A 56,940-nucleotide genomic window follows, 5' to 3' on the forward strand; every position below is an offset into this window, starting at 1 on the left:
GTCGTTCGACCTTGATGGTTGGATCATTCCCGCAGGCCTGAGCCCCGAGCGCAAGGCACGCGCGCTGGACTACCTGTTTTTCGCTACCGATACTCAGCGTCTGGCGGATCAAGCCAAGTACATCTCCTACGGCCCGGCCCGCAAGTCTTCGGCACCGCTGGTTGGCCAGCACGCAGAACTGGGAATCGACATGGCTCCGCACATGCCGACCGATCCTGCGAATGCTTCCAACACTCATATCTACGACTACGAGTGGTGGGCAGACAACCGTGACGACCTGAACGCAAAATTCCAAGCCTGGTTGGCGAAGTAAGCCAATACCAAATCTGCAAGGGGGCGCGTCGCCTCCTTGCAGATTTACGAAAAACGACGGTCAAACAAGACCGCTCATGCTGTGAACGGGCAGCAAGCAACGGGGAAAGTAGATGAGCGATACTACGCATACCGGCCGCGTTCTGGCCGCTGATGGGACACCGCTAAAGCGAAGTCTGGCACGGGCATTGCGAATGCAAAAAATGCGCGCGCTCATGCTGATTGCGCCACTCCTGCTCTTCGTGTTGCTGACCTTCATCCTGCCGATTGTGGACATGTTGTTCCGTTCGGTAGAGAACAATATCGTTGCGGACACTCTGCCCAATACTGTCGTTGCTCTACGGGATTGGGACCCGAATACAGGTGAAGCGCCGGACGAGGCGGTTTTCGCCGCAATGGCGGTAGACATGAAGGTTGCCGCCGAAGCCAAGTTGCATACCCGCGTGGGATCGCGTCTGAACTATGAAAACCCCGGGATTTCTTCTCTGTTTCGAAAAGCTGGTCGACGCGTCAGCAAGTGGGATACCGAAAGTGATGGTCCTTTCAAGGAGCAGTTCCTCAAAATCGACGACCGGTGGGCCGATGTCGAAGTCTGGCGCACCATCCAGACCTACTCGCCAAAGATAACCAATGGGTATTTCCTGAACTCTGTCGACCTGCGCAAAGGTAACGATGGTGTCGAAACCCGCCCGGAAAACGAGCGCATCTATATCACACTGTTCATCCGTACCTTTATCATGTCGCTTGTGATTACCGGCGCTTGCATCGTTCTGGGTTACCCGGTGGCATGGATTCTGGCCAACCTTCCGACCCGGACAGCGAACATCCTGATGATACTCGTATTGTTGCCATTCTGGACGTCGCTATTGGTGCGTACCTCTGCCTGGAAAGTGATGTTGCAGCAACAGGGCGTCATCAACGAAACGTTGGTCTGGCTGGGACTGGTCGCTGATGACTCGCGATTGGTGATGATCAATAACCAGTTCGGCACCATCGTGGCGATGACCCACATCCTGCTGCCATTCATGATCCTGCCGATGTATTCAGTCATGCAGACAATCAACCCGTCATATCTGCGTGCGGCCAAGTCTTTGGGCGCTACCAACTGGACGGCATTCTGGAGGGTCTATTTCCCGCAATCGGTGCCAGGAATCGGCGCAGGTTCGATCCTCGTGTTCATCCTCGCCATCGGCTACTACATCACGCCCGAACTCGTTGGCGGCACCAAGGGTGTCTTCATCTCCAACCGGATCGCTTTCCACATCTCGTCCTCGCTCAACTGGGGTCTGGCCGCGGCGCTCGGAACAATCCTGCTGGCGGTGGTTCTGCTGCTCTACTGGACCTACGACAAGATCGTGGGCATCGACAACGTGAAGCTGGGGTAAGAAAACATGGCACTAACACCCGTCCAACCTCAAACCCCAGGATTCGTTGCCGCCGTTGCCGGCGCTGCCGGAGCCTTTTTTGGTCTCTTCGTCGGCACAGCGCAGGGATCAGGCCTGATCGGCATCGTTGTCGGCGCGGCGCTTCTTGCTGCCTTGGGATTTGTCCTTGCAGGTATGGCCGACAAGGAAAAAACGCTGCGCTGGATCATATTTGCAGGCTTTCTTCTCGCGGGCTTCGCGCTTGGTGGTCTATCAGCAGCCGTGGTCGGCGCCCTGTTCGGCTGGTTCGCCGGCTGGTTCATCTTTTGGCTGGCAACGTCGCGCTACCGGGCGCATCTGGCCCCCTATCTGACACCAGGACAGGTGCTTTGGCACTACACTTTCCGGGTGATCTGTGGCGCGATTTTCGTGTTCCTCATCACTCCGATCCTTGTGGTGATGCCTCTCAGCTTCAATGCCCAGGACTTTTTCACCTTTACTCCGGAGATGCTGCGCTTTGATCCTGCCGGCTATTCGCTGAAACACTATCAGGATTTCTTCACAAACGATGACTGGCAACAGGCGCTCTGGAATTCGCTGAAAATTGCTCCTATGGCGACACTGCTTTCGGTTGGCTTCGGCACACTGGCAGCCATTGGTCTCAGCCAACCCCACGTGCCGTTCCGGCGTGCGATCATGGCGGTCCTGATTTCCCCAATGATCGTGCCGTTGATCATCTCGGCTGCTGGCATGTACTTTTTCTACAGCCGGATCGGCCTGCAAGGTACGTATTTCGGCGTGGTTTTGGCCCATGCGGCCCTTGGCATTCCGTTTGTCATCATCACGGTGACGGCCACGCTGGTTGGTTTTGACCGATCGCTAACTCGGGCAGCCGCGAATATGGGTGCGGGGCCGGTGACGACCTTCTTCCGAATCCAGATGCCTCTGATCCTCCCCGGAGTTATTTCCGGCGGATTGTTCGCATTCATCACGTCGTTCGACGAAGTGGTCGTGGTTCTGTTCGTAGGCTCCGCCGGTCAAAAGACGCTGCCTTGGCAGATGTTCACCGGCTTGCGCGAACAAATCTCACCGACCATTCTGGCGGTCGCGACAATTCTTGTGGTGATCTCGATTGGTCTGTTGACCACGGTCGAGATGCTGCGGCGCCGCTCGGAACGGCTCAGAGGCATGTCACCGACCTAAGACAAAGGGGCCGAAAGGCCCCTTTTCATCTTAGCCGGTTCAATAGCTGCAGCGAAGGATAGCCATCCGGCAACAGGCCTTCTGCCAACTGATAGGATCGGACCGCGTTGATGGTCAGCGGCCCGATACGCCCATCAATCTTTTCCGTATCGAACCCGGCCCGCGTCAGTCGCCGTTGCAATTCTTTTCGCTCGGAGAAGGATAGGGCGCGATCTCCACGTGGCCAGTTGGCTTGAATCGCGGCACCGCCTCCGATCCGATCCGCCAGATGCCCTACGCCAATGACATAGGCATCGGCGGAATTATAGCGTTCGAGCACTTCGAAATTGTCGAAGATCATGAAAGCTGCGCCCTGACCGCCCGCTGGCAGCAGTATTGACGCAGGTCCGAAATCAGCGACAGACTTGCCATCGGTCCCGACGACCCCCAATGCAGCCCAATCCGACGGCGCCTGTGTGTAGTCGCGTTTGGCACTGGAATAGTCGAACCCTTCGGGAAGCACGACTTCGACACCCCAGGGTTGTCCCTTGGTCCAGCCAAACCCTGCCAGATATGACGCCGTCGACGCCAACGCGTCCGACGGGTCGTCCGACCAGATGTCTCGTTTTCCATCCCCGGTGAAATCGACGGCATGTTCCAGATAGGACGTTGGCATGAATTGTGTATGCCCCATCGCGCCAGCCCAACTGCCCGTCATATCCGAAGGCGCTACATCCCCTGCCTGAACAATCCTGAGCGCGGCGAGCAACTGCGCCTCAAAGAACTGCGCACGGCGCGCATCGAACGCCAGCGTCGCCAATGACCGGATCGTGCTGTTGTTTCCCTTGAAGGAACCATAGGCACTTTCCAGTCCCCAAATCGCCAATACGACTTCTTTTTCGACACCGTATTTAGCCTCGATCCGTTCCAGCGTTGCATTGTGTTTCGCAAGTGCTGCTCTACCATTCTGCACTCGCACATCCGAAACCGCGCTGTCCAGATAGTCCCAGATCGTCTTTGTGAACTCGGATTGGTTACGATCACGCTTCACTACATCCGCGTCATATGTCACGCTTTGAAAAGCCCGATCCAGAGTCGAATGATTGATGCCCTGATCCCGCGCACGCAACTTGAATGCCCCGATCCATGCCTGGAACCGTGCGTTCGACACACTTGCACTCACTTGCTCTACCTCTTCGACCGGGCGCAAAATCGGGCGCAGCGACGTCGTAAGGTCAGCCGATGCCAAGTGAATGACGGCCTGATCGGCCCGCACCTTTGGCCGGTTCGATTGTTGCGATGTGTCCGCTGACACGCCTGTTGCCCAAATTGCGGCTAGGGCAACGCCGTTGATGCACATTTTCATTCCGGATTTCCCGATTATCTGCTCGATAACAGGGTATCGCGAATCCGACTTTTCACAAAGCAGTCAATGTTCTGTTTCGCAAAACTCCGCCGCCCGCACGTCGTGCGCGCATCGACGCCTGAGAACAAAGGACAATTTCATCCGCCCTGCAACTTCTTGGCCGTTCTCCCGCTGCCAGTGACTTTTCTTTCAGCTACTTTTCATCTCTGGCGGCGCTTGCGTTCAATCTTTCGCTTGATCTTGTCTTTCTTGCGCTTGGTACTGGCGATTTTCCTTTTCACCCCACGGCGGGCCGGCCCACGTCCTCTTGGAACCACTTGATCGTCGATGGACAGCAATTCCAGCTCCAACCCGCCGGTCACCGGAATCGCCTCGGTCAGTCGTATCGTAACACGCTGGCCAATTGCGATCAGCAGTCCGGTGTCGGCGCCCATCAGGGTCCCGGCCTCACGGTCGAAATGGAAAAATTCACGCCCGAGCGAGCGCACAGGAATCAACCCGTCAGCACCGGTTTCATCAAGCTTAACAAACGCCCCAAAGCGCGCTATGCCGCTGATACGGCCTGTGAATTCGTTGCCGACCCGCTCACTCAGATAGGCTGCAAGATATCGGTCTGTCGTGTCACGTTCGGCCATCATAGACCGACGCTCGGTATCCGATATGTGGTTTGCGGTTTCCTCAAGGCGATCAATTTCATCCTCAGTCAAACCATCTTTGCCCCACCCATGCGCGGAAATCAGCGCCCGATGCACAATTAGATCCGAGTATCGTCGGATCGGGGAAGTGAAATGCGCGTAATTTCGCAGGGCCAACCCGAAATGGCCAAAATTCTCCGGGCTGTAGTAAGCCTGCGCCATCGAACGGAGGGTGCTGAGATTGATCAGCTCCGCCTCATCCGTTCCCGCCGCCGCATTCAGCAGCGCATTCAAGTGCCGGGTTTGCAGCACCTGTCCCTTGGCCAGGTTCAGCCCTGCAGCCTGAGCGGTTTCACGCAAGGATTCAAGCTTCTCTGGCGCCGGTTCCTCATGTACCCGGAACAGCAGCGGACGCCGCTTGGCGATCAGGGTTTCGGCGGCAGAGACATTCGCCAGAATCATGAACTCTTCGATCAGTCGGTGCGCATCCAGCCGTTCCCGGAAGGCAACGCTTTCGACATGGCCGTTGTCCCCCAACACGATCTTGCGCTCGGGCAGGTCCAGATCCAGCGGCTGCCGCGCCTCGCGAGCCGCTTTCAACGCATGATAAGCGGAATAGAGCGGCTTCAGAACGTCACTTAGCAATGGGTCTGTGCGATCATTCGGATTGCCGTCTATCGCGTCCTGCACCTCGGCATAGTTCAGCGCGGCCGCCGAGCGCATCAGACCTCGCACGAAACGATGGCCAAGCTTGTTGCCATCGGCGTCGATCTGCATCCGGACGGCAATACAGGCGCGCGGCACGCCTTCGTGCAGCGAACACAAATCGCCTGACAACCGATCCGGCAGCATGGGCACTACGCGATCCGGGAAATAACTCGAATTGCCGCGCTTTCGGGCTTCTCGGTCCAACGCCGTACCGGGTCGGACATAGGCGGCAACGTCCGCAATAGCGACCCAGATGACGTGTCCGCCGGGATTCTTCGGATCGTCATCTGCATGGGCATAGCAGGCGTCATCCCGATCCCTCGCATCCGATGGGTCGATCGTGACTAGCGGCATGTCGCGCAGATCTTCGCGCCCTTCCAGGCCCGCAGGTTTGCAGCTGTCTGCTTCTTCGATCACCGCATCCGGAAAATCGTCAGGAATGCCATGCTGGTGAATGGCGATCAACGACACCGCCTTGGGCGCAGACGGATCGCCCAATCGTTCAACAATGCGCGCACGCGGCAGTCCCATGCGGTTCTTGGGGCCTGCTTGTTCAGCCTCGACCAGTTCACCGTCCTTGGCCCCATGCACGGCCCCTTCCGGCACCAGCCACTCGGTCTGACCCGCCTTGTCGATAGGAACAATGCGGCCGCCTTCAGCGCCTTTCCGGAAGATGCCGACAATTCGGCGCGGATTGGCACCGATACGGCGGATGAGGCGCGCCTCATAGTTGTGATCTTCCTCGTGTACAAGAGTCAGGCGCGCCAGAATCCGGTCGCCTTCGCCCAACGCCGGGTCACTTGCACGTGGGATGACCACCACGATTGGTTCAACCCCTTCTCCATGCCATTCCAACGGCCGGGCGAACAGGTCGCCATCGGCGTTCGGCGCTTTGACTTGCAGAACGCTGACTGGCGGCAAACGATCCGGGTCGCGATAGCTGCGCCGGCGTTTTTCCAGATGTCCTTCGACCTCTAGTTCCTTGAGAACACGCTTGAGGTCAATACGATCCGAGCCCTTGATCCCAAAGGCCTTGGCGATATCGCGTTTCGAGGTCAGGGTTGGGTGCGCCGAGATCCATTCAAGAATCTCCTGCTTGGAAGGAATGCGAGTCATGTTTCCGCCGTAGCACGACCGCAAACCTTCGTCATCGCAAAAGCGACGAAGCCCGCCCGGTCACCATGGTCGCTTCCAGATCGGATGACGTGTCCACGTCCCTAAGCCGATCCACCAATGCGACCCGACAGCCGGAAACGGATGCCAGAGTATCCGCCAATGCGTGCTCGGTCGACCATCTCACATCCCGAAACAGGCTCCGCGGTAGAACACGTGCATGCCGTGCCCCGACCAGCCAGTACCCGCCATCAACTGACGGGCCAAAGACCATGTCGGCCCCGCCAAGGGCCGCGAATGCACGTCTCACATGATCACGCCCAACGCCTGGAATATCTGCCCCGATCAGGCAGACGGCGCCGTTTTGCACGGACCGCAATTGCCGGGTCATTCGGGCACCCAAATCCCCGCAGCCTTGCGGCGATCGCGGCAAATCAGCGGGCCAGACCCGGCTGGCCAGACCCTCCCGATCCGGCGCAACGGCCAATACGATCCGCCAGCGTGGATCGCGCAGCCGCCGGATCAGCGCGCGCGTTTGATGCCGAAACCACCATGCCGCCCTCACCATGCCCATGTCCTGCCCTAGCCGCGTTTTGACGCGACCGGGACGAGGCTCCTTGACCATGATGACCAGTGTTTTCTGCATCGGTCAGGAAAAATAGTCACGCAAGATACGGGCATAGATTGCCTTGAGTTGGTGAATCTGCGCAACCTCGACGCACTCATCCACCTGGTGCATGGTTTTTCCGACCAGACCGAACTCGACCACCGGGCAGTGGGTCATAACAAAACGGGCATCCGAGGTCCCGCCCGTAGTTGACAGAACGGGCGATATGCCGGTTTCGGCCTCTACGGCTTTTGCAACTAGATCGGACAGCTCACCGGGAGGTGTCAGGAAACTCTCGCCCGATATCTTGACCTTCACATCGATTTGAACACCGAATTCCCCGGCAACATGATCGGTCTCGCCTTGCAGCCATTCAGTCAGGCTCGCACCTGAGTGGAGGTCATTAAACCGGATATTGATCGCGGCTTTGCACTGTGCCGGAATGACATTTGTGGCCGAGTTTCCAGTGTCAATCGTGACAACCGCCAAAGTCGAGGGGTCGAAATGGTCGGTTCCGGAATCCAGCTTGTGACTCGCCAGACGATCCATAAGGCGCGCCATCGCCGGCAGGGGGTTCTTGGCCCGGTGCGGATAGGCCGAATGCCCCTGCACTCCGGTCACCGTGAACCATGCTGTCATCGACCCGCGCCGACCGATTTTGATCATCTCGCCCATGTGGTCCGGGCAGGTCGGTTCACCCACCAGACAAGCCGACATGCGCTCGCCTGCCTGATCCATGTAGTCCAGCAGTGCGGTTGTGCCGTCTATGGCGTCCCCTTCTTCATCTCCGGTGATGGTCAGGACAATGGCACCGTCCGGCGGCGTCTGCCGCACGAAATCCACTGCGGCAGCAACAAACGCTGCGACGCCCGACTTCATGTCTGTCGCACCTCGGCCATACAAGGTTCCCTCCCGTATCTCTGCCCCGAATGGAGAGACACTCCACGCTGCCTCGTCACCGACAGGAACCACGTCCGTGTGCCCGTTGAACCCAAAACTGCGGGCGTGCGCCTTGTCGCCCCAACGTGCAAACAGGTTGCTAACGCTGCCGCGGTCAACCCGAACGCAAACGAACCCGGCCTCGGCGAGCACGCGTTCCAACAGAATCAGAGCGCCACCTTCGTAGGGTGTCACCGAAGGGCAGCGGATCAGTTCGGCTGTCAGTTGTACTGCGTCTGTTGGCGTCATCGGGTCACTCTCGTTTCAGGGTTCGGGTTAAAAGCACACATTCTATGAATCGTCCAGATTGCCAACCCTTGGGCACGGAATTCCTAAAAGCGTGATGAAACGACAAATTCTACCACAAAAAACCGAAAACAACGCCGAGTGAACTGGCGTTAACCTTGCCCGACTGACCCAAATTGCGATAGAGGGCCGCAAACAGGTGATACACAGCGATGCGCACACTTCTTGCCATACTATGCCTGACTATCGTGGTTCTGTCCCAGCAAAGCCAGGCGCAAACACTGACGGTCACGACAGTGACCCGTCCGCCGTTTTCATTTATCGAGGATGGTGCGGATACAGGTTTTTCCATCGACCTGTTAAACGCGCTCGCACGCTCGCTTAATGCTGCCTACACCATCAAAAGGGTCGACGGATTCTCCGACATGCTGGAAACCGTCGAAAAGGGCGATGCGGAACTGGCCATCGCCAATATCTCGATTACCGCTTCGCGCGAAACGCGAATGGATTTCAGCCAGCCGATATTCGAGGCGGGCTTGCAGATAATGGTGCCGTCCGATGCCGCGCGCAGCCCTTCGCTGCTCAATGCATTGCTGGTCCGAGAACTGTTCATTGCCATTGGGTTGGCGTTCGGCGTTCTCTTGGGCGGTGGAATGGTAATGTGGTATTTTGAGCGACGCGCTCAACCCTATTTCGATCGCAAACTGCACGAGGCCTGGTTTCCCTCGTTCTGGTGGGCGTTGAACCTAGTGGTGAATGGCGGGTTCGAGGAACGTGTGCCGAGAACTGCATTCGGCCGGGTTTTTGGCGTGATACTGGTCGTCTCTTCCCTCTTTATTGTTTCGGTTTTCACCGCCAAGATCACTTCGGTCATGACCGTCGATGCCATCAGCGGCGCAGTAAATTCGATCAACGATCTGTATGGCAAACGGGTCGGAACGATCAGCAACTCCACCGCCGCGAGTTTTCTCGAACGACGCGAACTTGAGTATGCGGGTTACGACGGGTTGACGCCGTTGCTGGCTGATTTCGAGGAAGGGGAACTGGATGCGGTTGTGTTCGATGCGCCCATTCTGTCATATTATGCCACCCATGATGGACGCAAGAAGGCTACGATGGCCGGTAATGTGTTCCTGAGGGAGAATTACGGGATCGCTTTCCCGTCTGGCTCTCCGCTGGTCGAAGACGTCAATCAGGCACTTTTGGCGCTGCGCGAAGACGGCACCTATGACAAGATCTATCGCAAGTGGTTCGGTGTCAGGAACTGACCGTCAGATCTGTCCGACCTCGTCGTAAAACGGCGTCATCTGCGCCACGATCACTGCGTTTTCTTCCAGCGCCCTCTGCATCAAGGCACGCTCTTCAGCGTCGATCTCGTGACCTTCCGCCTCACGCTCTTCCAAGGTTCCGTAACCGGTAACGTCCAGCGGGGCAGTATCGGCTTGCTTGAGGATCGCGACCGTCTCGCGCACCGCCTCTGCCTCGTCCACGCCGCTGGCATAGCACATCAGAGCCGCTCCAGTTGCATCTTTGGGCAGCCCATCGCCTTCCTTGCGACCGATCTGGACCAGCAGCGTATAAACCTGCTGGCGCGATGCCTTCTTTTTCTTTTCCATGCAGCCGCCTTACCCTTGCGGCATTGACCGGTCAACCGAATCCGCTCAAGGCAGGCAAGTCGGCAGTCTGAAATCCTGTTGCGCACCTTTCTTGGTGGCCCATTAACTCCCTTGGTGACGGCCAGTTCAGTCGCGCAACAACTCATTTATACCGGTTTTCGAGCGGGTCTTTTCGTCCACCCGTTTCACGATCACGGCGCAATACAGGTTGATCCCATTCTTAGATGGCATCGAGCCTGCAACCACCACCGAATAAGGCGGCACTTCACCATACATCACTTCGCCGGAGTCGCGGTCGACGATCTTGGTCGACTTGCCGATGAACACCCCCATGCCCAGGACCGAGCCTTCGCGCACGATGCAGCCCTCGACCACTTCCGAACGTGCCCCGATAAAGCAGTTGTCCTCGATAATGGTCGGACCCGCCTGCATCGGTTCCAGCACGCCGCCGATGCCGACACCTCCCGACAGGTGCACGTTCTTGCCGATCTGGGCGCAAGACCCGACGGTGGCCCAAGTGTCCACCATGGTGCCGCTGTCGACATAAGCGCCGAGGTTTACAAACGACGGCATCAGCACCACACCCGGCGCGATATAGGCCGATTTACGCACGATGCAGTTTGGCACTGCCCGGAACCCGGCGGCGGTCCACTCATTGTCGCCCCAGCCCTTGAACTTACTGTCGACCTTGTCCCACCAATGGCCGCCCTGCGGGCCGCCATCCTGTTGCTCCATGTCTTTCAGCCGGAACCCCAGCAGCACGGCCTTCTTGGCCCACTGGTTCACGTGCCAGTCGCCGTTTTCCATCTTCTCGGCCACGCGCAGGTTGCCGCTGTCCAGCGCGTTCAGCGTGGCCTCAATGGCTTCACGGGTTTCGCCGCCGGTGGACGGCGTGACGGTGTCGCGCGCCTCCCAGGCGGCTTCGATGGCGGCTTCCAGCTGCGCGTTGGACATGGGTCTACTCCCTGCAGAATCTCGTCACGTTGGTGTGGCCTATAAGCAAGCAGGGGCCAAGACGCAATGCGACGCTCATTGGCCCCTTTGCGTCAGTCGTCGCCAAGGGCGCCCAACGCCGCAAACATTTCGCGGTCGTTGCCAGTTCCCGCGTTGGGGGCGGTCAGCAAAACATCCCCATAAAAGACCGAGTTCGCGCCAGCCAGGAAACACAGCGCTTGTTCGGCCGTTGAGAATTCAGACCGCCCTGCAGACAGGCGCACGCGCGCCTTGGGCATGATGACCCGGGCGGTTGCCACCATGCGCACCAGATCAAAGATTCCGACCTTTTTGCGATGCGCCAGCGGTGTGCCCTCGATCGGGATCAGCGCATTAATCGGAACGCTTTCCGGATGCGGGTTGAAGGTCGCCAGAACCTGCAGCATCGAGGCGCGATCACGCAGGCTTTCGCCCATTCCGATGATGCCACCGCAACACAGGTCGATGCCTGCGTCCCGGCAATAGGACAGAGTTTCCAGTCGGTCCTGATAGGTTCGCGTCCCGATGATCGCGCCATAGAACTCCGGCGATGTGTCAAGGTTGTGATTGTAGGCGGTCAATCCAGCGTTGGCGAGCCGATTGGCCTGATGCTGCTTCAGCATACCCAAGGTCACGCAGGCCTCCATACCCAGCGCACGCACACCCGAGACCATCTCCAGCACATTGTCGAACTCTTCTCCGTCGCGGACCTGTCTCCAGGCCGCACCCATGCAAAACCGTTCTGCCCCGGCCTCCTTGGCTCGTTTGGCAAGCGACAAAACCTGCTCCGGGTTCATCAGTCTTTCCTTGGTCAACTCTACCTCTCGGTGATGCGCCGATTGCGGGCAATAGGCACAATCCTCGGGACAGCCACCGGTCTTGATCGATAGCAGGCTGGCTTTTTGAATGTCTTCGGGGTCGTGATGAATACGGTGAACCGCATTCGCGCGCCCCACCAAGTCCAGCAAGGGAAGGCGCAACAGCGCCTCCACCTCGTCCACCGACCAATCGCTGCGGAGGGTTTGGCCCTGATCAAGCATCCGATTTGGTCCCGCGAATTTTGGCCATCAGGCCGCCGGGGAGCCCCAGAACAATGATAGCTGCCAGCGTGATTTTGACCAGATCGCCCGCGACAAAGGGAGTAAAGCCATAGGCCAGCACCTTATCCGACGGCACAAACTGCGCGAGCCAAGCCAACCCAAACCCATAAACCACGCCCAACCCCAACAGCATAGCGGGCCACAGAAATAACCTGCGCAGATTGCCGGCAGCCCAGCCGACCATCGCGGCCGCCACAACAAAGCCCAACAGGTATCCGCCGGTGCCACCGAACATGTAAGCCAGACCGATGCCCTTTTCCGGGGTTCCCGCGAATACGGGGAAGCCGGCGGCCCCCGCAACAAGATATCCAACCAGCGTGGCGGTTCCCAAACGAGCACCATAAGCGGCGGCTATTGCCATGACCGCGGCTACCTGGAGCGTCATCGGCACGGGCCAGAACGGAACCTGCACCTTGGCGCTGAGTGTCAACAGAAGAACGCCCACGGCTATGCGCAGAGCCTGACCGGACAGGCCCAACGCTCCAACAGAAGGAAGGGCGGCTTGGTGAGAGGGTTTCATGCATCGCTCCATTTTATAGATTTAATTTCTCGACTTTAAATAGGATTACATTTTTTATCTATAAATTATCAAGGCACAAAAAGTCACATCATAACGTGTTGTTATAAATGATTTTAATTAACTACCGGGCACGGCGAATGTGTTTGGTAAGAACCGAGATCGCCGAAGGAGCATCCCGACGCTTCAACGCCTGAATGATTGCCGCATGATCGGCGTCCGTTCTCTGCGCCCATTTCTGACGCCATTGCGCGAACATATGACGAGCATTGGCAATATGCAGGTCATCAATGGCATGCAGCAGCCTTGGCATGGCACAGGGTGTCAGAACCGAGCGGTGAAAGGCGCGATTTCGCGCTTCCCAAGTTGGCATATCCTTCGCCTCGTCGCACGCCGCCCGCGCCTCGTCTGCCGCCTTGATCGCGGTCGGCGTCATGTTTTGAACCGAATGCTGCAGCGCCAGCGATTCCAGCGCCACCCGCATCTCGATCACTTCGCGCACTTCAGCAGGGTTCAAGGCGGTCACACGCATACCGCGGCGCGGCTCGCTTTCTGCCAACCCGTGCGCCTCAAGCCTCAGCAATGCCTCGCGCACCGGAACGTGGCTGGTCTCATAGGCGCGCGCGATATGATCCTGCCGCAACTTTTCACCCGCAGGCAACGTGCCGGTGATGATTTGCCGGCTGAGGCGGTCATAAATCTTGTCGGCAATCGTTGCGGTCATGAATTATAGATAAAACCCGCAAAGCTCATGCTCAAGGCGATAATTCAGGATAAAAACGGGTCAGGCGCGATATTTCCACCGCAGATCAGAACCGCCATTCTTTCACCAGGCTCAGGTCGATAAACACCCGACATCAACGCCGCCAGCGCCGTCGCTCCCGCTGGTTCGACCAGTATTCGCCGCTCTTGCCACAGCGCCCCTTGCGCCCGCTCAATGGCCGCATCCGAAACCAGTACGGTTTCGATTCCCCGCGCCAAACCAAAACAGATATCGCCAATCCGGCGCGCGCCCAGCGCATTGGCAGCAATCCCCGAAACCTCGACATCCACCGGTTCACCCGCCGTCTGCGCGGCATGCAGGGCGCAAGACGTCTCGGGCTCAACCGCCACGACCCTGCGCGCGCCCCGAAACCAGCCCAAGGCACCGGAAATCAGCCCGCCGCCGCCGACCGCAATCAGAACCGTATCCGCCTGCAATCCCTGCGCGTCCCATTCGGCAAAACAGGTGCCCTGCCCTGCAACGGTCATCTGTGCGTCATAGGCGTGGATCTGCATCGCACCGCTTGCCCTTTCATGCTCGCGGGCCAATTCCAATGCATTGGCGTATTCGCCGGGCACCACAGTCAGGTCCGCACCAATCCCTTCGATCAAGGCAATTTTCGATGGTCCTGCCATCTCTGGCACAAAGATTTTCGCCGGATAACCTAGCGTCCGCGCGGCATATGCAGCGGCAGCACCGTGATTGCCGCCCGATGCCGCAACAACTCCGGCCGCCGGCACACTGCAACTCAAAAGCGTGTTGAATGCCCCCCGCGCTTTGAAACTTCCTGTGTGCTGCATGTGCTCCAACTTCAACTCGACAGGATAGCCCAATCCGAACCCGTCAACCCGCATCACCGGTGTTTCCTGAACGTGGCCGGCAACCCGTTGGGTTGCCGTTGAAATCTCTGTCTTCCAATCCATTTTCACATCCTTGTCACGGGGCGGTACTGGCGCTCTGTCCGGGAAACCTATAGCTGTTTCACAAACACGCAAGCAGGGATACCCCAGCAATGAGAGAAGACCACCGTCTGAGCCCGTTCCGCGACGCCCATACTGACCGTTCGACCGCGAGCGAGGTTCCGGATACGCCGCAAACCCGTTCACCTGCCTACAAGCTGGCCTTTGCGGATGACGACTTTCTCTGCCGTGACGAACTGCGCCCGGTGCGTCTGCAGCTTGAGTTGCTGAAACCCGAAATGTTGATGGCAGAGCGCCAGATCAGCTCGACCATTGTCATGTTTGGCGGCGCGCGCATTCCTGAACCATCAAAAAAGCACACAGCACGCACGCAAACCTTGGCAAACCTGTCTCAATACTACGACGAGGCCCGGGAGTTTGCCAGGTTGATGACCGAGAAATCCAAGGAAAGCGGCGGCCGCGAAAACGTGATTGTCACTGGTGGCGGACCAGGCGTGATGGAAGCCGGCAATCGTGGCGCGCATGAGGCAGGCGGCTGTTCTATTGGGTTGAACATCGTACTTCCCCACGAACAGGCGCCGAACCTGTTCGTGACTCCGGAACTCAGCTTCAACTTCCATTACTTTGCCATCCGCAAGATGCATTTCCTGATGCGCGCCCGTGCGATCACAATCTTCCCCGGTGGCTTCGGCACGATGGACGAACTGTTTGAGTCGCTGACGCTGATCCAGACCGGGCGCATGGAACGGGTACCCTTCCTGCTGTTTGGCCGGGCGTTCTGGGAAAAAGTCATCAACTGGGAGGCGCTCGCGGATGCGGGCACGATATCGGACGAGGATCTGGACCTGTTCCGTTTTGTCGACACCGCTCAAGAGGCGGTGCACATCATCGAAAACTGGGAACCGGCGCCAGCGCGCGATTCAATTCCCGGGAGATAGCGGGAATCGTGGTAAACTGTGCTTCGACCGCATCCAAGGGAGGAGCTCATGTCTTATGTAACGGTTTCCAACTGGAGTTACGACGACACCCTCGATGAAAGCGCGTTGCTTGCGACGGCCAAAGAAAAGCTCAGCCAACTCAAGGCGATGGGCGCCAGCAGTGGCCACCTTGTCAGGATCAGCCCCACCGAAGGACTGATCGTAATGGTTTATCCGGACGAAGGCACATGGAACCGCGTGCGCGAGTCAGTCGAACACATGCGCAAGGATACCATTGCGACCGAAGGCGGCGTGATGACGCGCGCATTCAATGGCCCAGCTGTGGTTTCGGTCTGAAACCGCTTAGTGCAGTTCCGACGGAAGAACCCCAAGTTCATCGCCACCAGGCAGCCTTGTCACAACCTGTTTGCCTTTCACATCCTTGATCGCATAGCCGAAACCTGCCAGCCGGAATTTCCATTCCCGCGCGCTCAGCGACTTCGCCCGCTCACGCTGAAGCAGGTCCAGAACGCCCGCCTCGATCCCCGTTCTTTCAATATTAGCCTGCGCCATTTCTTCCCCTCCATGGCATTGACCCCTGAATGGAAACTAATTGTTCAACAGGGCGGAAATTCACCGGATTTTAGGTGAGTCTTAGGCATTTCTTGTGCTTCCACGGCCACAATTTGAATGCTATGGCGGTTCGAACGTGATCGTCGAAGGGGTAAAAGCCATGTACAAATCAGTGTCGGATGGCCTGAAATTGGGCGAAATGCTCCACCTTCGCGGCAACACGCTAGGCAAGGGCGACCCTGTTGCCCTGCCGCTGGTACAAAGCAGCATGTACCATTTGCCTGGAACACCTGACGGGTTTCCAGGATACGGCCGCGTCAACAATGCGACATGGGAACATCTGGAACATGTGCTGGCGCATCTCGAAGGCGCACCATGTGTGTGCTTTCCTTCAGGCATGGGCGCGATTTCAGCAGCCCTGTTTGCCGTGGTCAAGGCCGGGCACCGGGTGCTGATTCCTTCGGATGGCTACTATGTGACCCGGCTTTTGGCCGACCGTTTCCTGGCCAAACTGGGCGTCACAGTGATCGAGCGTCCAACCATGAGCTTTGCCGATGGCGGATTTGAAGGGTTTGATGTTGTGTTTGTAGAAAGCCCGTCCAACCCCGGTCTGGATATGGTCGATCTGGCGGCTATCGCCCGGGATGTTCGCGCTTTGGGAGGCATTACCATTGCCGACAATACGACTTTGACACCGCTTGGACAGCGTCCGCTGGATCTGGGGATCGACGTAGTGGTGTCCTCGGACACCAAGGCGATGGGGGGGCATTCGGACGTACTGATGGGGCATGTCGCCAGTCGAAATGCAGATTTCATGGAATCCGTCGAAGAATGGCGGAGAGTGTCCGGCGCGATCCCCGGCCCGCAGGAATCCTGGCTGCTGCACCGGGGGCTGGAAACGCTGGATGTTCGGTTTGAACGGATGTGCGAAACGGCAGGGCTGCTGGCCGGAAAACTTGCCGAACACCCGGCTATCCGACGGATCCGCTATCCGGGCCTGCCACAGGACCCGTCGCACAATCTGGCCAGCACTCAGACCAGACGGTTCGGGTTCCTGTTGTCGGTCACTCTGGAAAGCGAGGCCAAGGCCGAACAGTTCATCAATGACTGCGCTCTGATCCGGCCAGCCACGTCATTCGGCGGAGTGCACACATCCGCAGAGAGGCGCGCGCGCTGGGGTGATGCAGTTGACCCGGGCTTTGTTCGGCTTTCGGTCGGTTGCGAACCGGCAGAGGAATTGTGGCAGGCGGTCAGGGTATCCCTCGACGGGTTGCATTGAGACCTCCTATTTTTTCTGTTCACGCAGTTCCTTAAACACGAAGATCGGTAGCAGAATCCCCGCGATCAGTGCTCCAAGCCAGACAAGCAAAGTGGCGGCCAGCAGGTTCGATACTCCGCCAATCGTCAACCCGGCGGCAATGAAATCGGTGATCAGCAGCCCGACGAAGATCACGACCAGCGCGATACCGCCCTTGAGAGCTGGCACGTTTTTTTCGCTGACCTTTGCGATCAGGGGTTCGGCGATCACTTGTACAAGCGTAAATATGACCACCACGACGATGAAGGACAGCGGCGCGATGGAAAAGCCCGCAAGAATGGCTGCGGCCAGCAAAAGACCAACGGCGTTGCCGACAAGCAAGGCAACGGCCGACATGAGACGTCGTGACATGAGTAAATCCCTCGCAATCAATCCTTGTTGATATTGAATACGAGCCTAGACCGGGATCAGATCAATTTCATCTTGTTTTTCAAAGGCCCGCTTCGGACTCGATCTGTTTGCGCGACTTGCGCTCGCGTTCGGTTGCGGATTTCAGCTGACCGCAGGCGGCCATGATATCCTCGCCACGGGGCGTACGGATGGGTGAGGCATATCCGGCCTGGTAGATGATGTTTGCAAACGCCCGGATGCGGTTGTTCGAGCTTCGCTTGTAGGGGGCACCGGGCCATTCGTTGAACGGGATCAGGTTGATTTTGGCCGGAATGTTGTGGCGTTTGATGTGCGCGATCAGGCGGCGGGCGTCTTCGTCCGTGTCATTCACTCCGTCCAGCATCACGTATTCAAAGGTAATACGCTCCGAGTTGGATGCCTTGGGATAGCAGGCCAGTGCGCCCAGCAATTCTTCTATATTCCAACGCTTGTTGATCGGCACCAGCATGTCGCGGGTATCGTCTGTTGTGGCGTGAAACGAGATCGCCAGCAGACAGCCGATTTCAACCGCGGTGCGCGCGATTTCCGGCACCACGCCGGAGGTCGACAGGGTAATGCGGCGACGGGACAAAGAGATGCCTTCGGGGTCCATCGCGATCTTCATCGCGTCGCGGACGTTGTCGAAATTGTAAAGCGGCTCGCCCATTCCCATTAGTACAATATTGGACAAAAGGCGGGTTTCGTTCTTGGGTTCACCCGGTGTCGGCCACTCCTCAAGATCGTCGCGCGCCATCATGATCTGACCCACAATTTCCGCGGATGTGAGATTTCGTACCAGTTTCTGAGTGCCTGTGTGGCAAAATGTACAAGTCAACGTACACCCGACCTGCGAGGAAATGCACAGCGTGCCGCGATCTTCTTCGGGGATATAGACCACCTCGACCTCGTGCCCGCCAGCGATGCGGACGAGATATTTGCGGGTGCCGTCCTCGGACACCTTGCGGGTCACCACCTCGGGGATTTCGATCACGAACGCCTCGGCCAGTTGCGCGCGATAGGCCTTGGCGAGGTTCGTCATCTCGGCAAAGTCGCGCACGCCCCATTGATAAATCCATTGCCAGATCTGGTTGACCCGCATCTTGGCCTGTTTCTCGGGCGTGCCATGTTCGATCAGAACCTCGCGCAGCCGGTCGCGGGTGAGGCCCACAATATTGACCTTCCCCTCGGCAGGCAGCTTGCGGGGGATGGTCAGGACGTCATGAGTGATCGGCGCTTTGGCGGACATGGGCAGGGACTCGGCGGATTCTGGAACGGAATGCGCCTCTATATAGGAAAGTCGGCAAAGATCAAAAGGTTTCGCGCAGCGCGACAAGGGGCGTGTTTTCACGAATCTCTTTTTTGAGCTATTCTGAACATAATACTTATGGCGGAGGGGGACATGGCCAAAGGTATTTCGGCGCCTGTGGGTAAGAACAAGGCGAACGATTCCGAGGATGTCAAACAGGTTCAGACCCTGTTGAATCCGTTTGCTCAGGCCGCCGGGTTTCCAAAACTGAAAGTTGACGGAAAATACGGCAAGAAGACTGCGGCCGCGATCGGGGCATTTCAACTCAGGGTGTGCAAGTTCAAACCCGACTATGTCATTTCGCCGGGCAAGACGACGATCAAGACGCTTGTTGCGGGTCCGGCCAAAGCCAAGGCCAATGCCAAAAAGGTGGAACAGGCCAAGGTCGAAGCCAAGAAAAGCGCGCTGAAACAGGCGGTCAAGAACGCCGAAAAGGCGGCAAAGTCCGAAAAGCTGGAAAAGAGCATTTGGGGCGACATCTTTGACAAGGTCGAATCCTATGCCGATGAGCTGTATGACGACTTTCTGAACCTGTTCGAAAAAAAGGCCGAAGCCACACCCGAAGACGCCAAAAAGATCGCGGACAAGGTGATCAAGGAGGCGCAGAAAAAGGCGGCGGACGAGGCCAAGGTTGCCGCCAAGGAAGCGGAAAAGAAACCGGAACCCAAGGCCAAGGGCAAGGTGACCGGCAAGACCAAGGGCGTGAAGAAACGGCTTTTGGATGTTCTCAACGAGGTTTCCGCCTTTTACGACAAGCCCATCCTTGTTGTGTCCGGCCTGCGGTCAAAGAAATATCAGGCCGAGTGCATGTACAAAGGTTGGAACGGGCATCTGAAGCGCGGCAATTACTACTACTATCTGGCCAGAAACCAGAAGCTAAGGGAAGAGTTGGACGGCATCCGGCAGCGCGGTGACGAGAAGGCCTTTATTGAAACGATGATGAAGAAGGCCGACTGGAAACAGGTCTCGTACCACCTGACCGGCAGCGCCGTTGATGTGGCTTTGACAACCGACAAACGGATGATTGCGGCCCTGGCCACCTGTCTGAATCACCTGCGCGAAACCAACAGCGGCAAGGTCGCCTGTCATCACTTTGATCTGAAGAAATGCGAGTGGCCGATCAAGGAAACAACCAGAGCCAAGTGGAAGAAGGCCTGAGAGGGTGGCGACACATTGATGCTTGCGAATCACGGCAATGATTGAGGCCAACCTCGCCGTTTTTCAAAGTCGGTGCTGCTCTGGCAACTGACCGCACCATTCAAAAAAGAGGTCCATGGCCTGCTCAGCCAGAGAGACGGCCTAAGCAATGGTCACAGCCGCTGTCTGTCAGGTCCAGTCCAGCACGACCTTGCCGGACAGTCCGGATTTCATGGCGGCAAAGCCCTGACGGAATTCGTCGACCTTGAACCGGTGGGTTATGACGCGGCTGACGTCGAGGCCGTTTTGCAGCATGGCAATCATCTTGTACCAGGTCTCGAACATTTCGCGGCCATAGACGCCCTTGATGGTGATCGCCTTGAACACGATGCGGCTCCAGTCCACCGGGGATTTGCCCGGCGGGATGCCCAGCAAAGCGATCTTGCCGCCCATCACCAGCGACTCGACCATCTGATCCAGCGCCGCCTGCGAGCCTGACATTTCCAACCCCACGTCGAAACCCTGGCTCATGCCAAGCTGGTGGATCACGTCGCGCAGGTCTTCGTTGGTCACATCGACCGTTCTGACGGACGGAACCACGTGTTTCGCCAGATTCAGACGGTCGGGGTTGATGTCGGTGATCACCACGTGACGGGCGCCCGCGTGGCGTGCGACGGCGGCGGCCATGATGCCGATGGGGCCCGCGCCGGTGATCAGCACATCCTCTCCCAACAAATCAAAACTCAGCGCGGTGTGGACGGCGTTGCCAAGGGGATCGAGGATCGCGCCGATCTCGTCCGGGATGTCATCGGGGAGCGGTACCACGTTGAAGGCGGGAAGTTTGAGGTATTCGGCAAAGGCGCCCTGTTCGTTCACCCCGATCCCGCGCGTGCCGGGGTCGAGGTGGAATTTGCCGGCCCGGCTTTGACGGCTGTCGGTCTTGATCAGGTGCCCCTCGCCCGAGCAGCGCTGGCCGATTTTCAGATCGGTGACATTGCGGCCAAGCTCGACGATCTCGCCCGCGAATTCATGGCCGGTGATCATCGGTACCGGAACCGTGTGCGCGGCCCACTCATCCCAGTTCCAGATATGGATGTCGGTGCCGCAGATGCCGGTCTTGTTTATTCTGATCAGCACCTCATCCGGGCCGATCTCGGGCACCGGGGCCTGCACCATCCACAGCCCTTCCTCGGGCTTGGATTTTTCCAGGGCTTTCATTGTATTGGGTCGCATCAGATTACCCCCAGTTCTTTGCCCACCTTGCCAAAGGCCGCCAGTGCCCGGTCAAGTTCGTCCCTGGTCAGCGCCGCATTCATCTGGGTCCTGATCCGCGCCTGACCCCGCGGCACGACGGGAAAGAAGAAGCCCGAGACATAAACGCCCTCGTCAAACAGCCGCGCGGCCATGTCCTGTGCCAGCGTGGCCTCGCCCAGCATGACCGGAATGATCGGGTGCTCGCCCGGCAGCAGGTCGAAACCCAGCTTTTCCAAACCTGTGCGCCAGTACTTGGCATTGCCGAAAAGTTTTGAGCGCAGCATGTCGCCCTCTTCGACCAGACGGATCGCTTCCAATCCGGCGGCGACGATGGCAGGCGGCAGCGAGTTTGAGAACAGATAGGGCCGCGCCCGCTGCCGCAGCAGGTCAATCACTGGCTGCGGCCCGGCGATGTAGCCGCCGATTGCCCCCCCAAGTGCCTTGCCCAAGGTTCCCGTCAGAATGTCCACATCAACGCCGAAATGGTCCGGTGTGCCCGCACCGTTCGGCCCCATGAAGCCGGTGGCGTGGCAGTCATCGACCATCACCACCGCATCGTATTTGTCGGCCAGCGCCCGGATTGCGGGCAGGTTGGCGAGGTAGCCGTCCATCGAGAACACGCCGTCGGTGGCAATCATGATATGCCGCACACCATCCGCCCGCGCCTGTTTCAGCCAGGCTTCGAGGTCGTTCATGTCATTGTTCAGGTAGCGATAGCGCCTGGCCTTGCACAGCCGCACGCCATCAATGATCGAGGCGTGGTTGAGACTGTCCGAGATGATGGCATCCTCGGGACCCAGGAGGGGTTCGAACAAGCCGCCATTTGCGTCGAAACAGGCGGCGAACAGGATCGCGTCGTCCTTGTTCAGGAATTTTGCCAGGCGCTGCTCCAACTCACGGTGAATATCCTGCGTGCCGCAAATGAACCGGACCGAGGCCATGCCGAACCCGCGCGGTTCCATCGCGCCTTTGGCGGCGGCAATCAGATCCGGATGATCGGCAAGCCCCAGATAGTTGTTGGCGCACAGGTTGATGACCTGACGCCCGCCAACCGTGATCTCGCCGCCCTGGGGCGAGGTGATCATTCGCTCGCGCTTGTAAAGCCCTTCGGCCTCGATCTGGGCGAGCGTGTCGGTGACATGGGTCAGGAAATCTTGAGACATCGAATCCTCCTTCGCTTTCGTGCTGTCTATCATAACGGATTTGATTCCGAAATAAGAGAATTCGATATCACGGAAAATTTTCCCGGATAACGGAATATGCTTTGGTGCTTGTCATCAACACGGAACGCTATTGCCTTGATACCGCGCCGTCTTCCTGAAACTGTTTGGTGCTGTTCTTGCGGGGAGAGAGGTCGCCACGATTTCCAACATCCAGGAAATTGCCCACCAGCTCGCAACCGCCGCAGGTTTCATAGACCAACAGCCGATCCGCAGGGATGGTATCGCGCACTTCCTCGGCATGCGCTTTGAGCACATTGGTGGCATGCAAGGCCTTAATATCGCGCGATTTTTGGCGAATTTCCATTTGAAGGCATTCAGGCTCACTCAGGAGCATTCCCAAAAAATATTGATCCGGCAAGCATACAACTGCGTAGAAACTGCATTGTTAGTCAGGGAGACAATGAAATGTTGAAAGTCGTACTATCTGCCGCAGCGGTTACCATGATGATCGTCCCGATCGCCTTTGCAGGTCCCGGTCAGGGCAACACCGGCAACGGCAACAGCGGGTTGGCACAGGGAATGGCGGCGTCGGTATCCGGCGGCAACGCCACGCTTGGCGATGCGCTGGGCGGGCCGGGCAAGGGAACTGCCTCGGCCGTCAGTGGCGGCGGCAATGGTGGTTGGGGAAATGTCGGCAGCCAAAGCGGCGTCGCAGGTGCTGGTCAGGTTTCCAACCGCGATGGTGACCGCGGCAAGTAACCTTTTGCCGGTCGCTTCCCGACACGGAGCGACCGGACAACCTCTAGCCGGTTTTCACGATCAGAAAGACGCGTGCAGGCCCATCGACCGACGTTATCGAATGGGGAACATCCGCCGCGTATCTCGCCGTGTCTCCGGCGGCCAGCTTTTGATCTGCAGTACCGGACTTGACGGTCACGATCCCATCAAGAACCGTAAGCTGCTCGCGGCACCCGCGTGAATGCGGTTGGCTGCGCAAACTGCCCCCCGCTTCAAAGAAAATGTCATAAACTTCGTGCCCGCCGGCCTCTTCGGGTGGGGACAGGATCTTGATGCGGCACCCCTGCCCCATGTTGTCGATGCTGGGAACGTCAGTGTGGCGCAGCACTTCGATCTGATCGCTTGCATCGGTCTCTTCCAGCAATCCCGCGAAATCGACCTGTAGGGCACGCGTCAGGTTCCACAGCGTCGCGATGGTCGGGCTGCTTTCGCCCCGCTCGATCTGGCTGACCATCGACCGGGACACACCGCTGAGATTGGCCACGGCCTCCAGCGACAGGCCTTGGGCGCGCCGGGCCTCTTTCAGGCGGGCAGGAAGGCGCGTCAGTATATCGTCAGTATTTTCCGTCATGACGGATTCTGTGCGCCCTTGAGCGTCATTTGTCAATTCAGGCTGTGACGGTACGTCCCATGAGACAGGGCAATGCTGCAGGTGCATAATGGCGCGGAATCGAGAGGAGTGAGACATGACCGACATCGTAATCCTGGATGGCGCACGCACCGCCATCGGCACATTTGGCGGGGCGCTGGCCTCGACCGCCCCAATTGACCTCGCCACCGTCGCGACCGAGGCGGCGCTGGAACGCGCGGGCGTCGAGGGGGCGCAGATTGGCCATGTCGTGTTCGGCCATGTGATCAATACCGAGCCGCGCGACATGTATTTATCCCGCGTCGCTGCAATGCAGGCGGGCATTCCGAACGGCACACCGGCGATGAACGTGAACCGGTTGTGCGGGTCGGGTGCTCAGGCCATTGTGTCGTCGGTGCAGGCCCTGATGGTGGGCGACGCCGATTTCGCGCTTGCCGGCGGAGCGGAAAGCATGTCGCGCAGCCCGTTCCTCATGACACAGGCCCGCTGGGGCGCGAAAATGGGTGACGTGAAATCGCTGGACATGATGCTGGGGGCGCTGAACTGCCCGTTCGGGACAGGGCATATGGGTGTCACCGCCGAGAATGTCGCCGATGAACATCAGGTCAGCCGCGAACAGATGGATGCATTTGCGCTGACCAGCCAGACCCGCGCCGCTGCCGCAATCGAAGCCGGTTATTTCGACAGCCAGATCGCGCCGGTGCAGGTCAAGGTCAAACGCGACATGGTCGATTTCAAGGTCGACGAACATCCCAAGGCAACCACTGCCGAGGCTCTGGCCGGTCTGAAAGCCGTGTTCAAGAAGGATGGCAGGGTGACGGCGGGGAATGCTTCGGGCATCAATGACGGCGCGGCGGCACTGGTGCTGGCGACGGCGGGTGCTGCCGAAAAGGCGGGATTGAAACCCAGGGCGCGCATTCTGGGCTATGCACTTGCGGGCGTACGTCCCGAAGTGATGGGCATCGGACCGGTGCCTGCGGTTCAGAACCTTTTGGCCAAAACCGGATTGTCAGTCAGCGATTTCGACGTGATCGAAAGCAACGAGGCATTCGCAGCGCAGGCCGTGGCCGTGAACAAGGAGCTTGGCCTGGACCCGGCCATAGTGAACCCCAACGGTGGCGCGATCGCGCTGGGCCATCCGGTCGGGGCGACCGGGGCGATCATCACCGTCAAGGCGCTTTATGAGCTGGAACGCACCGGCGGTTCCAAGGCGCTGATCACCATGTGCATCGGCGGCGGTCAGGGCATTGCCCTCGCCATCGAGCGGCTTTGATGCAAGAAACGCCGGGGGCGCCAAGCCCCCGCGCGGCGGTCAGATCAACGCGCTGATCGCCAGCACCAGACCTCCACCGACGACGGCACCGATCAGCGCGGGCCAAAGTATCGCGCCGATGCCGGGCTTGTTGTTTTCTTCCGATTGGGTTTGCGCCATGAGCGCGTTTTCTACCAGACCGGGCAGGCGCGGGCCAAAACGGGCCAGCACCAGCGCTGTTTTCCCCAGGTCGCGGACCATGGCACGGGGGCCAATGGACTGTTTGATATAGTCCTCGACCACGGGCCGGGCCACTTCCCAGATGTTGATGTGCGAATCGAGCGAGCGCGCCACACCTTCGACCACCACCATTGTGCGCTGCAGCAGGATCAGCTCGGTCCGGGTTTCCATTCCGAACCGTTCGGTGACTTCGAACAGATAACTCAGCAACCGGCCCATGGAGATATGGGTGGCGTCCATGCCGAAGATCGGCTCGCCCACAGCGCGCAGGGCGCGGGCAAACTCGTCGACATCCTGATTGGCAGGGACGTAGCCGGCTTCGAAATGCACCTCGGCCACACGTTTGTAATCGCGGCGGATAAACCCGAACAGGATCTCGGCATAGACCCGGCGGGTATATTCGTCGATATGGCCCATGATGCCGTAGTCATAGGCAATGATGTCACCATTTGCGGCGACCTTGAGGTTGCCCTGATGCATGTCGGCGTGAAAAAAGCCGTCGCGCAGCGCGTGCGACAGAAACATGCGCAGCACCCTGCGGGCCAGGTCCGCACGGTCGTGATTGGCGGCATCCAGCGCGTCATTGTCGCCCAGCGCGATGCCGTCGGCCCAGCTGAGCGTCATCACCCGTCGTGCCGATAGCGACCACAGCACCGGCGGTAGCCAGAAACCTTTGTCATCCTTGGTGTTGGCCGCGTATTCCGAAGCCGCGGCGCTTTCCAGGCGTAAATCCAACTCGCCACGAACGACACCGTCAAAATGTTCGATCACGTCCAGCGGGCGCAGACGGCGGGCACCGGGCGCGAACAGGTCGACAATCCGCGCGGCGAAATAGAAGGCGTCGACATCCTTGCGAAACGCGCGCTCGATACCGGGGCGCAGGACCTTGACGGCAACCTCTTCTCCGGTATCGGCCAGTTTCGCCTTGTGGACCTGCGCGATCGAGGCGGCGGCGATCGGTTCGCTGAATTCCGAGAACAGTTCATCCGTGGAACGGCCGAGTTCCTTGGTGACCTCTTTCATTGCCTCGGCGCGCGAAAATGGTGGCAGCTTGTCCTGCAGAACGCGCAGCTGATCGGCCAGTTCGACGCCAACCACGTCGGGCCGGGTCGAAAGCACCTGACCGAACTTGATATAGGCCGGGCCCAGCGCGGTTAGCGCGCGGGTTGCGGGCGGCATCGACGGGTCGCCCTTGTAGCCCAGCCACTGGAACGGCTTGCCAAGCGTATGGGCCAGAATGCGAATGGCGCGTGGGGCCTCGAACGCGTCGAGCACGACGTTCATGGCGCCGGTGCGCTCCAGCGTGGCGCCTGTCCGGATCAGGCGGATGATGTTGTGAGGGCCGCGCATCCGTCAGATCTTCCAGCCCGAATGCAGCGCGGCGATACCCATGCTGAGGTTGCGGTACTTGGCGTTTTCGAAACCGGCTGCGCGGACCATGTTCAAAAAGGTCTCTTGATCCGGGAATTTGCGGATCGATTCCACCAGATACTGATAGCTGTCATAGTCATTGGCGATCAGCTTGCCCATGCGCGGGATGACGTTGAAACTGTATAGGTCGTAGAGCTTTTGCAGCACATCATTGGGCAATTGGCTGAATTCCAGCACCATCAGGCGGCCACCGGGCTTTAACACGCGATAGGCCTCATTCAGAGCGTCTTGCGGGCGGGTCACGTTCCGGATGCCAAACGAGATCGTGTAGACATCGAATGTGTTGTTGTCGAAGGGCAACGCCATCGCGTCACCCACCACCCAGTCAAGGCTTGCCACCATCTGCTCGGCCTCGGCGCGCTTGCGACCCTCGACCAGCATCGGTTCGGTCAGGTCCAGAACGGTGGCATGTCCGTGGCCCGCACGCTTCAGAAACCGGAAGGAGATGTCGCCGGTACCCCCCGCCACATCCAGCAGGCGCTGTCCGGGGCGTGGGGCCAGCCAATCCATCATCGCGTCCTTCCAGACCCGGTGGATGCCCATCGACATGACGTCGTTCATCACGTCGTATTTCGAGGCGACCGAGTTGAACACGCCCCGCACGCGCCCGGCCTTGTCGGCCTCGCGGACGGTTTCGAAGCCGAAATGGGTGGTCTTGTCTTCTGACATGTCGGGCACCTTGATTCACTTGTGCCCCAGATATAGCGTCCGCCTCAGATTCACAAACGCACAAAACATCGCGGTCATATGTTTGAAAACTTTGGGCAGAGCCTTCTTTCCATTCAGCAGGCTTTTCAGTCGAATCCGAAGCTGTTCACAGGGATATTTCTTGTTGGGCTTTTAATAACCTGGATGAAGTACCGGTTGATCCGACATGGGCTGAATCGATCTCAGAAACAGAACTATGCTGGATGGGAAATTGCGGCCAAGCGGGGAAAACGCTCGCATCCTACGGGAATCGGCCATACAGAAATTCTGATCATGCGGCCGATAAAGGTCATTCCCATAGCATTGTTCTGTTTGGTGTTCTTTGGTGGCGGGGCCATATTCGTTGCATCCAAAGGACTGCAGGACGCCCGAGCATGGGTTTCAGTAATCGCGGGTGTGATGTTCAGCCTGATGAGCATGTGGCTCATCATGTTTTCCTTTACGCGCATTAAGTATGACGGCGAAACCATCGAAAAGCGTGCGCTGTTTCGCCCCGTTGTGTCTGCTTCATTGTCAAAGCTGAGCAAGGTTCGACCGATCAGCAAGACCATTGCAGGGGGCGTGTATCTTGAATTTCGGGATGGCCAGAAAATCCGCGTAGTTTCTCGGATGTCAGGCTATGGGCAGCTTTTGGAGAAGTTGGCGCAGAAAGATCCTAAATTGGCTATGATGTTGCGAATGATCAACAAGCCGAAAAGGGCGATCCAAGATGCCTGAACTGCCCGAGGTCGAGACAGTAAGACGCGGCCTGAGCCCTGCGATGGAGGGCGTGGTGATCGAAAAGGCGGATGTGAACCGGCCGGATCTGCGCTGGCCTTTCCCCGAACGGATGGCCGAACGGCTGAGCGGGCAGCGGGTAGAACGACTGCGGCGGCGGTCGAAATACATCCTGGCCGATCTGGCAAGCGGCGAGACGCTGCTGATCCATCTGGGCATGTCGGGCCGGATGACGGTCTCGGGCGATCCGCTGGGGCAATTCGCGCATGATCATCCCGCACTGCAAAAACATGACCACGTGGTGTTCCACATGGCCAACGGCGCGCGGATCACCTTTAACGACCCACGCCGCTTTGGGGCGATGGACCTGATGCCGACTGCGAAGTCGGAGGCGCACAAGCTGTTGGCCGTTCTTGGCCCGGAACCGCTTGGCAACGACTTTCACGAGCAGCACCTGGTCGACTCGTTCCGCAACAAGAACACACCGGCCAAATCCGCCCTTCTGGATCAGGGAATCGTCGCGGGGCTGGGCAATATCTATGTCTGCGAGGCATTGTTTCGCGCCGGGATATCGCCACGTCGCAAGGCCGGGCAAATTTCCAAGGATCGCGTCGCGGCGCTGGTCCCGATCATTCGGCAGGTATTGCAGGAGGCCATCGAGGCGGGCGGATCTTCCCTGCGCGATTTCCGGCAAGCTGATGGAGAGCTTGGATATTTTCAGCACAGCTTTGATGTCTATGGGCGCGAGGGACTGCCCTGCCGGACACCGGAATGCACCGGTGAAATCAAGAGAATCACCCAATCCGGCCGATCGTCCTTTTACTGCGCGCAATGCCAAAGATAGCTTGATCCCGCATTCTCGCGTGGTAAGGAATCATCCCTGAACGGAACAACCGAAAGCATATGCCACATGGCCTTTGAGACGATCATCGTCGAAATCGACGAACACGTTGCTCTGATCAGACTGGATCGCCCGGACGCGCTGAACGCCTTGAACACCCAACTTCTGGGAGAGCTGTGCACCGCTCTGGAAGAGGCTGACGCCAACGACAAGGTGCGCTGCATCGTCATTACCGGCTCGGACAAGGCCTTTGCCGCGGGCGCCGACATCAAGGAAATGTCGGAGATGAGTTTTGTGGATGTCTACACCACCAACCTGTTTGCCGATGCCAATGACCGGATCACCGCGATCCGCAAGCCGATCATCGCGGCTGTTGGCGGGTATGCCCTGGGCGGCGGTTGCGAACTGGCGATGATGTGCGATTTCATCATTGCCGCGGACACCGCCAAGTTCGGTCAGCCCGAGATCAATCTGGGCGTCATCGCTGGTATGGGCGGAAGCCAGCGCCTGACCCGGTTTGTCGGCAAGTCCAAGTCGATGGACATGAACCTGACGGGCCGGTTCATGGATGCCGAAGAAGCCGAGCGCGCCGGACTTGTCAGCCGCGTTGTGCCTGCCAAAAAACTCGTCGAAGAAGCGATTGGCGCGGCACAGAAGATCGCCGAGAAATCCATGCTGACGGCGATGGCGGCGAAAGAAGCCGTGAACCGCAGCTATGAACTGCCGTTGAGCGAGGGCATGCTGTTCGAACGCCGTGTGTTCCACTCGATGTTTGCGACCGAGGACCAAAAGGAAGGCATGACCGCGTTTCTGGAAAAACGCACCGCGCAGTTCCGGGATAAATAACAGACCCGTCATCGGCGATTCGGGCGGGCCACGGCCCGCCTTTTTCATGTTTGGTCGGTTTTCCCAAGAATCGACTTGGCAAACCGGGGAAACTTGGATAGTCAGCGCCGCTATACATGCGCGTGCGGCCCGCTTTGGCCAGAATCACACCCGTGATCCCTGACCCGGTGCGGCATTTGCCGTGCGCGACCCGAGACAAACCGAACCGAAAGGTCAGAGACACATGGCAAATTCGCCCCAGGCAAAGAAACGCGCTCGTCAGAACGAAAAGCGTTTCGCAATCAACAAAGCACGTCGTTCGCGCATCCGCACCTTCCTGCGCAAGGTCGAAGAAGCAATTGCGTCAGGTGACAAGGATGCCGCAACCACCGCTTTGCGCGCGGCTCAGCCCGAGCTGATGCGCGGCGTCTCCAAAGGCGTTTTCCACAAGAACACCGCGTCGCGTAAAATGTCGCGCCTGTCGGCCCGCGTCAAAGCGCTGGGCTAACGCTGCGTCAACTTTTGACGATTCTCAGTTTGAGGGCGCCGCGATTCTGCGGCGCCTTTTTTCGTGCTGTTGCCGGAAAGCCGCGCCCTCAGGAAACCCAGAGATTCTTTCCGACAAAAATCCGAGTCAATACCAGAGTTTCGTTGCCGCCGCGCGCCTCGGCTTGCTACCACTGTTCCAGCGATTCACTCGCTTGGGGGGACAGGCTGTTTTCGGGCGAACCTGACGGGCATCAGGTTAGGACGGAAGCGAATGTCGGATACTGGCGCAAAGCCGGGTCCGGTCTGCTTGGAGTTTCGGGAAACCGAAATTCAAGCCCTGTCTAAGACTGTGATAGTAGCTGTTGGCCTGAGTTCCGGGCACAACTCGTGTTTTTGATGTTGTAGTCGGAGTATTCGGCCTGCGCTATTGCGTACCCGGAGGGTATCTTCGCCGATTCTGTTCGGCGAAACGGTACTGTTGTGCTTGTGAATCCACCCCATAACGCTGGGGACAAGATGATGAATAAGGCGAAAAGCCAACAATTGGGATGCGTGAGGCGCTGGATGACACAAGAGAAATGGGGACAGCTTCGCAACAAGTTGCTGAAGGCGGTTGGAAAGAACAACTATACCACGTGGATCGAACCGCTGGAATTTCAGGAGCTGCAGGATGGGGTTGCGGTTTTTTCTGTTCCGACGAATTTCATGGGCAATTACGTCAGCCAGAACTTTGCCGACCTCATTCTTTATGAACTGAATACAGCCGGCGCCGCAGTGAAGCGTCTGGCGTTTCGCGTTGCGGCCAATTTCCCGGCCCGCCCTGCAAGTCCTGAAGAAGAGCCTGCTGTCGCGAAGGAAGAGATGCAAACGGCATTCAATGGCATCGCAAATCCAGTCGCGGATTCGCTGCAGGCCGCACCGCTGGATACCCGCTTTACCTTTGACACATTCGTGGTGGGTAAACCGAACGAACTGGCCCATGCTGCCGCGCGCCGCGTGTCCGAAGGCGGGCCGGTCACCTTCAACCCGCTGGTCCTTTATGGCGGTGTGGGCCTTGGTAAGACGCACCTGATGCACGCCATCGCCTGGGAACTGAAAGCCAAGCGGCCCGATCTGAACGTTCTTTACCTGTCCGCCGAACAGTTCATGTACCGGTTTGTGCAGGCCCTGCGCGAACGCCGGATGATGGATTTCAAACATCTCTTCCGTTCCGTCGACGTGCTTATGGTGGATGACGTGCAATTCATCGCCGGCAAGGATTCGACCCAGGAAGAGTTCTTTCACACCTTCAACGCGCTGGTGGATCAGAACAAACAGATCATCATCTCGGCCGACCGCGCGCCGGGGGAAATCAAGGATCTGGAAGACCGGGTCAAATCGCGCCTGCAATGCGGCCTTGTCGTGGATCTGCACCCGACGGATTATGAGTTGCGCCTGGGCATCCTGCAAAACAAGGTGCAGATGCATCGCGCAACATATCCCGACCTGAAAATTGCCGATGGTGTTCTGGAGTTCCTGGCGCATCGCATTTCGACCAATGTCCGCGTGCTTGAAGGCGCGCTGACCCGCCTGTTTGCCTTTGCCTCGCTGGTCGGACGCGAGATCGACATGGAACTGACTCAGGATTGCCTGGCCGATGTGCTGCGGGCTTCGGAACGCAAGATCACGGTCGAGGAAATCCAGCGCAAGGTGTCTGACTATTACAACATCCGCCTCAGCGACATCATCGGGCCCAAGCGCCTGCGGTCTTATGCGCGCCCGCGCCAGGTTGCGATGTACCTGTGCAAGCAGCTGACCAGCCGGTCCCTGCCCGAGATTGGCCGCCGCTTTGGCGGGCGTGACCACACCACGGTGATGCATGGTGTCAAACGCATCGAGGAGCTGAAAGTGACCGACGGCCAGATCGCGGAAGACGTGGAAATGCTGCGCCGGGCGCTGGAAGCCTGAGCACCGCTCACCTTCGTTTCGGTTTGCGCCCCGGAGTTCTGCTCCGGGGCGTTTTTTTGTGCGGATAGACTCATGGTTGCAACAGATGTGTGCCCTGCAAGTCACCTGCCCCTTGACGGTTTGTGCATTCCAGCCGAGAAATCCGTAAAAAAACCTTGTGCCGCAGGGGTAAACCGCTAGTTTGCCTATCCCGGCTTATGTCAGAGGAATTGAGGGTATGAAGATCAGCATCGAACGCGGCACATTGCTCAAGGCCGTGTCGCAGGCCCAGTCCGTTGTGGAACGTCGCAACACCATCCCGATTCTGGCGAACGTTCTGATCGAAGCCGACGGCGATCAGGTGCAGTTCCGCGCCACCGACCTGGATATAGAAGTTGTCGACAAGGCGCCTGCCCAGGTGGAACGTGCCGGGGCGACCACCGTTGCAGCCACCACCCTGCACGAAATCGTGCGGAAATTGCCTGATGGGGCGCTGGTCACGCTGACTGCCGACAGCGCCGCAGGCCGCCTGACAGTCGAGGCGGGGCGATCGAACTTTTCGCTGGCGACCCTGCCCAAGGAAGATTTCCCGGTGATGGCGTCATCGGAATACCAGTCGAATTTCTCGGCCCCCGCCGCGTTGCTGCGCCGCCTGTTCGACAAATCGAAATTCGCCATATCGACCGAGGAAACGCGGTATTATCTGAACGGCGTCTACATGCATGTGGCTGACGGTTCCGAGGGCGGCAAAGTGTTGCGCTGTGTGGCAACGGACGGGCACCGGTTGGCGCGGATCGATGCCGACCTGCCGGAAAACGCCGCCGACATGCCCGGCGTGATCGTGCCGCGCAAGACCGTGGGTGAATTGCGCAAGCTTCTGGAAGACGATGACATGGACATCGCGGTTTCGGTCAGCGAGACCAAGGTGCGTTTTGCGACGCCGGACATCACCCTGACATCGAAGGTGATCGATGGAACCTTCCCCGACTACACCCGCGTTATTCCGCAGGCCAACAACCGCAAGATGGAAGTGGATGCCGCTGAATTCGCGCAGGCTGTGGATCGGGTCGCAACCGTGTCGTCGGAGCGTTCGCGTGCGGTCAAGCTGCAGCTGGACGGTGACAAGCTGATCCTGTCGGTCAATGCCCCTGACAGCGGCGCGGCAGAGGAAGAACTGGCCGTCGCCTATGGAGACGAACGGCTGGAGATCGGGTTCAACGCAAAATACCTGCTGGAGATTGCCAGCCAGGTGGACCGCGAAAACGCCGTGTTCCTGTTCAACTCGGCCGGAGATCCGACGCTGATGCGTGAAGGCAACGACCATAGCGCAGTCTATGTCGTCATGCCGATGCGCGTCTGATCGCGCTGAAGCGCGATGCCTCCGGCGGGAGTTTTTTTGAAAAGATGAAGGGAGGGGTCATGGGATTGGCCCTGACCGAACTTACGGTCTCGCATTTTCGCTCGCACAAGCTGGCGCGGTTGACACTTGACGGACGCCCGGTGGCGATCCATGGGGCGAATGGGGCCGGCAAGACCAACATTCTGGAGGCGGTATCGCTGTTTTCGCCGGGTCGCGGGCTGCGGCGAGCGAGTGCCGCCGAGATGGTGCGGCGACCAGAGGCCCCGGGATGGAAACTGTCCGGTCTGTTGCAACGGCAGGGGCGGCAATACGAAGTCGAAACATGGTCCGAGGGCGGCGCGGCGCGGCAGGTTCGGATTGATGGCAAGTCCGCCAGCCAGATCGAACTGGGCAGGCTGGCGCGCGTTGTGTGGCTGATCCCGTCGATGGACCGTCTTTGGATCGAAGCGGCCGATGGGCGGCGAAGGTTTCTGGACCGGCTGACGCTGAGTTTTGACCCCGATCACGCCGAGTCTGTATTGGCTTATGAAAAGTCCATGCGTGAACGGAACCGACTGTTGAAGGAAAACGTGCGGGACCCGCATTGGTACCGTGCGCTGGAAGACCAGATGGCCGAAGCCGGGCACCGCATCCATCAGGCGCGGATTGCGGCGCTGGATCACATCCGCACCGCACAGACACAGGCCGAAACAACGTTTCCCTCGGCCGAACTGGAGCTGGTGCAAACCGAAGGAGCAATGCCGGATACGGTTGCGGATCTGCGGGACGCTCTTACAGAAAGCCGGTTTCGCGATCTGGCCGCCGGGCGCACGCTGGTCGGGCCGCATCGCACCGATCTTTATGGCGTATTTGCTGCCAAGGGGGTTCCGGCCAAGGATTGTTCGACCGGAGAGCAAAAGGCCCTGCTGGTGTCGCTGATCCTGTCCAACGCACGCGCCTTGTCGGACCTGGTCGGCGCACCCCCGATCGTGTTGCTGGACGAGGTTTCCGCCCATCTGGACGCGGAGCGTCGCGCGGCGCTTTATGACGAGATTTGCGCCCTTGGGGCACAGGCCTGGATGACCGGGACCGAACCGGAACTGTTCGCAGAACTGGGCGCGCGGGCGCAGATGATCGAGGTTCACGATCATGAAGGCGTGTCAGAGGTTTTGCAGACATGACACTCTCAACGGTGGATCTGCTGCTTTATGCCAGTGCGGTTTTCGTTCTGTTCCTGACGCCGGGGCCGGTCTGGCTGGCATTGACCGCGCGCACGCTGACAGGCGGGTTTCAGGCCGCGTGGCCTCTGACGCTGGGCGTTGTGGTGGGCGACATGCTGTGGCCGGTGCTGGCCATCGCCGGAGTCAGTTGGATCACGGCGGCGTCGGTGCAACTGGCGGTCGTGTTGAAAGGCGTTGCGGTGCTGGTGTTTGTCTGGCTGGGCATCGCGACGATCCGCAAGGCCGGCCAGACCTTGCACGCCGACAGCCGGATGACCCGCCCCGGCAAGTGGGCGGGGTTTCTGGCGGGGCTGGTCGTGATCCTTGGCAATCCCAAGGCCGTGCTGTTTTACATGGGCATTCTACCCGGCTTTTTTGACCTCTCCGCCGTCACGCTTCCCGATATTGCCGCCATTGTTCTGGTGTCTCAGTTGGTGCCGTTATTCGGCAATCTGATGCTGGCGGCGTTCATTGACCGGGTGCGGCGTCTTCTTGCCTCTCCGACCGCGTTGAGGCGAATGAATCTGACCGCTGGCGCGATGCTTGTCGCGGTCGGTCTGGTCATTCCGTTTACCTGAAAATGCAGCCTGAAACGCGCGCCGAATTGCTGTGTGCAAAAAACGGTTGCGATGCACAAAATCTGGTGGGAGCGCGTGACAATCCCCACCAGAAAACGTATAAGTTACCAAAATAATATAGGTACAGACGGCATGTCCCAAGACGCACAGGCGCAGCAGGAATACGGCGCGGATTCCATTAAGGTTCTCAAAGGGTTGGAGGCCGTCCGCAAACGGCCGGGCATGTATATCGGCGACACCGATGACGGTTCGGGCCTGCATCACATGGTCTATGAGGTGGTGGACAACGGAATTGACGAAGCGCTGGCCGGACACGCCGACCATGTCACCGTGAAAATCCACGCCGATTCCAGCGTATCCGTGGCCGATAACGGGCGCGGCATTCCGGTGGACATTCACGCCGAAGAAGGCGTTTCCGCAGCCGAGGTCATCATGACCCAACTGCATGCTGGCGGCAAATTCGACTCGAATTCCTACAAGGTTTCAGGCGGTCTGCATGGTGTGGGTGTTTCTGTGGTGAACGCACTATCCGATTGGCTGGAACTGCGCATCTGGCGCAAGGGCAAGGAGCATTTCGCGAAATTCGAGGGCGGTGAGACGACCGAGCACCTGAAAGTCGTTGGCGACTGCGGCGACCGGACCGGAACCGAGGTGCGGTTCCTGGCTTCGACCTCGACGTTTTCGAACCTGGAATACTCGTTCGAGACGCTGGAAAAGCGTCTGCGCGAACTGGCCTTCCTGAACTCGGGCGTGCGCATCATCCTGATCGACGAGCGCCCGGCCGAGCGGATCGAGACCGAGCTGTTCTATGAGGGCGGCGTGCGCGAATTCGTCAAATACCTGGACCGGTCCAAATCCCCGGTCATGCCCGCCCCGATCTATTTCAAGGGCGAGCGCGATGATATCGGCGTCGAGATCGCGATGTGGTGGAACGACAGCTATCACGAGACGGTGCTGCCCTTTACCAACAACATCCCGCAGCGTGACGGCGGCACCCATGTGGCGGGATTTCGCGGCGCTCTGACCCGGACCATCAACAACTATGCCCAGTCGAGCGGCATCGCGAAGCGGGAAAAGATCAACTTCACCGGCGATGACGCGCGCGAGGGGCTGACCTGTGTTCTGTCGGTCAAAGTGCCTGATCCGAAATTTTCGTCCCAGACCAAGGACAAGCTGGTCTCCTCCGAGGTGCGCCCGGCGGTCGAGAACCTGGTGAACGAGAAACTGGCCGAGTGGTTCGAAGAGAACCCGAACGAAGCCAAGCAGATCGTCGGCAAGATCATCGAGGCGGCACTGGCCCGCGAAGCCGCGCGTAAGGCGCGGGAACTGACCCGGCGCAAAACGGCGATGGATGTCAACTATCTGGCAGGGAAGCTCAAAGATTGTTCGGAAAAAGACCCGGCGAAAACCGAAGTGTTCCTGGTCGAGGGGGACTCGGCCGGTGGCTCGGCACAAACGGGCCGCGACCGGCGTACGCAGGCGGTGCTGCCCCTGCGCGGCAAGATCCTGAACGTGGAACGCGCGCGGTTTGATCGGATGCTCGGCAGTCAGGAAATCGGCAACCTCGTGATGGCGCTGGGCACCGGCATCGGACGGGACGAGTTCAACATCGGCAAGCTGCGCTACCACAAGATCGTCATCATGACCGACGCGGACGTGGACGGTGCGCATATCCGCACGCTGCTTTTGACCTTCTTCTATCGCCAGATGCCGGAACTGATCGAGGGTGGTTATCTTTATATCGCGCAGCCGCCGCTTTACAAAGTATCGCGCGGCAAGTCCGAGGTTTACCTCAAGGATCAGGCAGCGCTGGATGACTATCTTATCCATCAGGGTGTCGAGGGCGCGGTGCTGAAACTGGGCACCGGCGAAGAAATCATCGGTCAAGACCTGACCCGTGTTGTGGACGAGGCGCGCCAGTTGAAACGCGTTCTGGATGCGTTCCCGACGCATTATCCGCGCCATATTCTTGAACAGGCTGCCGTTGCCGGCGCTTTTGTGCCCGGCGCGGTGGATGCGGACCTGCAGGGCGTGGCCGACAAGGTTGCCGCTCGTCTGGATCTGATCGCACTGGAATACGAGCGCGGCTGGCAGGGCCGGATAACTCAGGATCACGGCATCCGTCTGGCCCGCATTCTGCGCGGCGTCGAAGAGGTGCGTACGCTTGATGGTCCGATGCTGCGCTCGGGCGAGGCGCGCAAGACAGGCAGCTTCACTCAAAGCCTTCAAGAGATCTATAACACTCCCGCCACCTTGATCCGCCGCGACCGCTCGCAGGCGATTCACGGGCCGCTGTCGCTGCTCAAGGCGATTTTGGATGAGGGCGAAAAGGGCCTGTCGCTGCAGCGTTACAAAGGTCTGGGCGAAATGAACCCGGATCAACTGTGGGAGACCACGCTCGACCCCGACGCGCGCACATTGCTGCAGGTCCGGGTTAACGACATGGTCGAAGCTGATGATCTGTTCACCAAACTGATGGGCGATGTAGTCGAACCCCGCCGCGAATTCATTCAGCAAAACGCACTTAGCGTGGAGAATTTGGATTTCTGAGCTTATTGTAGGTCTGTGCATAACACGTCGCGCACCTTATAAGTTTGCGTAGTTTGCCCATAGTTTTGCGCTGTGGGTTTTTGATATCATGCGCGACCTCGATGGTCGGCTTCTACCAGATGAGAGCGAACAGTTCCTCGCGCGATATGTTCATTCCCAGTATCCGGCGATATCGGGCTCTTGTTCTCGACACACTTTTCAAGCTCGCGGATCACGAAATGCCCTGGCCACGACAGGGCACCGTGTCCAGGTGGAGTATTTCGAGGAATGCGGAGATTCTCTGAATGAAAAGCGACATGGGGCATGTCTTGGTGAGTTTTGGCGGGGTCGTATTTTCCCTGCCAATCAACAGGTTTGCTAGAATTGATTGTTAGCAGGATTGGCTCCGACGGAAGGGGTCGCGCCTATGAACAATTGATCGACGGTCAATTGTTGGTCCCAATTATGAAACACAAGAAAACAAAATCCCTTGCAGCACATTCTTCCGTGAAATTCGATCACACGGCCTGCCAAGCCAACAGCCCGGAGGCGGAACTCTTTGTTTTACTATTAAAAGTGGTGAGCCGTGCAGGATTCGAACCTGCGACCCACTGATTAAAAGTCTTACGGGCAGTGTTTCTGTCTACTCCTTGCAAGTACCATAAGATATTATTTTTATGGCAATTAGTAGAATTTCTGCACACTCCATTTCGACAAATTTCTTTAATTTTCTCTCCGTTTTGCTTACCTATTGCTTACCGGAAATCACCCAAGCAAACTGCGCCATGCCAAAACACCACCTCACGAAATCCAGGATCGATCGCATCGCGGCGACGGAGAAAGAGGTCGTCTACTGGGACGAAGCCCTGCCCGGTTTTGGTCTGCGTGTGAAACCCAGTGGCGTGAAAAGTTTCGTGATCCAGTACCGCAACCGGCAGACAGGGCGGTCCAAGCGCAAAACGCTCGGCCGCTACGGGCCGACGCTTTCACTCAATGAAGCGCGGGAAATGGCGCGCGGCCTGCTCGCAGATGTCCTGCGCGGTGCCGACCCGGTTGCAGAGGCCAGATCGATACGGCAGTCGGCCAAGATGTCGGATCTTGCCGCGCAATACCTTTCGGAACACGCCATCGCAAAGAAACGACCCGGAAGCGTCAGGAACGACCGCTCTCTGCTGGACCGATACATCCTCCCGCAACTCGGCCGTCTCCGCGTTGTGGAAGTCTCGCACAAGGACATCCAGAAACTGCACAATGGAATGAAACCCACGCCTTACCAGGCCAATCGAACACTCGCCCTGCTATCGAAGATGTTCGAATTGTCGATCCGTTGGGGGCTCCGCCCGGACAATCCGGTGCGAGGCGTGGAAAAGTTCAACGAGGAGAAACGCCAACGGTGGCTTTCCGACCAGGAACTGCAACGTCTGCTTAAGGCTCTGTTAGATCACCCCAACCAAGTCGCGGCCAATGCCATCCGGCTTCAATTGCTGACGGGCGCACGGATAGGTGAGGTCTTGTCCGCGACCTGGCTGGACTTTGACCTTGATCGCGGCGTGTGGACCAAGCCCTCTCATCACACCAAGCAGAAGCGAACCGAACATCTTCCCCTCTCAAATGCGGCCTGTGTCTTGCTGCTCAAAATGAAGGGATCCGCTTCGGGCAGCAGCCCGTTTCTGTTTCCGGGACGCAATCCGGAACAACCCTACAAGGACCTCAAGGCGTTCTGGAAATCTGTGACCAAGTCGGCCGGGCTGACCGACTACCGGATTCACGACAACCGCCATACGCACGCGTCGCACCTTGTATCAAGCGGGCTCAGCCTTCCGATTGTCGGCCGACTTCTTGGCCACACCAATCCCGCAACCACTCAACGCTATGCCCACCTCGCGGATGATCCGCTGCGCGAAGCCGCCGAAATAATGGGACGGAAGCTCAAGTTGGATGGTTGAGGTCCAAGATCAAAAAGAAAAATCTGGATGCGTGGCATCGTGCTCAACGCCTGAGATGTGAGCTGTTTGAACAGTGGGTGTTTCTCCTCGCCGCTTTGTAGGCTCTCCTTTCGGGTCCGGGTGGGAGGGGGTGGGTCGATCTCTGTGGCCTTGAGGCAGGGATCGGCGGGGACAGGCAATTTCTTCTGTGGGCAAAATGAAAGAAAAACTGGCGGCCTTGGGGCGAGGCACTAGTGAGGAACAACGGTCCACGGCAACTTCCACCAACACCGGACAATGTCTGAAACCAGGTAAGCAGCCAAACCTGCGGACTTTGTGCCCGGTGCTGATGCCGCCCAATTCACCGACGCGCGACGGCCAAGTTGCAGAGCCAGTCGCGGCAACGCAGCACAGTTTCCCCAAGGCGGTCATTGAACTCGGCCAGATTGCCCCGAATCTGAACCGGACGTTCGCCGCACAGGTGCCAAGCGTCTCACATGCGGACCAAGCTGCCGCAGACGCGACCGGACAGACTGCTTTGCGGACTATCTCTGCAGTTCAATATTGTGCTTCTGAAAGTCTGTCGTGGAGTTTGTATGCGGATAGCTTTGATCCGGCACAGATACTCCGAGGAACTCACAGAGCGGCTCCCATCCTGAGCCCAGTTCATATACGAGAAGACGGTCCGCCGGGATCACTGACTTCACCTCGGCAACATGCGCCTCGAAGTCTTTTATTGCCCGTTCCTCGGTGTCGAAGCGGTCGGCGAGAAAGACATCCACGAACTCCTGGATTTGGCGCATATGTGGCGCCTCCGGCGGCATTTCGGTTTCGCGAAAAACTTTGATCGTTTTCGAGTAGGACGCATACCAGCCCTCCGGATCACGCACCGACAGGATTACCTTCGCGTTCGGGTAGTATTCAGCCGACTCGCGCCAAAGATGGGCGCCAGGCCAGTCGACCTGCGACCGATAGCCGTCGAACAACAGGTCGAGATCCAACGGCGACCCACCACAAAAATAATCATGCCATGGACCCGCTTTCTCCGGATTGTCCCGGATCTCATGCATGTGGTGGCAAGGTCCGAAGCCGAGAACCGCCAATGCTTCACGGAGGGAGTCCGTGCCAGTACGCCCGAAGCCGGCGCCAATAATTTCGAGGGCCATCAGATGAAATCCTTGCTGCGATGTGGAAGCTTTACCCGAACTACAGTGCGGCCCGAAGCAGTCTCTGGCAATACCCTACATGATGTAAGTCGCCCGGTGCCCACCGGTACTGGATATTCACGGCGTCAAGGAAAGGACCGCTCTGGGCTCCGCGCAGTCATCCGACTTTTTTGCTCAGATGCCTATTATTCGGGGTAAAGCTGGAGTTGGCGGTAGCGAAACGGCGATTTCAGGTCCGAATGTCAGCTTCTTCCTGGAGCAGCCATTCGCAAAAATTCGAGCAGCGTCTATTGTGCGGACCAAGCCGACTTCCGGCTCCGGTTGGTTAACTGGCGCTTTCGGCCCATAGTGGTCATTCGTTTAGCGTTCAACGAATGGCCGGAGAAGCCGTTTCAAGACATTCGCGCTGCGCGTGCATGAACCCGGCCGCATCCGTTAGTGCGCGGCCAGACACGACGCTTGGACAGTGGTTACCTTGCACAGCCTCAAACCTCGTCCAGAACCTCGATTGCACGAAGACGGCGCAGGGGCGGGCCGCGCCGCAGCAACGGTGAGCCGTTGTCGGCAATGGATTCTTCCTGCTACTGTCGGAGAGGGAGGAGAACGGACTTGCTGATGCTTCGACGGATTTTTCCGGCAATCTATTCGGTCGTCTTAGCGTCGCTGCTGGCATTTATTGCGCTCGCCGTTCTGCAGTTCAATCAGATCAACTCCGAAATGGAGCGTGAGAAGGTCGGTATCCTCGCGAGCCGCGTGGCAGCCCCGTTTGAGGCGGCTGCCACCATCGGGCTGCCGCTGTCTTCGGTGCGCAATGCAGGTGTGCTGCTCGAACGGGCGCGTCAGCTCGACACCGCGATTGAGGGTGTCTTCCTGTTCGGGACGGACGGTGCGCTCCTGAAGTCGGCCACGTCCCCCGGTGTCGATAGTGCAGCTCTTGGCGCATCGCTCCGCAAGCCGGCCGGGACGGTTCGGACGTGGTCCGGCGACACCTCCCAGGGATACTACGCAGGCGTCCGGCTCCTGAGTCCGGACGACGACCTCGTCGGTGGCATCGCTATCGCCTACTCGGGCCGCAAAGGGGCATCCCAATCTTGGTCGATCGTCGGAAAGCTACTCTTGAGCGGTCTGATCTTCGCGATCGTCGCGGCTCCACTGATCTGGCTTGCATTGCTTCGGGCGCTAAGCAGTGTCGTGTCGAGCTACGACGAGGTCGACTGCGAACTTGGGCAGGTCGAGCGCGCGAGCTGGCTCAGGTCCGACCCGGCGGGCCCCGCGCCTCGGCAGGACGGTTCCCCCTTGTTCGGCAAGCTATTCAGAGCGGAGGCGCGATACCGCGATGCCGCAGAGCGCGAAGTCGGGCCTGCCGATCCTGAGGCGCCTCATTTCGACGCACCTGCGCCACCGGAGCTTCGCAGCCGCCTCTCGCTGACGCTGTCCGCCTTCATAGCATTAGCCTTCGCCGGATTTTCGGCCGTCGTCCTGTTCGCCTTCGAAGAGGCGATCGAACCCGAACTGGAGAGTCGAGCGACCGTCATCGCTGAACTCATCCGCTCAGAGATGCAGCGCACCCTCGAACTCGGTATTCCCATCTCGGCGATTGGGGGCCTCTCGCCCTATCTCGAGGGTATCCTGCAGGATTTCCACGAGATCTCGGGGATAGCCATCGCCCTGCCGAACGGAGAGACGATCGCGGAGGCTCGAGGGAACCCATCTGCAGCGGCTTCGACAACATCCAGCATTGGCGCGGCTTTCGTTGCGGCTGTCGGGATCGAGGCCGGTACGGTCGAGCTCCCCGTGCTCGCCGGAAGTCAGGTCGTGGGTACCGTCCAGATCTCTGGTAGCGACCTGTTCATCCAGACGCGGTTGCGTGACGTCTTTCTCGACGTGTCCATCCTCGCGATCGCCATGCTGCTGATCGGGGTCGAAATAGCGGTCGCTACAGTGAACGCCTCCATCTTGAAGCCTCATGCGGAGATGAAGAGGCTTCTGGAGGAACAGTGCCGAGGCTCCTTCATCCACGTTATGCGCGAGCGCGGCCCGGAGGTCGTCCGGCGTCTTGCCGCGAGACTGAATGCATACGCGCTCGACCTCGCGGCGCGAGGCAGCGGCCGGTGGCCCGCGCCGACGTTGCTGCGGACCTCCGAGACTGCGGATATTCGGTTGCCTCTATTTTTCTTTGCGCTCGGCGCGGAGATTACCGCATCCTTCCTGCCACTTCTCGCCGGTGGCGCCGCTCGTCCGCCGTGGCTCCCGGTCGATCTGGCGGCGGCGGCACCGCTCATCGTCTATCTGGTCTGTGTCGCCGCCCTTTCGCCCTTCGCCGGGGCGCTTGGACGGCGGTTCGGACCTACGCCGCTCTTCCTGTACTCGGTTCCGGTCGCTTTCGGTGCACTGGTCTGGATGGCCGCTGCAGGAAGCGTGATGCAAATCGCGATCGCCAGGGGCGTTGTTGCCGTGGGCTATGCGCTGGCGACCGTTGCAGCACAGGAATATGCGCTCCGGGCGGAACCGGCCGCGTCCCGCGTGAGCACGATGAGCGTCTTCATAGGCCTCATCCTCGGAGGAACATTCTGCGGGTCGGTCATCGGTGGCGTGGTGGCGAGTCGTCTTGGTTTTTCCACGGCGATCCTGCTCGGAGCAGTTTTCATTCTCGCTGCCGGGGTGACCTGCAAGGTCAACATGGGTGGGCCTTCCGGCAGCCCCTTTGCCACCCCGGCCACGCGCCTCTACAGCGCAATGGCCCGGGCCGGGAAGCTTCGTCTGGCCGCGTTGCTCGTTGGCCTGGCGATGCCGCTCAGCGCCGTGACTGCAGGGTTCATCTGGTACTACGTTCCCGTCACTCTTGGAGCCGAGGGGCAGAGACCGGCCGACATCGCGCGCGTGGTCATGCTCTATTATCTGGCGGCAATTCTCCTCGGCCCGGTTGTGGGTTCGATCGGTCGGCGCGACCACCTGACGGTCCCCGTCGCTCTCACAGGTGCCTGCCTCGCGGGTCTCTCACTCCTTGCGCTATATGCCCGGACGGATGTCTGGACGACGGCCTTCGTCGTGCTCTCTGTGGGGACCGGACACGCGCTGCTCCGCTCGCCAATATACGCCCTGACCATCGACCTTGGCGGTGCCTCGACGCGCCCGGTCTCGATCCTGCGCTTCCTCGAACGCGCAGGCGCGCTGATCGGACTGGTTCTCTCCGCCGCGCTGAGCAGTTCGGGGCGGCTCGCGTCGCTCGCGCCACTGCTCGGGCTTGTCGCTTTGGGGGGCGGACTCCTATTCTTCGTCGCCGACATGACGCTAACGCGCAGCAGACAGGTGAGGCATCCGTCGTGAGACAGTCTTTGTTCGTCATTGCCGCAGTGATCTCGGGAATTATCTCGACGGCCTCGCAGGCCGAGCACATGAATATTCTCATCGAGACGTGGCGCGGCTGCGAAGAAGCGTGCCAGGGTCTCACCGACTACCTCGAGGCCCTCGATCACGAAGTGAACATCAATGTCAGAGACGCGGGACAGGACACCAGCGTCCTGCCGCTGCTGCTTGAGGAGGCGCGTGAGAAAGACCCGGACCTGATCGTCAGCTGGGGCACCAGCGTCACCAAAGCCATCGCCGGCGACATGTCCCAGCTCGATGATCCGGCGTACAACCACGAGATCCCGCAGGTCTTCATGATCGTCGCGGACCCGGTCGGCTCCGGCGTCGTGCAATCGCTCGACGCAACGGGTCGCGAAAACCTGACCGGAACCTACAACCGGATGCCCGAGAGCGTGACCATCCAGACGATCCGGCATTATCTTCCGACCTTCGACACCCTCGGTCTGATCTACAACGAGAACGAGCAGAATTCGGTGCTGAAGCACCGCGAGATGGCCGAGCTTGCGGAGGAAGAGAATTTTCGGCTCGTCGCTGCGGCCCTTCCGCTCGCGTCGGACGGGCTTCCGATGGTCGAGGACATTCCGCTGAAGGTGCGCGAACTGGTGCGCGAGGGAGCCGATTTCCTCTATGTCGGCAGTTCTTCATTCCTGCAGGCCAACAGCGCGACCCTCGGAGCAGCGGCGAGAAATGCCGGACTTCCCGTCATCAGCCCCTACGAGGAGGCCGCCCGCCAAGGAGACGCGCTGCTCTCGGTGGCGGCCAACTACTACGAGGTCGGCCGCCTGGCCGGGCAACAGGTAGAGAAAATCCTCTTCGGTGGAGCATCCCCGGGCGCTCTGGCAGTCGCCCGAATGACTGACTTCGCGGTCACCGTAAACCTGTCGATGGCGAAGGATATCGGACTTTTCCCGCCCGTGAGCCTCCTGCAGATTGCGGAAGTCGTGGAGTGAGAGGCAACGGCAGTTGAGCCCGCTTCACAGTTCATTCAAGACGCCGTTCAATTAAAGCGTACCTGCGGCGTGAATGTATAGCCTGAGCGTCCGCTCTTAGGTCATGCGAGTGCCATCTTCGCAGACGCAGAGAAGGTCCGGAAACCGCCCATTTTGACTGATGCTATGAGACTCACGAACGTCCTGAAAGGGCTCGGTGCAGACCTTCTCTGAATTTTGGCGAGTGTCTGCTGTGTCGCGTTTAGCAGCCGTTCGAAGCCGTCGATTTGAAATTTCCAGCCCGAACGGCGGCTTTCACCAGCAGCGGCCATTCGTGAAAAATCGTCGAAGGTCCGAGTCGCGGACACAGCGGCCGGTCGACCTCCTTTGATGAAGGGCCGGTGTTCACGGTTCGCGAACGTACCGCACATCGACTGAGTAGGCGGCTGATGGTTTGCTGCAGGAGCGAACAAAACCATGTGCTTGGCTCGAAACCGGCCCTTCAAGCAGGCAGTAACCGACTGAAAGACTCAGATGACGGCAGGGAGCCCGAGGCAGAATCCTCCCGTTCCTCAGTCAACGACGGGTCCTGAGTAAGAGCTGCTATTCATTGCGCCCGCGAAGGAGCTGGTCGATGTTCCCGGAAGCGGCCGTCAGATCTCCTGTACTTGGGAGTCGGCAGCTAGTAGTGGCAGTCATAACGAAGCGGACAAGAGCTTTCGGAACCTAATGCTGTGATCGAAACACATGGAATCAATGCAAAATGAAATTAAATTGTTGCAAAAAAATGGAAAAACACGGTCCATTGGGTTGGATAGGATGCGATCTGCATGGGTCTGACCACTAGATTATCCAGGAAAACACCGCTTCAGGCTGTTTTTCCTGGGCCCTGACCAAACCGGGATGTCTCGAACTCTGGTTGTTCGCGACCCGAGCTCAGCCAACAGAGTCTTTCCACGCTGCAGGTTCAATGCCGGCGACGCGATATAAAAGCCAGTCACCGGGAACGCCCTTTAGTTGGTGCACGCCGGCCAAGTCAAAGGAAGTTCCGGAGCCGACGACCAGATCGCGAACGGTGCCGGACGTCAGTACCTGATCCGCCTCGGCCTTGTCGGCGATTCGCGCTGTCAGGTTAACAGCCATCCCGGATATGTCGTCACCGCGGCGCAGACACTCGCCCGCATGCAACCCGGCGCGTATCGAAAGACCAAGGCCCCCGACCTTCTCCCTTATATCGACCGCACAGGCGATCGCGCGGCTCGGGCCAGCGAATGTGGCCAACAATCCGTCGCCCAGGGATTTAACGAACTGGCCCTGATGCTGTGTGATCGTCGCGCCGCAAATCCGGTCATGCTTGTCGATAAGCCCGCGCCATGCGGCATCGCCGATCCGCGCCGCCATGTCGGTCGACCCGACAATGTCGGTAATCAATACGGTTGCCAGCACCCGCTCTTCCGAGGGCGAAGATGCCTCACCGAGGATGAAACGCTGCATCTCATCGCAGATCGCCATCGCGTCGCCAAACCAGGGCAGGTGGTCGTCACCTTCCAGTATCGCCAGCCTATTGTTGGGAATGTTCTCAGCGAAGAACCGGGCGCCGGCCTGTAGATCGGGCCGGTCACCGTCGCGTACGACGACAAGCGCTGGCGCGGAGATTACCGGTACGACCTGCCGCATATCGATTTCATAGTTCAGGCGCGAGATCGCTACCATCGAGGATGGGCTGGCGCTTTGCAGAAGCAGCCGGTTGAAATGCCCCCTCTCGACTGTGTCCCGCGCCATCTCCGGCGAGTACATGTCGAGTTCCTCGATGTTCCCCCATTGCATCTCGGTGTCCTGCAACCAGCGCTCGAAGTCTCCACGCCGGGAACCGAGCTGCCAGTCGGGTTTCCAAGCGGAGCAAGGCGTGCAGCCGAGCAGGATGATCGAACGTGTTCGTTCCGGGTAGGTCGCCGCGAACATGCAGGTCATACTGCCACCCTCGCTGACTCCGAAGAGGCTGGCCGTCTCAGAGCCCGCGGCATCCATCACTGCTCGAATGTCCTCTGCCCGCTGCTCAAGCGTCGGCGAACCGACATCCCGGTCAGAGAGCCCGGAGCCCCGCTTGTCGAATACGATAAGTCGCGAGAAACTGGCCAAACCTTCCAAGAAAGCTCGGTAGCGAGGGCTCTCCCACATCATGTCTATGTTACCGAGCCAACCAGTGGCATAAATTAGGTCAATGGGGCCGTCGCCGACGACTTGATAGGCGATGGCGACCCCGTCCGTCCGGGCAAATCTAGTCTCTGGTCGTTCCATTCAGTATTCTTCACACGTGTTTCATGGTCTACGTTGCACGCAGCCAGAGCGCTGTTCAAGCCAAACCAAGGCAGGAGCAGCGATGTGGGCTTTCTCCAGGAATGCGACGTGGTATAAAGTAACCTAACGAAAGACCGGTCAGAATCGGTTTGTGGGCATTGGCACCTCGATCTCGATCGGTCGCTTCGTCCGCGACCCGGTCGTTCAGCGTGAGACGAGACCACGGTTCCTGACAAAATCAGTCGGGTGGTGGCAGGGAGCCCAACGCAGACCTTGCATCTAGTTGCAACTGCCCATTCGCAGAGGCGACTGGCGCAGAACGCGCAGTTAGCCGCGCGGCAGACCCAATTCGATAATTCTCTCGTTTGCGCCATTGCGGTCTCCGATCTCAAAAAGCGCCGCAGATTTCGGAAACGGAAAGATTGTGCGGTACGCCGCAAGCGTCATATCGGGCCGCATCTTCAACGCAGACTGAATACATTGCCCTGCAGCATCTGCATTCCCATCCGCCAACTCTGCGAAGGCCGTAAGCAAATGCGTGTACCATGCCGTGCCCGGAAGCCCCGATGCGGCACGTGCGGAGGCCATGAACTCTGGATCGTTGTGATCGAGGCGATCAATCAACAAGCCGACCGTCACGACGTTCTGAAACGCATGTGCAGTGGGGTCCTTGGGGCTAAGACGCAACGCTGTCCGACCGGCTTCTGCCATCCTCATCCCGTCAGGTTCTTTCTTAAACATTTCAGCGAGACCCAACGCATGATGACAAAATGCGCTGTTGGGGTTCAGTGCAGTTGCTAGATTGACGGCATCGGTGGCCTCCTTGGACTGTCCAGACATGGCTAGTAAGACGCCGTGCGCAGCTTGTGCGATTTCTAGACGGTCATCGATCTCAAGAGCCTCGCGCGCCCATGCCAGACCTTCGCGTATTGGCCCAGCCGGGTCTTGCAATCCGGCGCCAACCCGGATGTTCATCAGTCGAGCAAGCAAGGCGCGCGGAAGGGCAAAGTTCGGGTCGGCTTCGGCTGAGTGCTTCAAAAGTGTTTCCGCTTCATCCGTCGCCTGCGCAGTATACTCGGCAAGCCGCGACCAGCCGCGCTGACACAGTTCCCACGCAGTCAGGCTCTCTGTTGGGCGCGACCGTGCAAGACGCCGCTCATGTGCACCCAGTTCCGGCTCTACGGCGGTGACGATAGCTTGGGTCATCTCATCTTGTAGCTCGAAGAGATCATCCAGCGTCCGGTCCCAGCGGTCTGCCCAGACATGTGCGCCAGTGCTGGCCTCGATCAGCTGCGCTGTTACCCGGAGCCGGTTGCCACCCCGCCGCACCGAGCCCTCCACCACGTATCGCGCGCCGAGTTCCTCACCGACCCGACGGATATCCGTCGCTTGTCCCTTGTAGGCAAACGTCGAGTTGCGGGCGATAACCATCAGCGAGCGGAATCGGCTGAGTTCGGTGATCACGTCCTCTACGATGCCATCCGCGAGAAACTCCTGATCGGCATCCGAGGACATGTTGTCAAACGGCAGCACGGCGATGGAGGGGCGCTCGGCCCGTTTGGCGTTGACCAGAGGCGCATCGGCTCCGGCGACCTCCACGCGCCAGACCTCGACAGGGTCCGGCATGTTTTTGACGGTTTGCGGACCAAGCGCGGTCATCTGCGCCTCCACACGCCCGTTTGCCTGATCGTAAACACTGCGCGAAATGCACAGCCCGCCCACCGGAGCGAGGCTTTCAAGCCGAGCCGCGACGTTCACCGCGTCACCGAGCACATCGTCGCCATCGATCACTACATCTCCGAGATTGATACCGACCCGGAACCGCAGGCGCTGGTCTTCCGGAGCCAGGGCTTCCTGAACCCGCATCTGTCGCAATACCTGCAACGCTGCGCGGATCGCTTTAACAGGGGAAGGGAACTCCACGAGCAGCCCATCCCCCATGGTTTTGATGATCCTGCCGCCCGCTTCGGCGATGGCCGGGTCAATCACCTTGATGCGGGCAGAGTGGAGACGTTCGATCACCCCTTCCTCATCCAACGCCATCAGGCGGGAGTAACCCGCTAGATCAGCGGCGAGGATGGTCGTTAGTTTGCGGTCCATGAAGATAGAAGTAACGCAGTCTGGGGATGCAAACCAGAGAACAATCATTGGTCATTTGCTGCGCAGCGGCGGACGGCGGTTTCGTCCCGCGGTGCAGTCGGTCGCCCGTCTTGCCACGCTGCACAGTGCGCGAACGGCCGGATCGGTGAAGCTGCGTTGCAGCGGCGCGGCGCCCAGGGAACAGTCGCCGTCGACCCGCGCCATCATAGGCTATGTCCGCATACCGCGCATTGCACTAGTTCGTTCGGCGTGCAGCAAGCGACGCGATGGGCTCGAGGCCGTCGTTGAATCCCGTTTCACCCAACGACCGCTTCCGATTACCGAAAGTCCGCAGAGCCGACCAGCCGGTTGATCACAGGGAAGAACCTGCGCCCTGCGAACGACTGCTTCCGGAGCCCGCCTCAAGTTGGCGCTGCTGCACCGCCGTAAGGCGGCTTCGAGCCCAAAGCAGCCATATCGCAAACGCAAATTGCTGGAGCAAGACATGATCAAGACCGCAGTTCTTGGGTGTTGTCGGATTGGGGTTTTTGCCTCACTGGACCCAAAAGTACAGGTCTCTAGCCGCGCGTGTACCAACCATTGTCAACGTAAAGCGCGGAGCCGTTCACGAAACTTGCTTCGTCCGACGCAAGAAACAGGACGGCGTGGGCAACCTCCTCGGGTTCGCAAATGCGCCCTTGGGTCGCTGCAAGATCGCCGTCTTCCCAGTGCTGGCCCTGCGCATCCAGTTCGGCGATCTCTCGCAGACCATGTGCGGTTTTCACGAAACCCGGACAGACGGCGTTGCACCGGATGCCCTGCTCGCGATATTCGACCGCGATGGCGCGTGAGAGCTGCAGGACAGCCCCTTTCGTCATGCAGTAGAGCGACTCGAGTGCATATCCCAACTCAGAAGCGATCGAGGCGGTTATGACGACGGACCCACCACCATTCGCGACCATCTCCGGCAAGGCGCGCCGACACACTAGAAAGGCAGACCGCACGTTTATGTCCATGAGCCGGTCATAGTCCTCCTCGGTGGAGTCGTGGAGCGGTTTGACGATGATTGTGCCAGCGTGATTGAAGAGCACATCGTAGGGGCCAACCTCCGTCTTGATTGCGTCAAAGGCGCGGTCGACATCTACGGACCTGGCGACATCGGCCTGAAAGAACCAGGCCTCTCCGCCGGCGTCGTGGATCATCTTAACGGTTTCGCGGCCCGCCTCTTCCTGAATGTCGATGATGGCAACGCGCGCGCCCTCATTGGCGAACAGAAGAGATGTGACGCGCCCCATGCCTGCGGCTCCACCCGATATCACCGCCGTCTTTCCAGCCAGTCTTCCGGTCATGTTCGTCTCCCTTGCTGCGTACTCAGATGCATTCGCCACCATCGACCACAAAGGCGTGACCGGTCATGAATGACGATTTGTCCGACGCCAGAAATACGATGGCATCCGCGATTTCGTCGACAGTACCGAAGCGGCCCATTGGGATAGCATCGCGGATGTATTCCTCCAGCTTGTCGCGTCCGCCCATCTGAACTTCGAAACCGAGGTTGAAGGGCGTGTCGATAAACCCGGGACAGAGCGCATTGAACCGTATGTTTTCCTTTGCGTAATCGGCAGCCATCTGGCGCGTCATCGCGAGAACCGCGTGCTTTGTCGTGGCATAGGCAATCATCTCGCGATCGTACTGAACGCCGGAATTCGAAGATGTGATGATGATGCTTCCCCTTCCCTGACGACGCATCGGAGCAAGCGCCGCCTGCGCGGCAACAAAGTGGGACCGCACGTTGAGCCTCCAAGACAGGTCCATGTCCGCGACCGCGACCTGTTCCAGCTTGCCTTCGATCTGAACGCCTGCGTGTGAATGAAGGATATCCAGCCTCCCTTCGTCCCGCGCCACGTCGGCGATCGTCGCGACCAGTTCAGCATCATCCGTGACGTCGACCTCAAGCGCCCTCGCCTTGTGACCCTCGTTCACGATGCGTTTCGCGACCTCTGTGGCAGCCGCTCCGTCTTTGTCCGTGACCACGACCATTGCTCCTTCGCGTGCAAGGGCCTCGGCTCCGGCAGCGCCGATCCCCGAGCCAGCAGCCGTTACGAAAGCAACGCGATTTTCCAGCAGCATTGAAACCTCCCAGGTTTTTTGCTCTCAGCGCTTGTCGCCGCGCCGTAGAATCAGTTGTGCGATCACCAGAAGGACGAGCGATGCAAGCATCACCATCGTCCCGATGGCGTTGACCTCAGGTGTCACCCCGCGCCGGATCGAAGAGAAAATATAGATGGGCAGCGTCGTCTCGGAGCCGGCAACGAAAAAGGCGATGATGAAATCGTCGAAGCTGAAGGTGAAACTCAGCAGAAACCCGGCCAGAATCGCCGGTGCGATCAGCGGAAGCGTTATAAGCCGAAACGTGCGCAAGGGCGGTGCATAAAGGTCTGCAGAAGCCTCGGACAAGGCTCCCTCAAGTCCCTGCAGACGGGCACGTACTATCAGGACGACCAGCGCAAGTGTGAACATTGTATGCGCGGCGATGAGGGACGGCATGCCCATCGACAGGGCCGGCGGCTCGCGGCCTTCGGGCCATATACTGGCCAGCCACGGGTTGACCACGTCGAAAACGGTCACCAGCGCGATGAGAGTCGCGATCCCGATTACGATGCCTGGGATCATTACGGCGATGTAGATAATCGCATCGAAGAATGCGCGCGCCGGTCCTCTGATCCCTTGCAGGCCAACCGCCGCCAGCGTGCCAAGAATGCTGGCCAGTGTTGCTGACACGAAGGCCACAAAGAGGCTGTTGCCGAGCGCGTCCATCACGAAGGGGTTGTCGAGGGCCCGCCCGTACCACTTGAGAGAAAACCCTTCGAACTGACTTGCACTGCGGCCCGCACTGAAACTGAAGAGCGCAATGATAGCGATCGGTGTGTAGAGGAACACATAGACGAAAAGGGAGTAGATGCGCATCGATCAGGCCCTCACATGATCGACACGTCTTCACGCGTGGCGCTCAGGCGCGCGATAAGACGCATGTAGACCGTGACCGTCACCAGCATGACGAGAATGAGCATGACCGCCACTGCCGAGCCAAAGGCCCAGTTTCTGGATTGCAGGAAGAGATCGACCAGCGCATTGCCGACGAAAAAGACCTTGCCGCCGCCAAGAAGGGCCGGGATCAGGAATTCGCCCATCAGCAGGATGAAGACCAACATACACCCGGTTGCGATGCCCGAGATGGACATCGGCAGCGTGACCCTGAGAAAGGTCGTGAACGGCCTCGCCCCGAGATCGGACGAGGCTTCCAAAAGCCGTTTGTCGAGACGATCCAGCGCCACGTAGATCGGAAAAACCATAAGCGGCAAGTAGCCGTAGACGATGCCGACGGTGACCGCGAAGGGCGTGTAGATCAACCGTACCCCCTCGATGCCGAAGGTTTCGAGAAGTGCGGGCAATCCCTGTCCGCCCAAAATGAAAATCCACGCATAGCTGCGGATCAGGATCGAGGTCCAGAACGGTACGATCACCAGAACGAGCAGGATCGTCTTCCATCTGGGGTCTGTTCGTACGGCAAGCTGATAGGCCAGTGGATATGCGATGATCAGCGCCGCCAGAGTTCCCAACGGAGCGAGTGTGAGAGTGTTCTTGAAAGCGGTGAAGCGCGCTGGCAGGTTCGCATATTGCTCGAAGGTGAAAGCGGGCACCCAGCCGCCGGCAGGTGCCCGCTCTCCAAAACTGAAGATCAGCACAACGGAGAGCGGAAGCACGAGCATCACCAGCAGCCAGGCACCCGCAGGTGCGACCAGAAGCCAGTTCCTTTCGCGCTCCGTCATCCCTTTCGTCCGATTAGGCCGACTTGAAGCGCGCGAGCAACTCGGCGCGGTTCGGGTCGGTCAGGGTTGCCGCAGCCCCGAATTCGAGCGCATTAAGGCGCTCTGCCGCCGGATAAAGGATCGGGTCGTTCAAGATCTCTTCCGGCAACAAGGCGTTCGTGCGGCTGTCCGCGACCGGATAACCATGGGCAAGGACTTCTCGCGCATTGACCTCAGGATCGAGCATGAAGTTGATCAGCGCATAGGCCGCTTCCATGTGCGGTGCGCCTTTGGGGATGGCGTAGTAGTCGCTCCAGAGTTCACCACCCTCCTTGCCCAGCGCAAAGGCAATCTCGGGGATGTCGGTATTAAGTTGCTTGCCGTCACCGGTCCAGCAGATGGTAAGCCAGGCGTCACCCGACCGCATTGCGGGCTGGTAATCCGACGTGATCGCGAAGAGGTGCGGTTTGACGTCGATCAGCAGTCTTTCGGCATCTGCCAGTTCCGCCGCGTCGACTGAGTTGAATGAATATCCGTGATAATTCAGCGCAGCGCCGATGGTGGTCAACTGATAGTCGTGCACCATTGTGCGGCCGGAGAAGTCATCCATCGTGCGATCGAAGAAGTCTTTCCAGCTGTCGATGGCGGCACCGCCGTTGTGCGACGTGTTGCTGGCGATACCGGTGGTACCCCAGTTCTTCGGCACCGCATAGACGACCCCGTCAACGATCCCGGCATCGGCAAAGCGGGGATCGAATGCATCCGGGTCATAGTTCGGAAGTTTCGACAGATCGAGCGGCTCGATCAAGCCCTCCTCAACATAGGTCGTGATCGTGTAGTTCGTTGGAACGTAGACGTCCCAGCCGCTGCCCCCGGCCTGAAGCTTTGCCAGCATTTCCTCGTTCGAACCAAAGACGTTCACCTGTGTGAAAGCGCCTGTCTGATCAGTGAAGATCTCGAAGTTCTCAGGATCGTGATAGTTCGGCCAAGTCGCCAGAACGACACGGTCGCCGATATGGCTGCCGGCCAGCGCGCGTGACGGGCTGAGGCCGGGAAGTGCGCCGGCCATCACGGCCGACGCGGTGCCAAGCCCTGTGACGCCAAGGAAATGTCGCCGCGTGACCGAGCCATTTTCGTAGCGACGCAACTCTTCCATGAATTTCCGTTTTGAGATGTATGATTTGTCTTTCATGTCGTGTCTCCCAGTTGGATGGTTGCTGCTCTTTGACCTTCAGTCCGGCCTCAGGATTAGGGCGGCCTCAGGGGTCCAGTGGACCCAGACGGTGTCGCCTTTCCCGAGTGTCGATAAACCCACGTCCGCCTGACGAGGCGCAAGTGCGGTGATATTTCCAAGGTGTTCGTGACGGACGACGTACTCGGTGTGCTCGCCTAGGAAGATGCGGTTCTGCACCGTCGTCGGGAGTCCATTCGGTACTTCGGTTCGGCTCAGTCTGATCTGTTCTGGACGCACGCTGAGACAGCCTGCTTGGCCAGTGGAAATATCCCCGACAAGGGCGCAGGAATAGGTCTGTCCGTTGGCGAGCGTGATCGCGCTTTCACCGCTGGAGGCGATCTTGACCTTTCCGTCAAAGAAATTCGATGTTCCCACGAAGTCTGCGACATAGCGCGTGGTCGGGCGATCGTAGAGCTCCTGCGGGCTTCCCTCCTGAACGATCTCACCTGCGCGCATTACGCAAATCCGGTCAGACAACGACAGCGCCTCTTCCTGATCATGCGTGACAAGGATGAAGGTGATCCCCAACTGACGCTGGATATCCTGCAACTCGATCTGCATTTCCTTGCGCAGCTTTCGGTCGAGCGCGGCAAGCGGTTCGTCTAGCAAAAGCAGCTTGGGTTCGTTGACGATCGCCCGCGCAAGGGCGACACGCTGCTGCTGCCCGCCAGACATCTCCCAAATGCGACGCTTTCCGAATTCGCCCAGGCGTACGGTGTCGAGCACGCGTTGCACTCTGTCGGCGATTTCGGATTTCGGCAGTCTCGGCCGCCGCTGATCCAGCCCGTAAGCGATGTTCTGAGCGACGGTCATATGCGGAAAAAGCGCATAGCTCTGAAAGACCATGTTCACGGGTCGTCGGTACGGTTCGAGGTCGGAGACATCCTCGTTTCCGATCAACACCTGCCCTTCGCTTGGGGTTTCAAAGCCCGCCAGCATTCGGAGTGCGGTTGTTTTGCCGCAGCCTGAAGGGCCAAGAAAGGACAGGAATTCGCCCGACCCAATGCTGAGATCGATGTTATCCACCGCGACAAGCGACCCGAACCTCTTGGTGACGCCGCGCAACTCTGCGATGGGCGTCTCTATCCTTTCAGTGGGCTGTTCGTGATGCAGCAATGGCTTGCCTGAGCAGAAAAAACGAGGGATCGCGACTATAACGCGTATTCCACAATTAGTCGTGGAATATGCGTTTGTGTAAATATGCAATTCGTTATATGCCTTTTTTGATATTTGAGGGACGACATGCCGACAGACTGGAACTGCCAAGCCGCGCTGTGCCTCGATGCCGTTGGAACTTCATCCTTCGCCGAGACACTCGCCGATGGTCTGCGCAGCGTGGTGCCCTACGAATTCACAGTGATCTTCGGATACATGGGGAAAGAGCGGCCGCTGGCGCTCTTTGACGATTTCACCCCTGCGCGGCGAAAGCTCCACGTCGACGACTACCTTGAGGGCCCTTACCTCATTGATCCGTTCTTTCTGGCGAGCATCGGCGACACTCCGCAGGGTATCTGGCGATTGAAGGACATAGCGCCCGATCGCTTTTATCAGGGCGAGTACTATCGAAGCTACTATGCTCAGACCGGATTGGCGGAAGAGGTCGGTTTTCTGATCGACGTGGATTCTGAGCTCCAGATCGTTGTATCGCTCATGCGGACAGAGAAACAATTCAGCAAGGCCGAGATGCGCGCCTTGTCCGAGATCCAACCCATCGTCCAAGGATTGTGCCGCCATCATTGGTCGAGCGTTGACAGATCGGGCCAAAGCAAGACCTCGGACATCCTGAACCGGAAAGTCGCCGACGCCTTCAACACGATCGGCGATGGCGCTCTGACTGACCGAGAAAGCCAGATCGTTGAGCTGACGCTGCGTGGCCATTCTTCGGAGGCGATCGGCAGACTGCTCTCGATCTCGCCTGGAACCGTCCGCATTCACCGCCGGAACGTCTACGCAAAGCTAAGGATCAACTCGCAGGGAGAACTCTTTTCTCTCTTCCTCGATACTATCGGTGCCAGCTAGCTCGAATACATAAAGGACGCGGCACAACGCTGTGGTTTCGCCGTAAGCATATGTCTGCTTTGTCCGCGAAGCGGTCATAGGTCCGTCCGAAATTGCTGCGCCTCCAATGAAGGGCAGCTTTACTTTTTGTGGAGCAACCAATGATTGGTCGGGCAATTCTGCTGCTGGCCCACGCGATCCTTTCCCGGGACGAATTCTCCCGCGGTCCCTGAGACCGGCAACAATGAACAAGT

At 58.9% G+C, this 56,940-nt stretch carries 51 protein-coding genes; 23 read left to right on the plus strand and 28 right to left on the minus strand.

Annotated elements, in window-relative coordinates:
• The 3 genes from AC2FNB_RS07140 to AC2FNB_RS07150 form a co-directional block, all read left to right on the plus strand.
• Positions 1-313, plus strand: a 313-nt coding sequence (locus tag AC2FNB_RS07140) for an extracellular solute-binding protein (RefSeq protein WP_496745355.1), incomplete at its 5' end; no start/stop codon positions are given.
• Between the two features lie 112 nt (positions 314-425).
• Positions 426-1,697 carry an ABC transporter permease gene (locus tag AC2FNB_RS07145; RefSeq protein ID WP_496745357.1) on the plus strand — a complete coding sequence of 424 codons (1,272 nt, stop codon included), beginning with the start codon at positions 426-428 and terminating at the stop codon, positions 1,695-1,697.
• A 6-nt stretch (positions 1,698-1,703) separates the two neighbouring features.
• Positions 1,704-2,879, plus strand: a complete 1,176-nt coding sequence (locus AC2FNB_RS07150) for an ABC transporter permease (RefSeq protein ID WP_496745359.1) — start codon at positions 1,704-1,706, stop codon at positions 2,877-2,879.
• Positions 2,880-2,904: 25 nt separating this feature from the next.
• Here AC2FNB_RS07150 and AC2FNB_RS07155 read toward each other — a convergent pair whose 3' ends face one another.
• From AC2FNB_RS07155 to dapE, 4 genes are all read right to left on the minus strand, one after another.
• Positions 2,905-4,224, minus strand: coding sequence for a lytic murein transglycosylase (locus tag AC2FNB_RS07155; RefSeq protein ID WP_496745361.1), 1,320 nt, complete (start codon positions 4,222-4,224; stop codon positions 2,905-2,907).
• Positions 4,225-4,424: 200 nt separating this feature from the next.
• Positions 4,425-6,683 carry a ribonuclease R gene (gene rnr, locus AC2FNB_RS07160; RefSeq protein WP_496745362.1) on the minus strand — a complete coding sequence of 753 codons (2,259 nt, stop codon included), beginning with the start codon at positions 6,681-6,683 and terminating at the stop codon, positions 4,425-4,427.
• Between the two features lie 31 nt (positions 6,684-6,714).
• On the minus strand, positions 6,715-7,326 hold the full coding sequence (locus AC2FNB_RS07165) for a TIGR04282 family arsenosugar biosynthesis glycosyltransferase (protein ID WP_496745364.1): 612 nt from the start codon (positions 7,324-7,326) through the stop codon (positions 6,715-6,717).
• Between the two features lie 3 nt (positions 7,327-7,329).
• Positions 7,330-8,475 (minus strand): succinyl-diaminopimelate desuccinylase, encoded by a 1,146-nt coding sequence (dapE, locus tag AC2FNB_RS07170; RefSeq protein ID WP_496745366.1) that lies wholly within the window; start codon positions 8,473-8,475, stop codon positions 7,330-7,332.
• A gap of 209 nt (positions 8,476-8,684) precedes the next feature.
• On the opposite strand from dapE, the gene AC2FNB_RS07175 reads away from it, so the two are divergent.
• A complete protein-coding gene (locus AC2FNB_RS07175) occupies positions 8,685-9,740 on the plus strand; it encodes a transporter substrate-binding domain-containing protein (RefSeq protein WP_496745368.1) in 1,056 nt (351 codons plus the stop codon).
• 3 nt (positions 9,741-9,743) lie between these two features.
• Here the strand turns inward: AC2FNB_RS07175 and AC2FNB_RS07180 are convergent, their stop codons facing one another.
• From AC2FNB_RS07180 to AC2FNB_RS07205, 6 genes are all read right to left on the minus strand, one after another.
• A complete protein-coding gene (locus tag AC2FNB_RS07180; protein ID WP_480748931.1) occupies positions 9,744-10,088 on the minus strand; it encodes a DUF8846 family protein in 345 nt (114 codons plus the stop codon).
• Positions 10,089-10,214: 126 nt separating this feature from the next.
• A complete protein-coding gene (dapD, locus tag AC2FNB_RS07185) occupies positions 10,215-11,042 on the minus strand; it encodes a 2,3,4,5-tetrahydropyridine-2,6-dicarboxylate N-succinyltransferase (protein WP_496745370.1) in 828 nt (275 codons plus the stop codon).
• Between the two features lie 92 nt (positions 11,043-11,134).
• Entirely contained in the window at positions 11,135-12,100 is a 966-nt protein-coding gene (gene bioB / locus AC2FNB_RS07190) for a biotin synthase BioB (RefSeq protein ID WP_480748933.1), read from the minus strand.
• Positions 12,093-12,680: a biotin transporter BioY gene (locus AC2FNB_RS07195; protein WP_496745372.1), complete on the minus strand. Its 588-nt coding sequence runs from the start codon at positions 12,678-12,680 to the stop codon at positions 12,093-12,095. Before AC2FNB_RS07195 ends, bioB begins: the two co-directional genes overlap by 8 nt.
• Before the next feature lie 121 nt (positions 12,681-12,801).
• Positions 12,802-13,401, minus strand: coding sequence for a GntR family transcriptional regulator (locus AC2FNB_RS07200; protein WP_480748935.1), 600 nt, complete (start codon positions 13,399-13,401; stop codon positions 12,802-12,804).
• 44 nt (positions 13,402-13,445) lie between these two features.
• Positions 13,446-14,363 carry a threonine/serine dehydratase gene (locus tag AC2FNB_RS07205; protein ID WP_496745374.1) on the minus strand — a complete coding sequence of 306 codons (918 nt, stop codon included), beginning with the start codon at positions 14,361-14,363 and terminating at the stop codon, positions 13,446-13,448.
• Positions 14,364-14,452: 89 nt separating this feature from the next.
• On the opposite strand from AC2FNB_RS07205, the gene AC2FNB_RS07210 reads away from it, so the two are divergent.
• Positions 14,453-15,298: an LOG family protein gene (locus AC2FNB_RS07210; protein WP_480748937.1), complete on the plus strand. Its 846-nt coding sequence runs from the start codon at positions 14,453-14,455 to the stop codon at positions 15,296-15,298.
• Between the two features lie 48 nt (positions 15,299-15,346).
• Positions 15,347-15,634 carry a hypothetical protein gene (locus tag AC2FNB_RS07215; protein WP_496745376.1) on the plus strand — a complete coding sequence of 96 codons (288 nt, stop codon included), beginning with the start codon at positions 15,347-15,349 and terminating at the stop codon, positions 15,632-15,634.
• A gap of 6 nt (positions 15,635-15,640) precedes the next feature.
• On the opposite strand, the gene AC2FNB_RS07220 is transcribed toward AC2FNB_RS07215, so the two are convergent.
• A complete protein-coding gene (locus AC2FNB_RS07220) occupies positions 15,641-15,850 on the minus strand; it encodes a hypothetical protein (RefSeq protein ID WP_496745378.1) in 210 nt (69 codons plus the stop codon).
• A 160-nt stretch (positions 15,851-16,010) separates the two neighbouring features.
• On the opposite strand from AC2FNB_RS07220, the gene AC2FNB_RS07225 reads away from it, so the two are divergent.
• Positions 16,011-17,129, plus strand: a complete 1,119-nt coding sequence (locus AC2FNB_RS07225) for a cystathionine gamma-lyase (RefSeq protein ID WP_496745380.1) — start codon at positions 16,011-16,013, stop codon at positions 17,127-17,129.
• 6 nt (positions 17,130-17,135) lie between these two features.
• Here the strand turns inward: AC2FNB_RS07225 and AC2FNB_RS07230 are convergent, their stop codons facing one another.
• Positions 17,136-17,519, minus strand: a complete 384-nt coding sequence (locus AC2FNB_RS07230; RefSeq protein WP_496745382.1) for a hypothetical protein — start codon at positions 17,517-17,519, stop codon at positions 17,136-17,138.
• A 79-nt stretch (positions 17,520-17,598) separates the two neighbouring features.
• Complete coding sequence (gene rlmN, locus AC2FNB_RS07235; RefSeq protein WP_496745384.1) at positions 17,599-18,783, minus strand: dual-specificity RNA methyltransferase RlmN; 1,185 nt, start codon at positions 18,781-18,783, stop codon at positions 17,599-17,601.
• Between the two features lie 153 nt (positions 18,784-18,936).
• On the opposite strand from rlmN, the gene AC2FNB_RS07240 reads away from it, so the two are divergent.
• Positions 18,937-20,001, plus strand: a complete 1,065-nt coding sequence (locus AC2FNB_RS07240; protein ID WP_496745386.1) for a peptidoglycan-binding domain-containing protein — start codon at positions 18,937-18,939, stop codon at positions 19,999-20,001.
• Between the two features lie 168 nt (positions 20,002-20,169).
• Here AC2FNB_RS07240 and tdh read toward each other — a convergent pair whose 3' ends face one another.
• From tdh to AC2FNB_RS07255, 3 genes are all read right to left on the minus strand, one after another.
• Positions 20,170-21,198 carry an L-threonine 3-dehydrogenase gene (gene tdh, locus AC2FNB_RS07245; protein ID WP_496745414.1) on the minus strand — a complete coding sequence of 343 codons (1,029 nt, stop codon included), beginning with the start codon at positions 21,196-21,198 and terminating at the stop codon, positions 20,170-20,172.
• A gap of 14 nt (positions 21,199-21,212) precedes the next feature.
• Positions 21,213-22,397 (minus strand): glycine C-acetyltransferase, encoded by a 1,185-nt coding sequence (locus tag AC2FNB_RS07250; RefSeq protein ID WP_480748944.1) that lies wholly within the window; start codon positions 22,395-22,397, stop codon positions 21,213-21,215.
• 127 nt (positions 22,398-22,524) lie between these two features.
• Positions 22,525-22,815 carry a sulfotransferase gene (locus tag AC2FNB_RS07255; RefSeq protein WP_496745388.1) on the minus strand — a complete coding sequence of 97 codons (291 nt, stop codon included), beginning with the start codon at positions 22,813-22,815 and terminating at the stop codon, positions 22,525-22,527.
• Between the two features lie 47 nt (positions 22,816-22,862).
• On the opposite strand from AC2FNB_RS07255, the gene AC2FNB_RS07260 reads away from it, so the two are divergent.
• The gene (locus tag AC2FNB_RS07260; RefSeq protein ID WP_480748946.1) at positions 22,863-23,156 is read left to right on the plus strand and encodes a hypothetical protein; all 294 of its coding nucleotides are present in this window, start codon (positions 22,863-22,865) and stop codon (positions 23,154-23,156) included.
• Positions 23,157-23,199: 43 nt separating this feature from the next.
• Here the strand turns inward: AC2FNB_RS07260 and AC2FNB_RS07265 are convergent, their stop codons facing one another.
• Positions 23,200-23,766: a helix-turn-helix domain-containing protein gene (locus tag AC2FNB_RS07265; protein WP_480748947.1), complete on the minus strand. Its 567-nt coding sequence runs from the start codon at positions 23,764-23,766 to the stop codon at positions 23,200-23,202.
• A gap of 115 nt (positions 23,767-23,881) precedes the next feature.
• Here AC2FNB_RS07265 and AC2FNB_RS07270 point away from each other — a divergent pair, with 115 nt between their 5' ends.
• Positions 23,882-25,057: an acetyl-CoA C-acyltransferase family protein gene (locus tag AC2FNB_RS07270; RefSeq protein ID WP_480748948.1), complete on the plus strand. Its 1,176-nt coding sequence runs from the start codon at positions 23,882-23,884 to the stop codon at positions 25,055-25,057.
• Positions 25,058-25,096: 39 nt separating this feature from the next.
• Here the strand turns inward: AC2FNB_RS07270 and ubiB are convergent, their stop codons facing one another.
• Positions 25,097-26,626, minus strand: a complete 1,530-nt coding sequence (ubiB, locus tag AC2FNB_RS07275; protein WP_496745391.1) for a 2-polyprenylphenol 6-hydroxylase — start codon at positions 26,624-26,626, stop codon at positions 25,097-25,099.
• 3 nt (positions 26,627-26,629) lie between these two features.
• Positions 26,630-27,376, minus strand: a complete 747-nt coding sequence (gene ubiE, locus AC2FNB_RS07280) for a bifunctional demethylmenaquinone methyltransferase/2-methoxy-6-polyprenyl-1,4-benzoquinol methylase UbiE (protein ID WP_496745393.1) — start codon at positions 27,374-27,376, stop codon at positions 26,630-26,632.
• A gap of 78 nt (positions 27,377-27,454) precedes the next feature.
• On the opposite strand from ubiE, the gene AC2FNB_RS07285 reads away from it, so the two are divergent.
• The 10 genes from AC2FNB_RS07285 to AC2FNB_RS07330 all read left to right on the plus strand — a co-directional run bounded on the left by AC2FNB_RS07285 (position 27,455) and on the right by AC2FNB_RS07330 (position 39,825).
• Positions 27,455-28,132 carry a hypothetical protein gene (locus AC2FNB_RS07285; protein ID WP_496745395.1) on the plus strand — a complete coding sequence of 226 codons (678 nt, stop codon included), beginning with the start codon at positions 27,455-27,457 and terminating at the stop codon, positions 28,130-28,132.
• Positions 28,125-28,976, plus strand: a complete 852-nt coding sequence (gene mutM, locus AC2FNB_RS07290; protein WP_496745397.1) for a bifunctional DNA-formamidopyrimidine glycosylase/DNA-(apurinic or apyrimidinic site) lyase — start codon at positions 28,125-28,127, stop codon at positions 28,974-28,976. Before AC2FNB_RS07285 ends, mutM begins: the two co-directional genes overlap by 8 nt.
• Positions 28,977-29,042: 66 nt before the next feature.
• Complete coding sequence (gene acuK, locus AC2FNB_RS07295; RefSeq protein ID WP_480748953.1) at positions 29,043-29,819, plus strand: acryloyl-CoA hydratase; 777 nt, start codon at positions 29,043-29,045, stop codon at positions 29,817-29,819.
• Positions 29,820-30,042: 223 nt separating this feature from the next.
• Positions 30,043-30,306: a 30S ribosomal protein S20 gene (gene rpsT / locus AC2FNB_RS07300; RefSeq protein ID WP_480748954.1), complete on the plus strand. Its 264-nt coding sequence runs from the start codon at positions 30,043-30,045 to the stop codon at positions 30,304-30,306.
• A gap of 545 nt (positions 30,307-30,851) precedes the next feature.
• Positions 30,852-32,234 (plus strand): chromosomal replication initiator protein DnaA, encoded by a 1,383-nt coding sequence (gene dnaA / locus AC2FNB_RS07305; RefSeq protein WP_480748955.1) that lies wholly within the window; start codon positions 30,852-30,854, stop codon positions 32,232-32,234.
• Between the two features lie 217 nt (positions 32,235-32,451).
• Positions 32,452-33,573 (plus strand): DNA polymerase III subunit beta, encoded by a 1,122-nt coding sequence (gene dnaN / locus AC2FNB_RS07310; RefSeq protein WP_480748956.1) that lies wholly within the window; start codon positions 32,452-32,454, stop codon positions 33,571-33,573.
• 59 nt (positions 33,574-33,632) lie between these two features.
• Positions 33,633-34,733: a DNA replication/repair protein RecF gene (gene recF, locus AC2FNB_RS07315; RefSeq protein ID WP_496745400.1), complete on the plus strand. Its 1,101-nt coding sequence runs from the start codon at positions 33,633-33,635 to the stop codon at positions 34,731-34,733.
• The gene (locus AC2FNB_RS07320) at positions 34,730-35,350 is read left to right on the plus strand and encodes a LysE family translocator (protein ID WP_480748958.1); all 621 of its coding nucleotides are present in this window, start codon (positions 34,730-34,732) and stop codon (positions 35,348-35,350) included. The genes recF and AC2FNB_RS07320 overlap by 4 nt, the downstream gene beginning before the upstream one ends.
• Before the next feature lie 132 nt (positions 35,351-35,482).
• Positions 35,483-37,900, plus strand: coding sequence for a DNA topoisomerase (ATP-hydrolyzing) subunit B (gyrB, locus tag AC2FNB_RS07325; protein WP_480748959.1), 2,418 nt, complete (start codon positions 35,483-35,485; stop codon positions 37,898-37,900).
• 764 nt (positions 37,901-38,664) lie between these two features.
• Positions 38,665-39,825 (plus strand): tyrosine-type recombinase/integrase, encoded by a 1,161-nt coding sequence (locus tag AC2FNB_RS07330; protein WP_496745402.1) that lies wholly within the window; start codon positions 38,665-38,667, stop codon positions 39,823-39,825.
• A 524-nt stretch (positions 39,826-40,349) separates the two neighbouring features.
• On the opposite strand, the gene AC2FNB_RS07335 is transcribed toward AC2FNB_RS07330, so the two are convergent.
• Positions 40,350-40,970 (minus strand): sulfotransferase family protein, encoded by a 621-nt coding sequence (locus AC2FNB_RS07335; protein ID WP_480748572.1) that lies wholly within the window; start codon positions 40,968-40,970, stop codon positions 40,350-40,352.
• 615 nt (positions 40,971-41,585) lie between these two features.
• Here AC2FNB_RS07335 and AC2FNB_RS07340 point away from each other — a divergent pair.
• Entirely contained in the window at positions 41,586-44,297 is a 2,712-nt protein-coding gene (locus AC2FNB_RS07340; RefSeq protein ID WP_496745416.1) for an MFS transporter, read from the plus strand.
• An 8-nt stretch (positions 44,298-44,305) separates the two neighbouring features.
• Positions 44,306-45,289 (plus strand): ABC transporter substrate-binding protein, encoded by a 984-nt coding sequence (locus AC2FNB_RS07345; protein WP_496745405.1) that lies wholly within the window; start codon positions 44,306-44,308, stop codon positions 45,287-45,289.
• Positions 45,290-46,204: 915 nt separating this feature from the next.
• Here AC2FNB_RS07345 and AC2FNB_RS07350 read toward each other — a convergent pair.
• From AC2FNB_RS07350 to AC2FNB_RS07385, 8 genes are all read right to left on the minus strand, one after another.
• Positions 46,205-47,566, minus strand: a complete 1,362-nt coding sequence (locus AC2FNB_RS07350; protein WP_496745407.1) for an adenylate/guanylate cyclase domain-containing protein — start codon at positions 47,564-47,566, stop codon at positions 46,205-46,207.
• Positions 47,567-47,893: 327 nt separating this feature from the next.
• Complete coding sequence (locus AC2FNB_RS07355; RefSeq protein ID WP_496745408.1) at positions 47,894-49,714, minus strand: adenylate/guanylate cyclase domain-containing protein; 1,821 nt, start codon at positions 49,712-49,714, stop codon at positions 47,894-47,896.
• A gap of 509 nt (positions 49,715-50,223) precedes the next feature.
• A complete protein-coding gene (locus tag AC2FNB_RS07360) occupies positions 50,224-50,994 on the minus strand; it encodes an SDR family NAD(P)-dependent oxidoreductase (RefSeq protein ID WP_480748967.1) in 771 nt (256 codons plus the stop codon).
• Between the two features lie 22 nt (positions 50,995-51,016).
• Positions 51,017-51,775, minus strand: a complete 759-nt coding sequence (locus AC2FNB_RS07365) for an SDR family NAD(P)-dependent oxidoreductase (RefSeq protein ID WP_480748966.1) — start codon at positions 51,773-51,775, stop codon at positions 51,017-51,019.
• A 24-nt stretch (positions 51,776-51,799) separates the two neighbouring features.
• Complete coding sequence (locus tag AC2FNB_RS07370) at positions 51,800-52,612, minus strand: ABC transporter permease (RefSeq protein WP_480748965.1); 813 nt, start codon at positions 52,610-52,612, stop codon at positions 51,800-51,802.
• Positions 52,613-52,623: 11 nt separating this feature from the next.
• The gene (locus AC2FNB_RS07375; RefSeq protein WP_480748964.1) at positions 52,624-53,475 is read right to left on the minus strand and encodes an ABC transporter permease; all 852 of its coding nucleotides are present in this window, start codon (positions 53,473-53,475) and stop codon (positions 52,624-52,626) included.
• Positions 53,476-53,488: 13 nt separating this feature from the next.
• Positions 53,489-54,646, minus strand: a complete 1,158-nt coding sequence (locus AC2FNB_RS07380) for an ABC transporter substrate-binding protein (protein WP_480748963.1) — start codon at positions 54,644-54,646, stop codon at positions 53,489-53,491.
• Between the two features lie 39 nt (positions 54,647-54,685).
• Positions 54,686-55,804, minus strand: coding sequence for an ABC transporter ATP-binding protein (locus AC2FNB_RS07385; RefSeq protein ID WP_480748962.1), 1,119 nt, complete (start codon positions 55,802-55,804; stop codon positions 54,686-54,688).
• A 126-nt stretch (positions 55,805-55,930) separates the two neighbouring features.
• Between AC2FNB_RS07385 and AC2FNB_RS07390 the strand changes: the two genes are divergently transcribed.
• The gene (locus AC2FNB_RS07390; RefSeq protein ID WP_480748961.1) at positions 55,931-56,707 is read left to right on the plus strand and encodes a helix-turn-helix transcriptional regulator; all 777 of its coding nucleotides are present in this window, start codon (positions 55,931-55,933) and stop codon (positions 56,705-56,707) included.
• Positions 56,708-56,940 lie beyond the last annotated feature (233 nt).

The organism is Ruegeria sp. BHSB058 (assembly GCF_059613285.1).

What these genes read in the sequence shown, in the direction of transcription:
- AC2FNB_RS07145 (WP_496745357.1), top strand. Translation starts at nt 426, where the DNA reads ATGAGCGATACTACGCATACCGGCCGCGTTCTGGCCGCTGATGGGACA.
- AC2FNB_RS07150 (WP_496745359.1), top strand. Translation starts at nt 1,704, where the DNA reads ATGGCACTAACACCCGTCCAACCTCAAACCCCAGGATTCGTTGCCGCC.
- AC2FNB_RS07155 (WP_496745361.1), bottom strand. Translation starts at nt 4,224, where the DNA reads ATGAAAATGTGCATCAACGGCGTTGCCCTAGCCGCAATTTGGGCAACA.
- rnr (WP_496745362.1), bottom strand. Translation starts at nt 6,683, where the DNA reads ATGACTCGCATTCCTTCCAAGCAGGAGATTCTTGAATGGATCTCGGCG.
- AC2FNB_RS07165 (WP_496745364.1), bottom strand. Translation starts at nt 7,326, where the DNA reads ATGCAGAAAACACTGGTCATCATGGTCAAGGAGCCTCGTCCCGGTCGC.
- dapE (WP_496745366.1), bottom strand. Translation starts at nt 8,475, where the DNA reads ATGACGCCAACAGACGCAGTACAACTGACAGCCGAACTGATCCGCTGC.
- AC2FNB_RS07175 (WP_496745368.1), top strand. Translation starts at nt 8,685, where the DNA reads ATGCGCACACTTCTTGCCATACTATGCCTGACTATCGTGGTTCTGTCC.
- AC2FNB_RS07180 (WP_480748931.1), bottom strand. Translation starts at nt 10,088, where the DNA reads ATGGAAAAGAAAAAGAAGGCATCGCGCCAGCAGGTTTATACGCTGCTG.
- dapD (WP_496745370.1), bottom strand. Translation starts at nt 11,042, where the DNA reads ATGTCCAACGCGCAGCTGGAAGCCGCCATCGAAGCCGCCTGGGAGGCG.
- bioB (WP_480748933.1), bottom strand. Translation starts at nt 12,100, where the DNA reads ATGCTTGATCAGGGCCAAACCCTCCGCAGCGATTGGTCGGTGGACGAG.
- AC2FNB_RS07195 (WP_496745372.1), bottom strand. Translation starts at nt 12,680, where the DNA reads ATGAAACCCTCTCACCAAGCCGCCCTTCCTTCTGTTGGAGCGTTGGGC.
- AC2FNB_RS07200 (WP_480748935.1), bottom strand. Translation starts at nt 13,401, where the DNA reads ATGACCGCAACGATTGCCGACAAGATTTATGACCGCCTCAGCCGGCAA.
- AC2FNB_RS07205 (WP_496745374.1), bottom strand. Translation starts at nt 14,363, where the DNA reads ATGGATTGGAAGACAGAGATTTCAACGGCAACCCAACGGGTTGCCGGC.
- AC2FNB_RS07210 (WP_480748937.1), top strand. Translation starts at nt 14,453, where the DNA reads ATGAGAGAAGACCACCGTCTGAGCCCGTTCCGCGACGCCCATACTGAC.
- AC2FNB_RS07215 (WP_496745376.1), top strand. Translation starts at nt 15,347, where the DNA reads ATGTCTTATGTAACGGTTTCCAACTGGAGTTACGACGACACCCTCGAT.
- AC2FNB_RS07220 (WP_496745378.1), bottom strand. Translation starts at nt 15,850, where the DNA reads ATGGCGCAGGCTAATATTGAAAGAACGGGGATCGAGGCGGGCGTTCTG.
- AC2FNB_RS07225 (WP_496745380.1), top strand. Translation starts at nt 16,011, where the DNA reads ATGTACAAATCAGTGTCGGATGGCCTGAAATTGGGCGAAATGCTCCAC.
- AC2FNB_RS07230 (WP_496745382.1), bottom strand. Translation starts at nt 17,519, where the DNA reads ATGTCACGACGTCTCATGTCGGCCGTTGCCTTGCTTGTCGGCAACGCC.
- rlmN (WP_496745384.1), bottom strand. Translation starts at nt 18,783, where the DNA reads ATGTCCGCCAAAGCGCCGATCACTCATGACGTCCTGACCATCCCCCGC.
- AC2FNB_RS07240 (WP_496745386.1), top strand. Translation starts at nt 18,937, where the DNA reads ATGGCCAAAGGTATTTCGGCGCCTGTGGGTAAGAACAAGGCGAACGAT.
- tdh (WP_496745414.1), bottom strand. Translation starts at nt 21,198, where the DNA reads ATGAAAGCCCTGGAAAAATCCAAGCCCGAGGAAGGGCTGTGGATGGTG.
- AC2FNB_RS07250 (WP_480748944.1), bottom strand. Translation starts at nt 22,397, where the DNA reads ATGTCTCAAGATTTCCTGACCCATGTCACCGACACGCTCGCCCAGATC.
- AC2FNB_RS07260 (WP_480748946.1), top strand. Translation starts at nt 22,863, where the DNA reads ATGTTGAAAGTCGTACTATCTGCCGCAGCGGTTACCATGATGATCGTC.
- AC2FNB_RS07265 (WP_480748947.1), bottom strand. Translation starts at nt 23,766, where the DNA reads ATGACGGAAAATACTGACGATATACTGACGCGCCTTCCTGCCCGCCTG.
- AC2FNB_RS07270 (WP_480748948.1), top strand. Translation starts at nt 23,882, where the DNA reads ATGACCGACATCGTAATCCTGGATGGCGCACGCACCGCCATCGGCACA.
- ubiB (WP_496745391.1), bottom strand. Translation starts at nt 26,626, where the DNA reads ATGCGCGGCCCTCACAACATCATCCGCCTGATCCGGACAGGCGCCACG.
- ubiE (WP_496745393.1), bottom strand. Translation starts at nt 27,376, where the DNA reads ATGTCAGAAGACAAGACCACCCATTTCGGCTTCGAAACCGTCCGCGAG.
- AC2FNB_RS07285 (WP_496745395.1), top strand. Translation starts at nt 27,455, where the DNA reads ATGTTTGAAAACTTTGGGCAGAGCCTTCTTTCCATTCAGCAGGCTTTT.
- mutM (WP_496745397.1), top strand. Translation starts at nt 28,125, where the DNA reads ATGCCTGAACTGCCCGAGGTCGAGACAGTAAGACGCGGCCTGAGCCCT.
- acuK (WP_480748953.1), top strand. Translation starts at nt 29,043, where the DNA reads ATGGCCTTTGAGACGATCATCGTCGAAATCGACGAACACGTTGCTCTG.
- rpsT (WP_480748954.1), top strand. Translation starts at nt 30,043, where the DNA reads ATGGCAAATTCGCCCCAGGCAAAGAAACGCGCTCGTCAGAACGAAAAG.
- dnaA (WP_480748955.1), top strand. Translation starts at nt 30,852, where the DNA reads ATGACACAAGAGAAATGGGGACAGCTTCGCAACAAGTTGCTGAAGGCG.
- dnaN (WP_480748956.1), top strand. Translation starts at nt 32,452, where the DNA reads ATGAAGATCAGCATCGAACGCGGCACATTGCTCAAGGCCGTGTCGCAG.
- recF (WP_496745400.1), top strand. Translation starts at nt 33,633, where the DNA reads ATGGGATTGGCCCTGACCGAACTTACGGTCTCGCATTTTCGCTCGCAC.
- AC2FNB_RS07320 (WP_480748958.1), top strand. Translation starts at nt 34,730, where the DNA reads ATGACACTCTCAACGGTGGATCTGCTGCTTTATGCCAGTGCGGTTTTC.
- gyrB (WP_480748959.1), top strand. Translation starts at nt 35,483, where the DNA reads ATGTCCCAAGACGCACAGGCGCAGCAGGAATACGGCGCGGATTCCATT.
- AC2FNB_RS07330 (WP_496745402.1), top strand. Translation starts at nt 38,665, where the DNA reads ATGCCAAAACACCACCTCACGAAATCCAGGATCGATCGCATCGCGGCG.
- AC2FNB_RS07335 (WP_480748572.1), bottom strand. Translation starts at nt 40,970, where the DNA reads ATGGCCCTCGAAATTATTGGCGCCGGCTTCGGGCGTACTGGCACGGAC.
- AC2FNB_RS07340 (WP_496745416.1), top strand. Translation starts at nt 41,586, where the DNA reads ATGCTTCGACGGATTTTTCCGGCAATCTATTCGGTCGTCTTAGCGTCG.
- AC2FNB_RS07350 (WP_496745407.1), bottom strand. Translation starts at nt 47,566, where the DNA reads ATGGAACGACCAGAGACTAGATTTGCCCGGACGGACGGGGTCGCCATC.
- AC2FNB_RS07355 (WP_496745408.1), bottom strand. Translation starts at nt 49,714, where the DNA reads ATGATTGTTCTCTGGTTTGCATCCCCAGACTGCGTTACTTCTATCTTC.
- AC2FNB_RS07360 (WP_480748967.1), bottom strand. Translation starts at nt 50,994, where the DNA reads ATGACCGGAAGACTGGCTGGAAAGACGGCGGTGATATCGGGTGGAGCC.
- AC2FNB_RS07365 (WP_480748966.1), bottom strand. Translation starts at nt 51,775, where the DNA reads ATGCTGCTGGAAAATCGCGTTGCTTTCGTAACGGCTGCTGGCTCGGGG.
- AC2FNB_RS07370 (WP_480748965.1), bottom strand. Translation starts at nt 52,612, where the DNA reads ATGCGCATCTACTCCCTTTTCGTCTATGTGTTCCTCTACACACCGATC.
- AC2FNB_RS07375 (WP_480748964.1), bottom strand. Translation starts at nt 53,475, where the DNA reads ATGACGGAGCGCGAAAGGAACTGGCTTCTGGTCGCACCTGCGGGTGCC.
- AC2FNB_RS07380 (WP_480748963.1), bottom strand. Translation starts at nt 54,646, where the DNA reads ATGAAAGACAAATCATACATCTCAAAACGGAAATTCATGGAAGAGTTG.
- AC2FNB_RS07390 (WP_480748961.1), top strand. Translation starts at nt 55,931, where the DNA reads ATGCCGACAGACTGGAACTGCCAAGCCGCGCTGTGCCTCGATGCCGTT.